Origin of the sequence: Turicibacter sp., assembly GCF_017941855.1 — a bacterium.
Lineage (GTDB): Bacteria > Bacillota_I > Bacilli_A > MOL361 > Turicibacteraceae > Turicibacter > Turicibacter sanguinis.
Genome location: NZ_JAGAVR010000019.1, coordinates 1 through 42,418, shown reverse-complemented (window position 1 = coordinate 42,418; position 42,418 = coordinate 1). Strand labels below are relative to the sequence as shown.

Here is a 42,418-nt window from a genome sequence, read left to right as displayed (position 1 = left end):
TTATCAACCTTGGCATCTGCGTTATGTTGGCGTAGAGGTGGCTTCTGAAATTTATGAAAATGATTGGGTATTAGAAGATTATATTTTAACCTATGGCTTACTCGATCAATGAGCATGAGTTTATCTCATGCTTTTTTTATTTCAAAATCAGGAAATAGTTTGCACTGAAAATTATGTCGGGAAATAAAGGTCGTTTGCTGGCGAATGAGAATAATGTCGGGAAATAGTTTGTCGATTGAAAGGGGTTGCAGAAGTTGTCGGGAAATATGCTTTTCTAAGAGAAAAGCGCAAAAAAAGAGATAGGATCGTTTCAAGATTCTATCTTTTTTTCGTTGTATTTGAGGGTTAATATATAAGTCTAGATAAGTTTTTCACAATTGAAAAACGTTTAACTGGTTTTTTAAACGGTATAGGATGACTCTTGGTGAGAGGGTTGGTTCCCCTATAGTTTGTCTTAGTATCCAAAGAGCTTAAATGTTAAGTCTGATTATTAAAATATTGATAGACTATGAAAGAGTCGTTAGGAATAAAGTTAAACAGGAATTTATTTTGGAGAGGAGTATTGAGGGTGAAAACGATTAAAATTTGTGTGGGAAGTTCATGCCATTTGAAAGGATCGTATGAAGTGATTCAGATTTTTCAATCGCTGATTGAAAAGCATCAGCTACAAGAAGTGTTGGAATTAAGAGCTGCTTTTTGTTTAGGTCATTGCACGGAGGCGGTCTCTGTTATGGGACCGAATGAAGAAGTATTGGCGGTTTCTCCTGATGATGCAGAGAAACTATTTGAAGCAGTGATTAAACCACAATTAGGAAAGGAGTGAGAGGATGGGGGTTATTAGTTTTTCAGAAGCAAATTGTAAAAATTGTTACGCCTGTGTTCGAGCCTGTCCGGTCCAATCGATTAAGATTAAAAATGAGCAAGCGATTATTATGGAAGAACGATGTATTGCATGTGGATTATGTTTAAAGGCTTGTCCTAAAAATGTGAAGAAGATTGAAACTGAATTAGAAAAAGTTAAGCAATTTATAAAATCGGGCCAATCAGTTGTTGTCTCATTAGCTCCAACCGCTTTTGGTGTTTTTAAAAATCAGGGACATAAATTAGTTGCAGCGCTAAAGAAATTAGGTGTCTCGCATGTAGAGGAAACGGTAGTTGGAGCAGAAGTCGTAACTCAAGTCTATGAAACGTATCAGCATTTTCATTTAGATAAGTGTTATATTACGAGTTGCTGTGCCTCTGTTAATTTATTAATTGAAAAACATTATCCTAAAGTAATCCCGCATTTGATTCCAGTCATTACCCCGTTAATGGCACATGCTAGAATGTTAAAATTGAAGTATGGGCAAGATGTCAAGGTGGTTTTTGTGGGGCCGTGTTTAGCCAAGAAAATCGAAGGTGAGGAGGAAGAAAGTATTTCTGCAGTACTAACGATACAAGAATTAAAGCAATGGTTTAATGAAGCGGGAATTAAATTAAATGAACTTGAAGAAGTCCCATTAGATGATGGGGTGGTGAGTCAACGAACGTATCCTATGGTGGGTGGCATGAGTAAGTGCTTCAATGAAAAAGATAAAAAAATTGAAATTGTATCCGTTGATGGAATTCGTGATTGTATTGAAGTGATTGAAGGAATTGAACGAGGAGAGTTTAAAAATATTTTCTTTGAAATGAGTGCTTGTCACCATAGTTGTCTTGGGGGACCTGCTATTGGAGAAGAATGTGAAAATATCTTTAATCGTAAAATGCGAATTAAAGATTATGCGAGGCAAACTCAGCCTCTACATGAGATGAGTGAAGGCGGACGTTTGCCTCTTATTAATCTCAATCGAGTGTTTAAAAATCAATATTCTCCGATTATTCAACCAAGTGAAAAAGAAATTGAGTTAATTTTAAATAATATAGGCAAGTATTCTTCAATGGATGAGTTGAATTGTGGAAGTTGCGGGTATCCAACGTGCCGACAAAAAGCAATTGCGGTTTATAATCATATGGCGGAACCGACGATGTGCTTGCCATATATGAAGCATAAGGCTGAAACTTATTCGCATGTTATTTTTGATGTGACACCGAGTATTATTTTAGTAGTGGATAAGAGCTTAACGATTATTGATTTTAATCCAGCAGCAGAACGTTTTTTTGAAGTGAAGAAAGATCAGGCGATTGATTTGCCAGTTTCAATCTTTTTAGATGAAGCCTCTTTTTCAAGTGTTATTGAGTCAAAAAGCGATCTATTAGGGCATCGTTTAAGCTTAAATGAAAACAAAACGATCGTGATTCAAAGTATTATTTGGATTGAGCAGCAAGAAGTGATGTTATGTATCTTACATGATATGACGAGTGAGATGGCACACGAGTTAAAAATGCAGCATTTAAAAATTAACGCCATTGATATGGCCCAACAAGTTATTAATAAGCAGATGATTGTTGCACAAGAAATTGCCAGTTTATTAGGGGAGACGACAGCAGAAACGAAAGTGACGTTAACTCGTTTAAAACGATTGATTCAAGAAGATGAGGGAGGATTATCATGAGTTTTTTTATTGATTTCTCCTGGGGAAGTTTAAATAAAGTGGGCGAGGAATTGTGCGGTGATAAAGTTGAATTTTTTCGAACTCATGATAGTGTGATTGCGGTATTATCAGATGGGCTTGGTAGCGGGGTTAAGGCGAATATTTTAGCCACTTTAAGTTCAAAAATTGCTATTACGATGTTAAAAGCTGGCTTATCAATTGATGAAGTGGTGGATACAATGGTTCATACGTTGCCGGTTTGTCAGGTTCGGAAGCTAGCGTATTCAACCTTAACCATTGTTAAGATTAATCAAGATGATCAAGTCTATGTGGTAGAAATTGATAATCCGAGTTTGTTTTTTTGGCGAGATGGTGAAATTTTAAAAGTTAAGGCTGAGGAGCGTGTCATTAACCAGCGGAAAATTAAAGAAAGTACTTTTAAACTTCAAGAAAACGATACATTAGTTTTAATTAGTGATGGAGTGGTTCATGCTGGAGTTGGAACGATTTTAAATTTAGGCTGGGGCTGGCATGAGGTTTCTTATTTTTTGGAATCAGTTGTCAATGAGAAGCTGTCAGCTCGTGAAATTACTAATCTATTAATTGAAGCGTGTGATGATTTATATGGTGGCAATCCCGGGGATGATACAACGGTTGTCAGTTTAAAGGTGATTAAACCGAAATGGGCGACATTATTCGCAGGACCTCCACAAAACAAAGAACAAGACCAAGAAGTCGTCCAAGCCTTAATGGAGAGTGTGGGTAAAAAAATTGTGTGTGGAGGAACAGCCGCTCATATTGTCGCTCGTGCGATTGGCGAAGAGGTAGAGACAAGTTTTTATTATATTGACTCCCACATCCCACCGATTGCTCACATTAAAGGAATTGATTTAGTCACAGAAGGAGTTTTAACGATTAAAGGAGCTGTTGAAATTTTAAAAGAAATTAAACTCTCTTCCAATTTTGAGTTATTATCCGAAAAACATGGCGCAGCACTACTCGCAAAAATGCTATTTGAAGACTGTACGCATATCCGATTATTAATTGGGCGAGCGATTAATGCCGCACATCAAAATCCTGATTTTCCAAAAGAGTTAAGCATTAAGTTACGCGTCTTAGAAGAGTTAGAAGATATTTTAACGCAACTTGGAAAAGTAGTCGAAATGGTTTATTACTAAAAAGAGGAATCCAGCAAGGATTCCTCTTTTATTTAGTCAGTTGTTCTAAAAATTCAGATTCATTTAAAATTTGAATGGCTTGACCTTTGTAAATAAGTTCAATCGCCTTTTTTAATTTAGTGCTCATTTCGTGAGGTTGAAGCTCATACACGGCAGGATGAGACACAATTAAGAAATCTGTTTTACGTGTTACCGATGATCCAACTGTTCCACCGAGTTGAGAAATCAGTTGAATGGCACTAAGGCGTGACATTGATTTTAAGGTTCCCGTAAATACAACGGTTTTATGTTTGAATACATCAGATTTTGATGAGATAAAAGGGAGAGGGGAAGGAGTAAAATTGCGTTTTGAAGTCACCGTCTTTTTTAATTTTTTAGCAGGGATATAGCCAGCATCGTGAAGTGTACCCAGTTTTAGCCCTGCCATTTGACAAAGTTCTTCTAAATCAGCACATTGTAACTCTTCTTGCATTTTCAATACGATATTGGCACAGGCATGAGCATCAGCACTCGCATGGTGATGATTAAATTCGAGTCCTAAATGATGATTAACCGTGTTTAATTTGGCATTTTCTAAATGAGGAAAGAAATTTCTTGATAAAATCATCGTACAACCATAACGACAATTTGGGTAAGGGATGTGGTAAGCATCTAATGTATGACGTAATACACTTAAATCAAAGGCTGCATTATGTGCCATGATGATGTTATTAGTGAAATAGGGAAGTAGCTCTGGCCAAAGTTGGTCGAAAGTTTTAGCATTTTTGACATCAGAGGCGCGAATGCCATGAATCGAAATATTAATCGGAGCAAAGCGAAGTTCGTTTGGTTTGATTAGGTAGTATTTTTGTTCAATAATTTGATTATTTTTAACAACGGTTAATCCAATCGAACACGCGCTGTCACGTTTTTCATTTGCTGTCTCAAAATCTATTGCAATAAAATTCATTCTCAATCTCCTTAAGCAGTATTTCTTTTATTATAACGTGAAGAGATAAATGCGGATAGAGGCTATTTTAAACAAAATAAGTGAACATTTTTTAAAAAGACATTAAAAATGGTTTTGTTTACCAAAAAATGACATCTTTCATTTCGTCGGATTTGCTAGAATAAACTTACTATCTTCTTCATATAAATGTATCAATCAAGTACATGATGGAGGCGTTTTAATGAAGGAGTTTAAACAAGTGGGAGAGATTCAATCACTTGGAAATCAAGAGCTAATTTTAGCAAAATCAAACCTTAAGCAAGGCTATTTTTATAAAATTAAGAAGCGAGCTCAATCTCAACAATCTCAGACACATTATGTGTTGATTATTGATGGTTCAAAGTCATCTAAACAGCACTTTCATGACATCAAAAAAGCTTTAAAATGGGGATTAAAGTTTATCACTACCCATCCCAAACATCGCCTTTCACTCATTGTTTTCGAAGGGAAAAAGGAGATGAAATGGTTATTAAAAGAGGTTCAGGCCGAAGAATTGAGGCAACAGTTTGCGGATATTGAGGACGCTATTCATCATGTCTTGAGTCATTATCGGTATGCTAGTTTAATCAATGTGTTAGAGAGTGTGATGCGACAACTTGATTTTTCAATCGCGACTCAATTTATTGTTTTTTCAAGTCAAACATTTCAGTTAATGGAATATGAGATGGATTTAAAGTCATCACGTTTTCTAAAAGTGGCGACTTTGTTAAATCAGCATTCTGTTAGACTCGATATTTTAAGCTTCAATGAATGGATTCCATTGAATTTTAAGAAATGGTTAGAAGAGTTGAATCAAATGGGACAGATTCATTACTGCTTAAAAAAAAGTGATTCTATGTTTTATTTGAAAAGAATAATGAAAAATCAACGGCTGACCATTTTGCTTGAATCAGGGGAAATTTTTTTATGTCGAAAAGGAGAGCGGATTTACACAACTGAACCATTAGCCCTTGAGGTCATGGATGATGAAGTGATTGTGGCATTTAAACAGCCCTTGCAGATAAGTGATTCAATTTTAGGACGAGAGGCATCTTCATTACAAGACGTGGTGAAGGAATTTTATAATCAATTTGCGATTTATTTATTACGTTCTAAATCCATTTCACAAGCTAGTGAATTATTAGCGATTCATCAAGGTGAGATCCTCTCAAAAAGTATAAAAGAAGGATGTACTGATTCTGAAGTGTTAGAGAGTATGAGATGCCTTGCCAATTATCAATCCTTAAAAAAGGAAAGTTCACTTTCAGTTTTGAACCTATTGGAGTGTGTGATGACAGATGAAGCGTCCTCTTTGCTTTGGAATCGACATCAACCCTATGAGAATGTAACCCCAAAGATTCAAGCAGAGGAGGAAGACTTGGCCTTTTTACCAAGTTCTGTTGATTTTTTTGAAGTGGTTGATTGGATTTTTTCAAATACGAAATTAAATGTTAGCTTGAAAGTAAAAGTAGAGGGATTTGTTGAAGAGTTAACGACTGGTTTGAAAGTGGAGGCGTATCAATTTAAAACCTATACGATTTTACTAGATGGAATTTTAAGAGTTGAAGAGATTTATTGTGTCTTATCGCCAGCATTAAAGAAGCGTTGTAAAGAGCTAAAGTTGATCAAAAAAGTGCTGTATACGTTTAATCAAGAAATTTGTGTGATTAATTTAAAAAAACTTCCCATTACACACCATCTGATTTATGAAAGATACACGCCCTTAGAAGTGAGTCAGATGATTTATGAGGTGGAGCGTTTAAAATGTTGGCAAGGCTTATTAAAAGAAATGTTATTAAGAAGAAAACGTCAACTCTTCACAACGCAACGACTCCAAGAAGATGCTAGGTGCTTAATTAAAAGGCGATATCATATAACGGATTCAGGTCTTTATGTTCCGAGGGGAAAGAAGGAGAGTCCTCGGCTTGAGACAGAGTATTATTTAGCTCGCGTCGTGGAATGGAAAGCGATGGAGTTTAAAAAAGAAGCAGAGAAACGTCTGGCTTATGAGTATCTGATGAATCGAGCTTCGACTGAAGAGACTTCTTTAGAGGTTATTTTAATGGATGAGTTGAAACGTGTGAGTGAGAGACGAAAAAATTTACAAGAACAAGTGAATTTAATTCGATTAAGCGTTTCACTTCAAAAGGTTGATTTTTTTAAATGGGATGAACAGAAGGTGTTACCAAAAACTCAGATGGATTCCGTTTTTAAAATAAATACTATCTTAAGGGGGAACATGATGGTTTCAACTAAGCAATTATTGAGTTTGAAGGTGTGTGAAAATGCGTATACTGTATTAGTAAGATGTCCTGTTTCATCGTCAGGGCAAGAATGTTAGGGTAGTAAGGAATTAGGAGGATGGATGAAATGAATTCAAAAAAGAAATGGCTTATTGGGGTATTGGTTGCAGTCATTAATACGGCTTTGATTTTAGCGTATGTTGGATATCGCTACTATGAGTATTCTAAAGCTGAGGAACTCGTAATGGCGTATGAATCCGTAGCTTTTCCAAATATTTTTATTAACGATATTGATGTTTCAGAATTGACACAAGAAAAAATTGTGGAGGTTATTGAAAAAGAACTTGGAAATTTTGGACAAAGAAAAATGACTGTCGTGGTGGGGGATCAAACATTTGAACGTTCTTTGGAAGATTTTAATGTGACTTTTAATCAAGATATTGAATCATTTTCGAAAAAAATCATCGAAATTGGGAAAGATTTAGAGATTATGGAACAGGCAAGTCAAATTCAAGAACCGATGCTATATGAGTTTGAAATTGGATATAACTATGATCAAGACGCGCTAGAAAATTGGGTAAAGTCTATCGAAGAAGCTTGTTATGTTGAAAAGGTAGAACCCATTTTTGAAATGGTGTACTATGGTTCTTTTCAAATTGAAGAAGGAAGTGATGGACAGCTGATTTCAGGAGAACAGCTATTAGAGCAATTAACAGAACAACTGAAGACGATTTCAAAAGAACCCATTTATATTGAAGTCACGCCATTGATTAATCCAAGGGAAACGGATATAGAGTTATTAAAAACGATTGATACGAAAATTTCAACGTACTCATCAACTTACCCGGCAGGAATTCCAAGAGCAAAGAATGTTGAATTAGCAGCTAGTAAAGTGAATAAAACGTTATTGATGCCAAATGATGAGTTTTCATATGCAGAGAAAGTGTCACCGGTTGATGCAGCTCATGGATATGTTGACGCAACCATCTTTTTAAATGGAAAGGCTGTCCCTGGAATTGGGGGAGGGATTTGCCAAGTGTCTTCAACGCTATACAATACACAATTAGAGGCAGGGATTATTGCGACTGAACGCCGAAATCATAGCTTATCAGTTAATTATGTGCCACTTGGGCAGGATGCAACAATGGCAGATAATGCGATTGATTTAAAATTTATTAATACGTTAGATTATCCAATTTATATTAATGTCATGGCTGAATATGGGACGTTAACTGTTGAGTTTTGGTCTAATTCAGAAGCGTTAAAGGGGATCACATATAAACCAAAAACGATTGTATCGGAAGGGGGACTTCGTGCCGATACAACGCTTTATGGGTACAATGCAGATGGAGAAGTTGTTTTTGAACAATTTCTACATACAAGTAAATATAAACCACATCAATAAGAAAAGGAGCCAACGGCTCCTTTTCTTATTTTAATTTTTTTAAATTCATAATGAAGGCTTCATCTGGATCGATGTAGATTGTTTTTTGATTTTCATAGGTGACTAATCCTAAATGTGCAGCTGGAATTTTTTTAACATGACGAACGCGTGTGTAGTCAATTGGAACGCTTGATGAGAGACGTCCTTTTGAGAAGTAAGCGGCGAGTTGCGCCGCTGTTCGAATGGTTGTTTCAGAAAGTTCATCTGCATCACTACGAACTAAAACGTGAGATCCAGGCATATCTTTCGCATGGAACCACCACTCATGGCGACGAGCCAGTTTATGTGTCAGATAATCATTTTGTAAATTGTTTTTTCCAACGTAAATTTCAACGTCATCTGATGATAAGTATTTTTCGATACTTGGCTTTCCATTTGATTTTCGTTTTTTTGTTTGGCGTTTGCGTAAATAACCGGCATTTTCAAGCTCTTCTTTAATTTCGTAAGCATCTTTTAATGAGGCGGTTTCGATTTGGATTAACAGTGTTTCAAAGTATGAAATTTCAACTTCGGTTAATTCGATTTGCTCTAAAATATAGTTTACAGCATTTTTAGCTTTGTTATATTTTTGGAAATATTTTTGGGCATTATCGGAAGCCGATAGCATCGGTTCTAATTGAATATCCATCGGTTCTAGATGTTCTGAATAGAAATTTTGAACACGTATTGTGCTTGAACCACGATCAATTTGATAAAGATTAGCTAAAATTAATTCACCTTGAATTTTATACTGATCTGCTTTTTCAGACTGAATTAATTCCTCGTTTAATTTATTTAATTTCTTTATATTTTTATCGTATTCCTGTTTAATAAATCGTTCAATGTCAAAGAATTGTTGTTTAATTCGATCCCGTTCATCTTTTCCAAAATAGAAGCGATCAAACATATCAAAAAGTGTTTCACAAGGTATGAGTTGTGCTTCAAGATGGTAAAGGGGAATTAAATAGAAAGATTCTTTTTCACCAATCATGACGTGAGGACTTGGCTTTAATTTAATTTCTTGCATCACATTTTGGAAGGCGTTGAATAAATCAGTCACTTTCTCAGAGTTAGATCGATAAATGATTTCGCGCGCAATAAGAGGAGAAAGGCCAGCAAAGTGGGCGACTAACTGTTTATCATAACGTTCATCGGGATTCATAAGCTCTTCAAATTGTTTCGCATTGACTTCAAATGGATCCCGTTTATTTTGTGTGGGTGGTAAAATATAGGTCGCCCCAGGTTGTAAAGAACGATAGCGGTTCACCAATGGAGAGATATGCTTAATCGTATCTAAAATACGATGATTTGCATCCGTTAAGATTAAATTGCTGTGTTTTCCCATAATTTCGATATAGAGGAACTTAATCATTTGATCCCCAAGTTCGTTCATATGACGAATCGTAAATTTAATAATACGATCGTCATTAACTTGTTCGATGTGATAAATAATCCCACCCTCTAAATGTTTACGTAAGAACATACAAAACATTGGTGGTTCATCCGGATATTGATAATCTGATTTGGTTAGTTGAAGTCGTGCATAAGTTGAGTGCGTTGAAAATAGTAATTTTTGATTTTTTCCACCGGCACGAATTTGCATTAAAATTTCATGATTGGATAATTGATAAATTTTATTGATACGTCCAGCTACTAATTGCTCTTTTAGCGTATTAGCGACCGTCTTTGTCATGAGTCCGTCAAAAGCCATTAAAACATCACCTCGTTAAACATATTGATTTATGAAAAGTATATCATTTTTTTAAAAGCATAGACATAAAAACAAGTGAAATTTCTAATAATAAACTTATTGTGGTTTTAATTTTATAAAAGATGTCTAAAATGATTTATAAAGATTTGCGTGGAATTTATGACAAAAAAATTATTGAGCTATTTTATTTTATTTCAATTCATGCTATGATAGTGAAATGAAAGTTTAAGGAGAAGTGAATGCATGAGATTAGTAGAAAAAGGCGTACTAATAGTCATATCAGGTCCTAGTGGCGTTGGAAAAGGAACTGTGCGCGCATCAATATTCGAACAAGAAAACCATAACTTGGAATACTCGATTTCAATGACAACAAGAAAGCCACGTGTTGGAGAACAGAATGGTGTGGATTATTTCTTCGTAGAAAAAGAAGAGTTTTTAGATAGAATTGATCAAGGTCAATTACTTGAGTGGGCAGAGTTCGTAGGGAACTACTATGGGACACCACTTGATTATGTAAACCAAAAATTAGATGAAGGAAAAGATGTTGTACTTGAAATTGAAGTACAAGGTGCCCTTCAAGTTAAAAATGTAAAACCAGATGCATGCTTTATTTTTATTGCTCCTCCAAGTATGGATGAACTTCGTAATCGTATCATGACGCGTGGTACGGAAGCGATGGATGTAATCAATAAACGTATGCAAAAAGCAGAAGCTGAAATTGGATTAGCTCACGAGTATGATTATATTGTGATTAATGACACGGTTGAAAATGCTCGCGATCGAATTATGGCGATTATTGAAGCTGAACACTCACGTAGTAATCGTGTTTTAGAATATTATAATAAAAATATTGTGGAGGTTGAATAATTATGTCAGGAATGCGTTATCCATCAATTGATAAATTATTAGATAAAGTCGATTCAAAGTATAAAATTGCTTATATTGCAGCAAAACGTGCTCGCCAAATCGTTGATGAAAACCAATCACAATTAGATTATGTTGATGGGTTACCAACAGCAAAATGTGCAAAACCAGTTGGGGTTGCTTTAGAAGAAATTCTTTATGATGTTGTTGATTTCGAGTTAAAAGAAGAATAGACCTTAGCTTTCGCTAAGGTTTTTTTGTTTGTGGGGCCCCCACACGTTTTAATTCCACCATTGGTGGGGCGGGCCCCCACACGTTTTAATTCCACCATTGGTGGGGCAGGCCCCAGTAGTGCAAAGCACAGTCCTCAATCACTGGGCGCACATGTTAAATAGTTCTCTCTTTCGAGAGATTAGGGTCTCCTTATTGGTAATGTTAGTATCAATTGAATTTAAATACCAAGTGTGATTACAAAACAATGAATTACATGTTGGTTTATATATTGAAGTTAAGGTGATGTGGTATAATATAATATTAAAAATGGCTAAGGGAGGTTATGAATTTGATTGCAGAAGTCGTGGTCGATATTAAAAACAAAGCGGTTAATAAAATATTTGATTATGAAGTTCCCTTAGAGTTAGAAACAATCATTCAACCAGGTGTGCGTGTGTTAGTCCCTTTTGGACCCAGAACGATTATGGGATTTGTCATTTCATTAAAAGAGAGCACACAATTAGAAAAAGTGAGACCGATTAAAGAGTTGATTGATGTGGTCCCGGTTTTAAATGAAGAGTTAAGAACGCTTGGACTTTCATTAAGTAAGGAAACTGGCAGTACGATGATTCAATGTTTTGAAGCCATGATTCCCAATGCAATGCGGGCGAAATATAAAAAGAAGTTGGTTCGCTTAACGGAGCATTTATCACCAAGTCTTGATGCATTATTTCAAACATCAAAAATATTAGATTATGAGGCAATCCCTAAAACGTACTGGCGTGATATCAAACAAGCTATTGAGCATCGTGAAGTCGAATTAGTCTACGAAGTGAAGGATAAGCTTGGGAAAAAAGTGACGAAGTATTTGATGCTCACTGCATCCGATATCGATTCTAATGCGTTTAATCGAGCGGTTAAGCAAAAGATGGTGATTGAGTATTTATTGCAATCTAAAATGCCAGTGCAAAAGCAATCACTGATCGAATCGCTTCATGTTTCAAGTGCAATTGTGAAGTCGTTAGTAGATAAAGGAGTGGTAAAAGAGATTGAGGTGGAGGATTATCGAGATCCTTTTGCTTCGCAAACTCATGAAGTGACGACGGCATTGACCTTAAATGATGAGCAACAATTGGCAGTAGATACTGTTGTAAAAGCTTGTGCCTCGCATTCCTCTGAGGTCTTTTTATTACATGGAATTACGGGAAGTGGGAAAACAGAAGTGTATCTTCAAATGATTGAAAATGTGATTAAAAAGGGGCAGCAGGCGATTATGTTAGTGCCTGAAATTGCGCTAACACCGCAAATTGCATCACGCTTTAAAAGTCGTTTTCAAAATCGAGTGGCTGTTTTGCATAGTGCACTTTCAATGGGCGAAAAGTATGATGAATGGCGTAAAATTTTAAAACAAGAAGTTCAAATTGTGGTTGGCGCCCGTTCTGCTATTTTTGCGCCGTTTCAAGAGATTGGGATTATTATTGTTGATGAAGAACATGAAGCCACGTATAAACAGGAAGAATCACCACGTTATCATGCGATTGAAGTAGCCAAGCAAAGAGCAAAAATACATCAGTGTCCTGTCGTTTTAGGGAGTGCGACGCCTTCTTTAGAGTCATTTGCCAGAGCTCAAAAGGGTGTTTATCAGTTATTGACTTTGTCAAAACGAGCGGTTAAAACTGCAACTTTACCGCGGGTTGAACTCATTGATATGAGGGAACAAAAAACAGAAGCTGAGACCTTTATTTTAAGTGATCGTTTACAAGAAGCCATTCGTGATCGTCTTGAAAAAAATCAACAAGTTGTCTTGCTTTTAAATCGACGAGGGTATTCAAACTTTATGCAATGTCGTGAATGCGGTGAAGTGGTTAATTGCCCAAATTGTGATGTATCAATGACTTATCATAAACCCAACCATCGTTTAAAATGTCATTATTGTGGCTATGAAACACCTGTCTTAAACCGTTGCCCAGCTTGTCAAAGTGAAGAATTACGATTTTTTGGGCTTGGAACACAAAAAGTAGAGGAATATTTAAGTGCCCAATTTGAAGGAGCGCGAATTATGCGAATGGATGTGGATACGACGTCGAAAAAAGGATCACATCAAGAACTTATTGCGGCCTTTGAAAAGAAAGAAGCGGATATTTTAATTGGAACACAAATGGTTGGTAAGGGGTTGGATTTTCCTGATGTGACACTCGTTGGTGTATTAGCGGCGGATTTAATGTTGCATTTATCAGATTTTAAAGCAGCGGAGCGAACGTTTCAATTACTAACTCAGGTCGCAGGACGAGCGGGTCGTCATGAATTAGAAGGAGAAGTTTTAATTCAAACGTACAGTCCTGATCATTATGTTATGCAATGTGTCGTTAATCAAAATTATCATGCTTTTTACGAACAAGAGATGATGATGCGTCGTCGATTCGGGTATCCGCCGTATTTTTATTTAGCAAGTGTCATGTTAAGCAGTGAAGATTACAATGCCTTAATTTTAGCGTGTGATAAAGTTAATCAATATTTGCGAACTCACTTAGGAGGGAGTTGTGCTATTATTGGTCCAACCATGCCCTATGTGGGAAGATTAAATCAACGTTTTAGAATGTACTTTATGATTAAATATAAAAGAGAACCGATGCTTCATCAAATTTTAGGTCAATTATTAGTCTATTTTAGTGAAGATGTCGTGAGTTTGAGCTTAGATTATTATCCAAATCAGTTTAATTAATCAAAAAATGATGAAAGAAGGTAGTAAAATACCTTTAGATATGGTAATAATATTTAGAGTCTATGTTTATCGTTTATACAACATGAGAAGTAGTTACTTTAAAATCGAGTTAGGGAGCATCTCGTTTTAAAGTCATAAGAGGAGGAACACCATGACACGTGTCGTATTTATGGGAACACCTGATTTTTCAGTCCCGGTATTAGAAACTATCATCCGTGAAGGATATGAAGTAGTTGGAGTGGTTACTCAACCCGACCGACCAGTTGGACGTAAGCGAATCCTAACGCCAACGCCTGTTAAACAAAAAGCAATGGAACACGGTATCCCTGTTTTTCAACCAGAGAAAATTAAAGAAGATTATGATCAAGTCTTAGCGTGGAATCCAGATTTAATTGTGACAGCTGCTTTTGGACAGATTATTCCAAAAATTTTACTAGATGCACCAAAACATGGATGCATTAATGTTCATGCCTCATTATTACCGAAATATCGTGGTGGAGCCCCTATTCATAAGGCCATTATTGATGGTGAAACTGAAACGGGTGTCACAATCATGTATATGGATGTTAAAATGGATACAGGGGACATGATTAGTAAAGTAGTTGTTCCAATTGGTGAAAAAGACCATACAGGAAGTATGTTCGAAAAATTAAGTGTAGCGGGAGCAGAGCTTTTAAAAGAAACTTTACCTAAACTTTTAGCAGGTGAAATTGAAGCAACGCCTCAAAATCATGAAGAAGCAACGTTTGCTTGGAACATTAAACGTGAAGATGAACGTATCGACTGGTATAAACCAGCGACGACATTATATAATCAAGTTCGTGGACTTCATCCATGGCCAGTTGCCTTTACTCAATTGGACGATTTAGCCGTTAAAATTTGGTGGGCAGAACCGAATAATCATTTATATGATGCAGAACCTGGAACGATTGTTAAAGTCGAAAAAGATGGAATTGTTGTTGCATGTGGTGATCATGCAGGGTTAAAAATTACAGATATCCAAATTTCAGGTAAAAAACGCATGGATGTAGCGAGCCTTTTAAACGGCTCTCATCCAATTGAAGTTGGAAAGAAATTTAATTAATTATTGGAGGTATGACTCATGTCTAAAACTTACGTAGGACAAACAGACTACTCAAAAGAAACAAATCCGATTGCAACAATTGAAATGGAAAATGGTTCAATCATGAAAATTGAATTATATCCAGAGGTAGCACCTCAATCAGTTTATAACTTTATTTCATTAGCAAATAGCGGGTTTTATAATGGAGTGATTTTCCACCGTGTTATTCGTAGCTTTATGATTCAAGGGGGAGACCCTCAAGGTCTTGGAATTGGTGGACCTGGATATTGCATCACAGGTGAATTCAAATCTAATGGATTTGATAATCCGGTAAAACATGAACGTGGTGTTATTTCTATGGCTCGTACAAACGTTCCAAACTCTGCAGGATCACAATTCTTTATTATGCATAAAGATTCTCCACACTTAGATGGAAGCTATGCAGCATTTGGTAAAGTCATTGAAGGAATCGATGTGGTGGATCAAATTGCGAGTGTTGAATGTAACCACTTAGATCAACCTGTTATTGGACAAATGATGAAATCAGTATCTGTAGATACTAAAGGGGTAGAATACCCAGAACCAACAAAATTATAAAAAAATGGGGGCTAACTCAGACATTTGTTTGAGTTAGTTTTTTAATTTAGAGAGGAGTTTAGCATTCTAAACGTTTCGATGATGGTCTCAAAGTAGGAAGAGTTAAAATAGGTTGATGTCAATCAATTAGATTTAAAGATTGTCGGTTAGACTAATCGTAGTGAGTGAGACTTATCCCCATTGGATTTAAAAAGAGGAGATGAATGCAGTCCTGTTGATTTAAATAAAGAAAGAATTTGACGGAATCCATTTGAATAGATGATTATCTCTATAAAAGGGACATACTTTAAAAAAATCTGATGAGCGAACACCTAGGTGATAGGAGAACTAGCGAGAAGTCATAATTTTAAGAGCATATAAGTTGGGGATAAAAGGTTAGTATGTTAAAATAGAATAGATAGATAATCTACCTAAAAACTTCTTATTTAATGGAGGAGAGATCGATTTATGGAAAGCTTAAAGCTTGCTGAAAATGTTTATTGGCTTGGTGTTCAAGACCATGATCTTGAAGTATTCGATGTTGTCATGGAAACAAAATACGGGACATCTTATAACTCTTATTTTGTAAAAGGAGAAGAAAAGGTCGCTTTATTTGATACAGTGAAAGCGCCTTATTTCGACGACTATTTAAAAAAGATTGAAGGATTAGTATCAATTGATAAAATTGATTATTTAATTGTTCATCATACAGAGCCTGATCATGCTGGATCAATTGAAAAGTTAATTAAATTAAATCCTAATTTGACTATTATTGCATCAGCTGTAGCGATTCGTTATTTACGCAATATCGTAAACATTGATTTTAAATCACAAGCGGTTAAAATGAATGATGAATTAGATTTAGGCGGACGTACCTTAAAATTCATTTCAGCACCAAACTTACATTGGCCAGATACGATTTATAGCTACTTAGTAGAAGAAGAAATCTTATTTACTTGTGATTCATTTGGTAGTCACTATGCCTTTGATGAAGTGTTAATGTCAAAATTACCAGCCTCAAAAAATGAGGACTACATGGATGCCTTATTAAATTACTATAATCCAATTTTCGCTCCATTTAAAACCTATGTTTTAAAAGCGATTGCCTCACTTTCAAACTATAAAATAAAAATGATTTGTCCAGGACATGGTCCAGTACTTGATGCTCGAATTGAAGAAATTATGAACATTTATAAAGAATGGTCAACTGAAAACTTCTCAATGGATAAATTAGTTGTCATTCCATTCACATCTGCTTATGGATATACAAAAATCATGGCCGAAACGATTAAAGAAGGAATTTTAATGGTAAATCCTTCGGTAGAAGTTCGTTTATATGATTTAGATATTAAAAGCTATCCTGAATTAAAAGAACAATTATTACAAGATTTATATCAAGCAGATGCGATTGCAATTGGAGCAACGACTATTAATAAAGATGCGGTTCCAATTATTTGGGATGTGTTAACAGCGATGAATCCAGTGACTCATGGTGGAAAATTCGGAGCGGCATTCGGTTCTTACGGATGGAGTGGAGAAGCCGTGGATAACGTTCATGCTCGTTTAACACAATTAAAATTAAAAATGATTGATCCAGTTAAGTTATGCTTTAAACCAGATGAAGAAAAATTAGTCGATGTTTTAAAGTTAGGAAAAGCAATCGGACGTAGTTTATCAGAAGGAAAATTAGTTTGTGATTTAGATTAAGGGAAAAAACAGCCGTTGGCTGTTTTTTTATCGTTAGTGGTTATTAAAGGATTCATATGTTATAATGGAAAAAAATGAAAGTGGTGATGAAGTGAGTGAAATGGTGAATCAAGCAGAAGGGATTGGTTTTGTTAATCAGCGATTGACTGTTACGTCATTAAAATTAATTGCGATTTTGGCAATGTTTATCGATCATTTTGCAGCGATTGTTTTAACTAGTTTACAATCTGTTTATGGACAAAGTTTGGAGTCGTTTTTTTGGTTTCAACTCGTGATTATTTTAATGCGTCTCATCGGTCGAATTGCTTTTCCAATTTTTGCGTATTTAATTGTGAATGGATTTTATCATACCTCAAATAAGAAGAAATATTTTTTGCGATTAGCTCTTTTTGCAGTTATTTCAGAGCCGTTTTTTGATTTTGGAATTTCGGGTTCTTTTGTTGATATGAGTCATCAAAATGTTTTCTTTACACTAGGACTGGGGTTATTAGCCATTTGGGGATACGATCATATTTCAAGAGATGAAAGTAAAAATTTTATCCCTGGATTGTTTATTGTAGCGCTTGGATTTTTAGCACAAATGATGCAAACAGATTATGGTTTTTATGGGATTATGACGATTTTTGTGATGTATTTATGCTTTGATAATTTTAAGCGATTAAGTCTTATGCTCATCATTTTAAATGTGTTACTCTATGGTGGCCAACTGAGTGTGATAACTTCTTTGATGAGTGATCATCTAGGCAATGGTTATGAAGTAGGTCTTCAAGTCATCTATTTTCTCATGTGTAACGCTCAGTTATTTAGCCTGTTTTCTTTGATCTTTTTAAAAGACTATAATGGGCAAAAAGGAAGACCATTTAATAAATACATGTTTTACGTGTTCTATCCTGTTCATTTATTTTTACTCGGATTACTCGTTTTAGGGTTACAAACATTCATTTATTAAAAAGGTTAGCTCAAAAGAGAGCTAACCTTTTTAATCTTCGTCACTACAAACACAAAAAGAATGTTGTAATTGGATATATTCTTCATTGCTAAGGTTTTTTAGATACTGATTCAGATGTTCCTCACAACAGAAAATACCAAATTTTGTCGTCATTGAGTGATTGTTAAGCGGTTGATGACAGTATTTACAAGTTTTATTCATAAAAAACATCCTTTTCTTATTAGATTGGTTTTAGTATTAGTATATATCTATTTATTATAAAAATAATTAGAGAATATGGTGTTTTTATTGAGTTTTTTCATAAAAAAAGATGATACTAAGGACAGTTAGTGTCAACTTATTTTATAAAACTCGTCGAGAAAACGAATTATTTTGCTTTTCTCTAAAATTGGCTCATGTTATAATATATTGACTTTAAAAGGAAAGTAAGTGATGAAATGTTAGCAGGAAAAATTCATGAAATGAAAGTGGAGCGTCAAACACCACTTGGTTATACATTAACACTTGATGGAGAAGAATACTTTTTACATCAAGCAGAGGTAACGCGTCCATTAGAAGAAGGCCAAATGGTCGAGGTATTTGTTTATTACGATTCAAAGAAACGTTTAACAGCCACCATGCATGAACCAAAAGTGACGACTGAACAGTTTGGATGGTGTGAAGTTGTAAGTGTTCGTGATGAATTAGGAATTTTCGTCGATATCGGAATTAATAAACAAATTTTAATTGCTCCATCAGATTTACCAATTTACAAACATTTATGGCCTCAAGTTGGAGATTATGTTTATTGTTATTTAAAAGAATCGTTGTCAAATTATTTATTTGCGATTATTGCTCGTCCATCTGAATTTGGTGGGGTAAAACATGAAGCGCCTCAATCATTACACGGTAAAAAAATTAAAGCTCGTGTTATCCGTACTGGAAAAGTTGGGACAAATGTCATCACAGAAGAAGGATACATGGGATTCATTCATGAAAGTGAACGTCGTGAAGAACCACGTTTAGGTGAAATGATTGAAGGGCGCGTTGTTCGTGTCAAAGAAAATGGAGAGTTAAATATCTCTTTAATTCCACAAAAAGAGTTTGCTATTGTTGAGGATGCAGATGTGATCATGGAGTATTTAATGTCACGTCGTGGAGCGATGCCATTTTATGATAAATCAGAACCAGATGATATTCGTCGCGTTTTTAAAATGAGCAAGGCATCATTTAAGCGAGCTTTAGGAACGTTAATGAAACAAGGAAAAGTGTACCAAGAAGAAGGATGGACCTATTTAAAGGAAGATAATGAACAATAAAATAGCAACGGAGTGTACAGTCAATGAATTTTATTAAAAACGAAGTTTTGTCGGTGAAGATTAAAAACTTATCTATTATGTTAATTGGAAATTTATTAATCGTTCTAGCTATTAATATGTTTATAACACCAGCCAATTTATATACTGGGGGTCTGACAGGGATTGCTCAGTTAATTATTGAGTTTTTAAGCGCTGGATTAGGCATAGAATTGAGTCTAGGGACCCTTGTATTTGTCTTTAATATTCCGATTTTATATCTAGCTTGGCGATCAATTGGAAAACGATTTGCCGTTTTAAGTATGGTAGCAGTTGTGATTCAATCTGTCATGCTTGAAATGGTCCCTATTGGACAATTTTCTGAAGATATCCTATTAAACGCAGTATTTGGTGGAGTTTTAGTAGGTGCTGGAATTGGAATGATTTTAAAGATTGGTGGTTCAACTGGTGGGATGGATATTATTTTTCAATATATTTCAATGAAATATGATGGATCTTTTGGAAAATATTCATTTAGTATTAATGCTATTATTATCCTGATTGCGGGCTTAACACAAAGTTGGGAAACGGCTCTTTATACAATTATTTGTATTTACATTACTTCTGTTGTTGTTGATCGAATTCATACGATTCATCAGAATTTAACACTTTATATCGTGACGACGAAAGAGGAAGAAATGATTGAAACCATTTTAAAACATCTTTATCGAGGAATTACGGTACTTGAGGGTCGAGGTGCCTATACGAAAAATAATAAGAGTGTGTTGATGCTTGTTTTATCAAGTTATGAGTTATATGAAGTTTTAGCTATCATTAAGTCTGTTGACGAACATTCATTTACGAATGTGGTCAGAAGTGAGATGATCCAAGGAAACTTTGTTAAAAAGAAAATTTAATAAGAGCTTTTTTAAAAAAACATATCTGTGAGGCGTTGCAGCGCAGATATGTTTTTTTCTTTCTGTTACCGGGATTTTTTTAGTCTATTTTAAATGGATAAAAATAGCAAAAAAAACGATGAATTAAACATTTAAAGTTACTAATAAAAATGTTATAATTTCTCAAGGTTAAATGAATTATCCATTTTGAGGTGAGAGACAAAATGGAGTTGGAGGATATGAGGTATGGATATTTTGACATCAGAGCGATTTAAAAAAGAACTTAAAAGCTTGGCGATTATTTCTGTAGGAACCATTTTATTTGCTATTGGAATTAACTGGTTTATCAATCCATCTGGGTTATACGTGGGTGGGGTAACTGGTATTTCGCAGCTGGTTAGTCGAATTTTATATAGTACTTTAGGGATTAAAATTAATTTAGGGCTTTTAATTTGGTCAATTAACGTTCCTTTATTATTATTAGCGTATAAATTTATTGGAAAAAGATTTACTTATCATACGCTATATACCGTTACGTTCTTAACCATTTGTTTGAATGTTATTCCTGAAAAAACATTTTCTGAAGATGTTTTATTAAATATTGTAGTTGGAGGGATGATTTATGCCCTTGGTAGTGGAACCATTTTAAAATATGGTGGTTCGACTGGAGGACTAGATATTTTATCCCAATATTTATCAATGAAAAAACAAGGTTCATTTGGACAATATTCATTTTATGTTAACTGTATTATTATTACCATTGCAGGATTTTTACAAGGGTGGGAAATTGCACTATATACCATTTTACTTATGTTTGTTCAAATGCAAATGGTTGATCGCATTCATACTCCACACAAAAGTTATACTGTCTTTATTGTTACGACGAAGCAAGATGAAGTTATTCAAACATTGCAAGCAAGACTTGGACGTGGAATTACGATTATTAATGCAGAGGGAGCTTATACCCACACGAATCGTAGTTTGTTAATGATGGTTGTTTCAAGTTATGAATTATATATTGCCCTTCAGTTATTAAATGAAGTGGATCCGCATTCTTTTACAAATGTCTTACAAAGTTCACAAGTCCAAGGAAACTTTGGCCGTAAAATTGTTGATAAGGCACAATAAACAAAAAAGCTGTTTCTAAATTGAAACAGCTTTTTTATTTTAATATTAGGGAAATTCCTAAAGGAAGAGTGAAAAGTAGAGGAAATAACAGATGAATTTTAATAGATTATGTTATAATATAAAGTGACAAATTATAATTACATCACGGTGGTTGAGAACGGAGTGGTATTATGGCAAATGCCCGTGAATTGGCTTTGCAGACATTAACAGATATTTTAATTAATGGTGCTTATAGCAATCATGCTCTAAATGAGCAGATTGAAAAAAGTGACTTAACCATTCAGGATAAAAATTTTATGACGGAATTGGTTTACGGAACTTTACAGCATCAGCAACTATTGAATTTTTATGCAACTCCTTTTTTTAATGGAAAAGTTAAAGGGTGGATTCGCATTTTGATACAAATGACACTCTATCAAATTCTTTATTTAGATAGTGTTCCTGAGCATGCTGCCATTTCTGAAGCTGTTAATATTGCTAAAAAGCGTGGTGGTCAATTTAACGGTAAATTGGTGAATGCTATTTTACGTGAAATGATGCGTAACCCTTTGTCTAATTTACAAGAAATTGAAGATGATGCCGAGCGTTTAGCAACGAAGACGTCACATCCTCTTTGGTTAATTAAGCTTTGGATAAAGCAATTTGGAATGGAAAAAACAGAACAAATGGCCAATGCAAACAATGAGCGAGTAAATGTAACAATTCGTGTTAATGGTGTTAAAGGAAAGAAAGAAGAACTAAAACAAAAACTTGAAGAAGAAGGAATTCAGTGTCGAGATGGATTTTTAAGTCCAGATGCACTGGTCATTACAAAAGGGAATGTCATTAAGACAAAAGCTTTTGAACAAGGATGGTTTTATGTTCAAGATGAATCTTCGATGCTAGTGGCGAGAGCTTTAAAGCCAAAACATCACACGAAAGTGTTAGATACCTGTTCAGCTCCAGGTGGGAAAACGACTCATGTCGCTGAAATGATGCGCCAGACGGGAATGGTTTATGCTCATGATATTTATCCTCATAAAATTAAATTGATTGAGGATAATGTGAAAAGATTGGGGCTTAAAAATGTTGTAGTGAATTTACAAGATGCAACAAAGTTGACAGAATGTTATCCATCGGAAAGCTTTGATTCTGTTTTAGTTGATGCTCCTTGTTCAGGACTTGGAATTTTAAGAAGACATCCTGAAGTTAAAATAACAAAGAAACCTGAAGATTTAGATGGTGTGATGGCAATCCAAAAAGAAATTTTGAAGACAGTGGCTTCATTGGTGAAATATGGTGGAACTTTATTGTATAGTACTTGCACAGTCAATCGTAAAGAAAATGATAAAATGGTTGAATGGTTTTTACGCGAGCATCCTGAGTTTAAATTAGATCAAACATTAGTGGAGCGTTTACCTGAAGTTTTAAACGAACAAGCAAGTACTGGAATGGTTCAATTATTTCCCGGGGATTATCAAACGGATGGCTTCTTTATTGCTTGTTTAAAACGAGAAATTTTGTGATTATAAATGAGACTTTTAAACGATAATAAGACTAGGTCATTCATCGTTCAATTAAAAGAGTTCTAAAAGATAGAAATGGTGGTGCTATTATGGAGAAGAAATCCATTTATAGTTTAGATATACAAGATTGGCAGAATTGGTTACAAGAGCAAAAACAACCTAAATTTCGTGCTAATCAAATTTTTGACTGGTTATTTAAAAAAAGAGTGACTTCAATTGATGAAATGAGTAACTTACCAAAGGATTTAAAGGGGTTAATGCAAGAGTCTTTTGATGTCACAACATTAAAAGAGCGAAAAAAACAAGTGGCAAGTGATGGGACCACAAAGTTTTTATTTGAATTGTCTGATGGAGACTTAATTGAAACAGTTTTAATGAGACATAAATACGGGTGTTCGGTATGTGTTACAACACAGGTTGGATGTCGTATTGGGTGTAAGTTTTGTGCTTCAACCTTGAGTGGATTAAAGCGAAATTTACAAGCAGGTGAAATTGTGGCACAGGTTTTACGTGTGCAACAATATTTAGATGAATCACAGGAGCGTGTGAGCCATATTGTGGTGATGGGAATTGGAGAACCGTTTGAAAATTATGAGAATCTAACAAAGTTTATTGAAATTATTAATAGTGAAAAAGGTTTGAATATTGGATCACGTCATATCACCGTTTCGACGAGTGGAATTGTTCCTAAAATTTATAATTTTGCCGATCAACATCCGCAAGTATCGTTTGCTGTCTCTTTACATGCCCCGACAGATGAGCTACGCACCCAATTAATGCCGATTAATCGTGCTTATCCATTAGAAAAACTAATGGAAGCCGTCAAGTATTATATTAAACAAACTAATCGACGTATTACATTTGAGTACGGATTAATTAAAAATGTGAATGATACGGTAGAATGTGCTAATCAGTTAGCAGATTTAGTCGGAAGATTAAATTGTCACATTAATTTGATTCCAGTTAATTATGTTCCAGAACGAGGATTTGATCGTACACCAATTGAGCATATTGAAAAATTTGAACAAACGTTGAAAAAACGTGGGGTTAATGTAACAGTCAGAAGAGAGCTAGGTAGTGATATTGATGCAGCATGTGGACAGTTAAGAGCTAAGGAGGGAGCTTTAGAATAATGTTGGACCGAATGTGTTATAAGACTGATGTTGGAAAAGTAAGACCACACAATGAAGATGCCGTGACTATTTATCAAAATCCATTTTGTACCGTTATGGTGGTTGCAGATGGAATGGGGGGGCATGAAGCAGGAGAAGTTGCAAGTGAGATGGTCATTAAAGTTGTGGAACATTCCTTTAATGAAACACTTTCATTTGATGATTCAGAAGATTTACGTAAGTGGATTAAATTAGTTTTGCATCAAATTAATCAAGATATTTTGCAGTACATTGAGCAGCAACATATTTCTCATGGTATGGGAACGACAGTAATTGTAACGGTTATAACGAAGTCTTTTATTGCATTTGCTCATGCCGGGGATAGTAGAGCGTATGTATTAGCACACCAAGGTTTAAGACAGATCACAAAAGATCATACCTTTGTTCGAAAGCTTGTTGAAGAAGGAAAATTATCTGAACAAGAAGCAAAAACACACCCGCATCGTAATATTATTATGAATGCATTAGGAGTTAACAAAGATTTGAAGTTTGATTATTTAGTATTAGAAAATTATGATCTGAAGGCTATTTTATTATGTACAGATGGTCTGACTTCACTTGTTGAGGATAGGGATATCGAAAAAGTTCTTAAAAATCCTCTATCAACGAATGAGAAAGTTAATACATTAATTCAAATGGCAAATGAAAATGGAGGTACTGATAATATATCAGTTGCTTTATATGAGTGCTTTGAAGGGAGTTGCTCTAGATGATAATCGGTACAACGATTAATTCAAGATATGATATTAAAATGTTAATTGGAGACGGCGGAATGGCTAATGTTTATTTAGCCTATGATCGAACGTTAAAACGTCATGTTGCGATTAAAATGTTACGTTATGAGTTATCAAAAGACGAACGATTTATTAAGCGATTTAAACGTGAATCATCTCAGGTGATTAACTTAGATCATCCTAACATTGTTCATGTTTATAATGTTGGCGATTATAAACAGCAACCTTTTATTGTGATGGAATATGTAAAAGGGAAAACATTAAAAGATTATTTGCGTGAAAATGGAGCATTAAGTCCAGAAGTTGCTGTTCATTTAATGAAACAACTTGCAGAAGGGGTTCTTTACGCTCATGAAAATAATATTATTCATCGTGATTTGAAAACTCAAAATATTATGATTACAGATGATCAAATTATAAAAATTACGGATTTTGGTATTGCTTTATCAAGTAACGAAGCGGATATTACCCAAACCAATACGATCATGGGATCTGTTCATTATTTAGCGCCAGAACTTGCAAGAGGAAATTTAGCAACTGAACGTTCTGATATTTATGCATTAGGAATTATTTTGTTTGAATTGTTGACAGGAGATGTTCCATTTAAAGGTGAAGGAGCCGTTAATATCGCACTTCAGCATTTAGAAACTGAGATGCCGTCTCTTAAAGATGTGATACCGGAATTACCGAATAGTTTAGATAATATTATCCATCGTGCCACTGCTAAGCTACCAAGTGAACGATATCAAAGTGTTGAAGAATTGTTACGTGAATTAAATTCTGCACTTGCATCAGATCGTGTGGATGAACCGTTACAATCTGAAGTGATTAAAGAGATGGAGTTAGAAAAAACGATGGTGATGCCTGATTTAAATAAGGAGGTATCAGAAGAAATGGCGAAAAAGAAAAAAACCAAAAAACAAAAGAAATTTGGCGTTTTAAATACAGCGTTATTGAGTGCTTATACGGTGTTTTTATTAATGGCAATGTTCTTCTATTACATTATCATTTATGAGCCATCTCATTATAAAGCGGAAGAAGTTAGAATACCAGATGTTGCCTCAATGACTATTGATGAAGCTGAAAGTGAATTAAAATCAATTGGATTAAAAAGCGCAAAAGTTATTTATATTGAAGATTCTAGTTATACAGAAGGTGATGTGTTTAAAACATCTCCTGCCATTGGAACGCGTGTTAAAGTAAAATCAGATGTAACGTTATACGTGGCGAAAAAGCCGAGTCGTTCAACAACAAGTAGTTCAACTCAATAAAAATGAAAATGGTCAGTGAAAACTGGCCATTTAGTAGGTGATAGTTTGAAAAAAGGTATAATTTTAAAGGCGTTAAGTGGGTTTTATTATGTTGAAGAAGTTGAGACAAAAAAAATCATCCAATGTCGTAGTCGAGGATTATTTAGAAAACAAAAAATAACGCCTCTTGTTGGGGATCGAGTTCGTTTTTTAGTTGAAGAAGATGGAAATGGCTATGTCATGGAAATTGAAGATCGTCAAAATGAACTGGTTCGCCCCCCTATAGCAAACGTTGATTTGGCTTTGGTTGTTTTTTCAGTCAAAGAACCTGATTTTAACGTTAAATTACTCGATCGTTTTTTAGCGGTTATCGAGATGAATCGTATTGAACCGATTATCGTATTAACTAAATTTGATTTGTTATCAAAAGAAGAACACGAGGTTTTAGATCCTATTTTTGATTATTATCGTCAGATTGGTTATCAAGTCATTGAGACTTCATCAAGAAATCAAGTTGGAATTGAAGCGATTACGGAGTTAATTAAAGATCGCATTATTGTCGTTTGTGGACAATCAGGCGTTGGGAAGTCATCGCTATTAAATTCAATTGATGAAACTCTAGATATTCAAGTAAATGAAATTTCAAAAGCATTAGGACGTGGGAAACATACGACTCGTCACGTTGAGTTGCATAAGTTAAGTGGTGGATTAATTGCTGATACCCCAGGATTTAGTTCATTAGATTTAGATCAACTTGAGGCAACAGATTTATCAGAATGTTTTATAGATTTTTATGAACTATCAGACCAATGCAAGTTTAGAGGATGTGTTCATGAATTTGAACCAAATTGTGCAGTGAAACGGGCAGTAGAAAATCATGAAGTATTGTCTAGTCGATATGACAATTATTTACAGTTTTTAACTGAGATAAAATCTAGAAAGCCAAAGTATTAATTGTTGGAGGGATAAGGAATGTTAAAGATTGCACCATCTATTTTAGCAGCTGACTTTTCCATGTTAGCAGAAGAGGTAAAATGCGTTGATGCATTAGGAGCAGATTATATCCATATTGATGTGATGGATGGGCATTTTGTTCCAAATATTACATTAGGGCCAGGAATTGTGAAATGTCTTCGTCCCCATACAACGTTGCCTTTTGATGTTCATTTAATGATTGAAGAACCGGATCAATACATTAAAGAATTTGTGGAGGCAGGAGCGGATATTATTACAGTTCACGTTGAAGCATGCCGACACTTACATCGTACGTTACAATTGATTAAGCAATATAATATTGCTTGTGGGGTTGTTTTGAATCCTCATACACCGCTTGAAATGATTAAACATGTTTTAAATGATGTGGATTGGATTTTAGTTATGTCGGTTAATCCAGGATTTGGAGGACAATCATTTATTTCTGATTCATTAAATAAGATTGCAACTTTAAACCAATGGCGAGAAGAGTTTGGATATGAATATTTAATTGAAGTTGATGGTGGTGTAAACGAAGAAACAGCACGTTTGTGTGAACAAGCAGGAGCAGATGTTGTTGTAGCGGGGTCAGCGGTATTCAATGCACCTGATCGCAAATTAGCTATTCAAAAAATTAAAGGATAATCATGATGATTGCTAAAATTATGTGTGGGGCCCCAAATGGTTGGTTTGATGAAGCTTCTTTAAAGGACGCATCTATTAGTATTGGTGTGGATAGAGGAGCCTTAGTTTTAGTTAATCAAGGAATTATACCTGACATTGCGATTGGTGATTTCGATTCAATTGGAGAGTGCGATTATCAAAAGATCCAACAATTATGTTCAAAGGTAATTAAGTTACCGTGTGAAAAAAATGAAACAGATACAGAGGTGGCTATTGAGTATGCAATCTCGCTTGGTGTCACCGAAATCTATATCTATGGAGCAATGGGGGGGCGAATTGATCATACACTAGCTAATATTCGCCTTCTGTTACAGTTTAGCGAAGCGAAAGTACGTATTTTTATAGTTGATCAAACAAACTCACTATGTTTACTTTCAAGAGGCGATCATAAATTTTTAAGACCAGCTCATCAATATATTTCATTTTTTGCTTTTGAGACAACGGTTAAGGGATTAACACTTAGAGGTCTTAAATATCCATTGACTAATTATGAGTTAACTCAAGGTGATATTCGCTGTATAAGCAATGAAGTATTAGCAGATAAGTTTAGTCTTTCATTTGATGAAGGATATTTATTGATGGTAAACAGTAGAGATTGAATGAAGGGTTTTTTAAATCCTGTTAAAATTAAGTTATATCTCCCTAACTTTTAACATATAGTGTAAAGAATTAAATTATCCTTTGCATGGGGGAGAGATCTACATGAGATTTTATACAATTAAATTACCGAAATGGTTAAGTGCCATTGTAGTCGGTGTCATGAATATCTTCAAAAAACACTAAAAAAACTGTCGATTTAATCGACAGTTTTTTTCTTTCAGTATGAGATTATGAATTTTTAAGAATAAAATCAATATTTTTAATTATATCTTTAAAACTGTTAATTTATAGATTGAAATTTTTTAACATCGGACATATGATAATGGTATAAAATGGTAAAAAGGAGGGAGATAGATGTCCTATCTATACTTATTAGATAGAATTGAAGAGGGGCGGATAACTGTTAAACAAGCGATAAAAGAAATTGAAAAAGACACTCAGCACAAGCTGGAATACCGTGCTAAGAAAATAAAAGTACGGATAATCGATGAAGGTAAAGTGATTCGACTTCCTGCTCTTCGATTTGGAATGATTAAAGCAATGTTAAAAATCTGTCCACCTTTTGTGAGATTTATTACAAAACACATGGCAACGACGGAAGAATCGAATGAAATGGTAGAAATCGTGATTGATGGATTTAGTGAGTTTTTAGATTTAATGAGGGGATATCCACCGATTAATCTTATTCATATTAAATCAGAAGAGAATGAAGTGATGATTTGTACCAAATAAAGGTGGTGAAGGATTTGAAGCAATATGAAACACTCGGATTTTGTCCGGTTTGCGAACAATCATTACTTGTCACACAGTTAAGTTGTCAATGTTGTAAAACCCAAATGAATGGACAGTATCGTTTGAATAAATTTAGTTATTTACCTAAAGAATTGCTCGTTTTTGCTGAGATTTTCTTGAAGAATAGAGGGAATATTAAGGAAGTTGAACGAGAGTTAGGAATTTCTTATCCAACAGTTCGAAGAATGTTAGACCAAACCATTCAATCACTCGGATACCAAACGACGGAAACTACTTTACAGACACATGAAATTTTGGATCGGATTGAAAAAGGGGAAATGACAGTAAGGGAAGCGACGGAACTGTTAAAAAGATAAAGTAAAAAATGAGAGGGAGATTTAAATGAATGAAGAATTAGTTAAAATTTTAAAGATGATTGAAAATAAAATAATTACAGCCGAAGAAGGGCAAAAATTAATTCAGGCAATGGAGACAGCGAAAAAAAAGGTAGCTACAGTTAATCAATCAATGATTGGGCGCTTTTTACATATAGATGTAGAGTCACTTGAAAAAGGGGATGAAGAGGTTGTAGAAATCAATATCCCATTAAATGTCGCAAAATCATTTTTAAAACTTGGATTTATTCAAAATCAAATTAATGAAAAAGCGGGTACGGATGTAGCTGTTGATATTGATGAAATCACACGATTAATTGATTTAGATTTTGTGGGTGATTTAGTGATGGTGGACACAAAAGATGCAAAAGTAAGAATTTGGATTGATTAATAACAATAAAAAAAAGTTATCCAACATGATAACTTTTTTTTATTGTTATTAATAAACGCGTTCTACTTTACCTGATTTTAATGCGCGAGCAGAAACGTATACTTTTTTAGGTTTACCGTTTACTAAGATTTTAACTTTTTGAACGTTAGACTTCCAAGTACGTTTTGAAGAGTTCATTGCATGAGAACGAGCGTTTCCTGTTGTCGTACGACGTCCTGTAATTGTACAAACACGAGCCATAGTCAAACCTCCTTACTTCACTAACTATCTAAGACTCATATTAATTTATCACATTTTTTATAAATTATCAAGTTTTTTTGAAATAATTGCAGAGAATAGTATTGTTTCCGTTGTTTTAGTCGCCTTGATTGACATTTTTCATTTGTCATGGTGTATAATATATAGTAAAATGATATCAAGAATATAGCGATGAGGGAGGTTTGTCAATCATGACAGTCCAAATTAAAAATGAATATGGTCGAATCGACATTTCAAGAGATGCCCTTTCTACAGTCATCGGAAATGCTACAACAGAATGTTATGGTGTTGTGGGGATGGCTTCAAAGAATTTTGTTAAAGATGGATTAGCCGTTGTTTTAGGTAAAGAGAACTATAGTAAAGGTGTTACATTACGCGCCGATGACAATAATAAGTTAATCGTTGATTTATATGTAATTGTTGGAATTGGAATTAAAGTATCAGAAGTATGTTTTGAAATTCAGAAAAAAGTTCAGTATGTGATCGAAAAAACTTTTGGAGAACATGTTAAAGAAGTTAATGTGTTTGTGCAAGGTGTTAAAGGTTTAGATCGCTAGGAGGAGTATTGTTCATGTCGTTGAAACAGATAAATGGTATCGTATTTAAACAAATGGTAATAAATGGAGCTAATAACTTAGCCAACAAATCTAAATATGTTGACCAATTAAACGTATTCCCTGTTCCGGATGGAGATACAGGAACAAATATGAGTATGACTATGACTGCGGGAGCAAAAGAGTTAGTTTCTTTAAATGAAGCCTCAATTGGAAAAGTAGCAAAAGTTTTATCACGTGGTTTATTAATGGGTGCCCGTGGAAACTCAGGTGTTATTTTATCACAATTATTTAGAGGATTTGCTACAGGTCTTGAGGGGAAAGACGAAGCGAGTATTGAAGAGATTGCTTTTGCACTTGAAAGTGGTGTTAAAACAGCTTATAAAGCAGTTATGAAGCCAGTTGAAGGAACTATTTTAACTGTTGCTCGTGAATCGGCTGAAGCTGCTGTTTGCAAATATGAAACAGTTGAGACCATCACTGATTTATATGAACTAGTCGTAAATGAAATGCAAATTTCATTGGATCGTACACCAGATCTTTTACCTGTTTTAAAAGAGGTAGGCGTTGTTGATAGTGGTGGACAAGGGTTAACATATATTTTTGAAGGATTCTTAAAAGCTTTAAAAGGTGAAGTAATTAATTTAGAACAAGTATCTGAAACGACACAAGAATCAGCTCAAATGGCATTAAGCAGTGATGAAATTGAATTTGGATATTGTACAGAGTTCATTTTACGTTTAGATGAGGAACGCACTCCATTTAAAGAAGAAGTTTTCCGCGGACGTTTAGAAAAGTTAGGAAATTCGATTGTCGTTGTTCAAGATGAAGATATTGTTAAAGTTCATGTTCATACCTTAACACCAGGAGAAGCTTTAACATTAGCACAAAAACATGGTGAATTTGTGAAGTTAAAGATTGAAAATATGACAGAACAACACAATGAAATTATCGGACAAAATAGTTCTGAACCGGCTATGCCAGCGACAAAAGAACAAGTGGAATATGGAATTATTTCAGTTGTTGCAGGTGAAGGGATTAAGCACTTATTTGAGGAACAAGGATGTCATTATGTGATTGAAGGTGGACAGACAATGAATCCATCAACAGAAGACTTCTTAAAGGCAATTGATGAATTAAATGCAAAAAATATTATTATTTTACCAAATAATAGTAATATTATCATGGCAGCTAATCAAGCGGCTCAAGTAACAGAAGATATTAATGTTGTTGTTATTCCGTCAAAAACAATTCCACAAGGTTATACATCATTAATTATGTTTAATGAAAATGCATCTGTTACTGAAAATACTGAAGTAATGACACAAGCTATTACAGAAGTAAAATCAGGACAAGTTACATATGCTGTTCGTGATACACAAATGAATGGTGTTGACATTAAGGAAAATGATTTTATCGGAATTTTAGATAAAGATATTGTTGTATCAGTACCAGATCGTTTTGAAAGTGCTTGTGCTTTAGTTGATAAAATGATTGATGAAGATAGTGAAATTGTAACGATCATTTACGGTGAAGGAACAGATGAAGATGAAGCTGATGAATTAGCAGAGTACATTGAAAACAAATATGATGACGTAGAAGTAACGATTTTCAATGGAGAACAACCTGTTTATTCATACATTATCTCAGTTGAGTAATAGAATGAGATTTGAGACGTGTTAATCATTTAACACGTCTTTTTTCATATTTAAATTGACACTTTATGATACAATATAAGAAAAAATGATGATTTGAAAGGGTGTGAGAAAATGTCATTAAATGAAATTTTAGTTACAGAAGTTAAAGGGGTCGGCAAAGCAATGGTTGAAAAGTTGGCTCAACTTAAAATTGTGACGGTAAAAGATTTATTAGAGTATTTTCCCTATCGCTATGAAAATTATGAATTGATTGATATTCATCACGCCATGCATGAAGAAAAAATTACCGTTGAAGCAAAAGTCATTACAGCTTGTAGTGTTCAATATTATGGAAAAATGAAGGCTCGTATGAGTTTTAATGTGTTAGTTAATCATGAAGTCGTTAAAGTCGTTGTCTTTAATCGTCAATTTTTAAAAAATCAATTAAAGTTAGATACTTTAATTACCGTGACGGGAAAATGGGATTTAGGACGTAAGGTAATTACAGCGACAGATATTATCATTGGGAGTGCAGAGGGAAGAGGAATTGAGCCAGTTTATTCTTTAAAGGAAATTCCAACTAAAACATTTAAAAAAATAGTAAAAGCAGCCTATGAACAATTTCACTCACTGATTAATGATGATCTTCCACTCGACTTGCAACAATCTTATCGATTAATTTCATATAAGGATGCTGTATCATTTGCCCATTTTCCAAAGAATAAAGAACAAGTACGTCAAGTTGAACGCCGTATTAAATATGAGGAATTATTGAAGTTTCAGCTTAAAATTCAATATTTACGTCATCAAACGAAACATGAAAAAGTAGGGGCGAATAAATGTTTTGATGAGATGAAAGTGGAGCAATTCATTCATCAATTGCCGTTTCAATTAACAGAGGCACAGTTGACTGTATTATCTGAAATCAAAACAGACTTAATGAGTCCCACTCGGATGAATCGATTACTACAAGGGGATGTAGGTTCAGGAAAAACAGTTGTAGCAGCTGTGAGCTTATTTATGACAATGTTAGCTGGTTTTCAGACGGCTTTAATGGTTCCAACTGAAATACTTGGGCAACAACATTATAAATCATTTTGTGAGCTCTTTTCCCCGTTTAAAGAGGTAAACATAGAGTTTTTAAGTAGCTCGGTTAAAGGGAAACGACGACGTGAAATTTTAGAAAAGTTAAGACAAGGTGAAATTAATCTGCTCGTTGGAACTCATGCGATTATTCAACAAGAAGTTGTCTTTCAAAATTTAGGACTTGTCATAACGGATGAACAGCATCGTTTTGGAGTCAATCAGCGAAAAATGTTACGTGAAAAAGGTGAATTTGTAGATGTATTGATGATGACAGCAACGCCAATTCCAAGAACGCTTGCAATTTCAGCTTTTGGTGATATGGATGTTTCAACGATTACTCAAATGCCTAAAGGGCGTAAACCTGTTGAAACCTATTTAATTGATAGTGGAAAGTTAGATCGGGCATTAAATTTTATTCAAGATGAGATTTTAAGTAAAGGTCAACAGGCGTATGTTATTACCCCACTAATTGAGGAATCTGAAGCGATGGATGTACAAAATGCGGTAGAAGTGTATCATTTGTGGCAACACCATTTTCAGGGACGGGCAAAGGTCGGATTAATGCATGGACGTTTGTCTCAAGCTGAAAAAGATGCTGTAATGGATGATTTCGTGGCGAATCGTTCTCAAATTTTAATTTCAACGACTGTGATTGAGGTTGGAGTAAACGTTCCAAATGCCAATTTGATGCTCATTTATGATGCCCACCGATTTGGATTATCGCAATTACATCAGTTAAGGGGACGTGTTGGACGTGGAAGTGAACAGGCCTATTGTCTATTGATGAGTGATATTAAAAATGAAGCGAGCTTAGAGAGACTAACAATTATGACTCAGACAACGAATGGCTTTGAAATATCAGAAGCTGATTTAAAACTTCGTGGTCCTGGAGATTTCTTTGGGGAGAAGCAGTCAGGGGTTCCAGTGTTTAAAATGGCGGATTTAGTACAAGATTTTAATATTTTACAAGTTGCGATGCAAGATGCTTATCGTTTAGTCAGTTCAGATGAATTTAAACAAAATAATTTATATTTACCACTACGCGATTATATCGAATCAACGGTGGCCAATGAGATGCATCAATTTGATTAAAATCAGAAAAGTTAGGTGTCGAAAACCTTTGAAATAGTTTATAATGGTAATAGTTATTTTTTTTATAAGATGAATGAATGCTAAGGAATTAGCGTCAATGAATGAGGTGACATGAAATGTTTAAAATAGGATTAGACGCCATGGGTGGCGATTTTGCTCCAGAACAACCAGTATTAGGTGCTTATGAAGCAGTGGAAAAATTTAATGATATTGAGATTTTGTTATATGGGCAAGCGGATGAAATAAAAAAATATATGAAGGAACCACACGAGCGTATTAAAATCGTTCATTGTGAAGAAGTGATTCCGATGGATATTAAAGATCCTGCCATGGCCATTCGAAAATATAAAGATTCTTCAATGGTACGTGCTTGTAAAGATGCTAAAGCTGGTGAAATTGATGCGGTTGTTTCAGCAGGAGCTACAGGTGCGTTAATTGCAGCGGGAACGTTGGTTGTAAAACGTTTGAAAGAAGTGGAGCGTCCAGCCTTAGCTCCTGTTATGCCGACGATTAAAGCAAATAAATATACGATTTTATGTGATGCTGGAGCAACAAGTGAGGCCAAACCTCAATATTTATATCAGAATGCGAAAATTGCTTCAATTTATGCCAAAGAAGTGTTACATATTCAAAACCCAAGTGTTGCTTTATTAAATATTGGAACAGAAGAAGGAAAAGGAACAGACCTTCAAAAAGAAGCATTTAAATTGATTCAAGCGGATTCTTCGATTAACTTCGTTGGAAATATGGAAGGAAAAACAATGATTTCTGGTGAAGTAGATATCATTGTGGCAGATGGATACTCTGGAAATATTGCCTTAAAAGCGGTAGAAGGGACTTCAAAATCAGTCTTTTCATTATTAAAAGAAGAATTAATGTCTTCAACACGAGGAAAAGTAGGGGCTTTAATTTTAAAACCAATTTTTAGCCGTATTAAAAAGCGAATGGATGCTTCAGAGGTAGGGGGAGCAATGTTACTTGGGGTAACAGCACCTGTTATCAAAGCTCACGGATCATCGGATTCTCTTGCTATAATGAATGCGATTCGTCAAGCACGTGAAGCTGTTTCACAAGATGTCGTGAATAAAATTAGTCAAGCATTGAGAGAAAATGTTGAATAGTCATCTGATTTGCAGTTGAAAATAGATGTAGAAATGTCTTGTTACTTCTATTTTCGTCGAAAACACTCGACTCTTTACGAATCTCTTGTGAAAAGCCTGGAAAAGGGTTATAATTATTTGGAATTTGAATGGAGGTGAAATATTTTGGCATATTTAGATCAATTAGCGGAGTTTTTAAAAGAAAATAAGATTGCGTTTCGTCAACTAGATCGTTATTGTCAGGCTTTTACTCACTCATCGTACGTTAATGAACATCGCCATTTAAAAATTGAAGATAATGAGCGATTAGAATATCTAGGAGATGCGGTCTTAGAATTAACAGTCTCAAACTACCTTTTTAATTTAAAACCTTCTCTTTCAGAAGGTGAAATGACGAAGATTCGTGCCCAACTTGTCTGTGAGCCATCACTTGAGTCTTATGCTCGTAATTTAAACTTAGGAAAGTTAATGTTATTGGGGCGTGGTGAAGAAAATTCTGGAGGTCGTGAACGTCCAACGGTTTTAGCTGATGCGTTTGAAGCATTTGTTGGGGCGATGTATCTTGATTTAGGAATGGACACGGTTTACTCATTTGTTCATGAGATTATTCATAAAGCTTACCAACAAGGTGAAGTGACACAAGTATTTGATTATAAAAGTACGTTACAAGAACTTGTGCAAGCAGATTCTAAAAAAGCAATTGAATATCGTATTATTTCTGAGACAGGTCCAGCTCATAATCGTTCATTTGAAGCTATTGTTTTATTGGATGGGATTACGCTTGGACGTGGAATTGGAAAAACTAAAAAAGAAGCTGAACAACAAGCAGCTAAAGGTGCAATAGAGATTCTAGCGAAGAATCATGAAAAAAAATAATCTATTGTTAAAGAGATTAGTCTAGATTTGTGTTTAATAGCAATAAATAGTTACCTAGATAATCGGAACCTTTGTATCCAATACATTTACGTGTTAAGGCTGATGAAAGAAATATTGAAACCATTTTTGTAAATATCTAGATGAATGATAGGAAGGAAGAATGCAAAACTTTATTTGTTTAAAGTATGGTTTTGCTTTCTTCTTTTTGTTTTTTACAAGGAGGAGTTATTGTGGGTTATTTTGTTGTAACGGGAGCTTCATCAGGGATAGGAGAAGCCATTTGTTATGCACTTGCAAAACGTGGGTATTCACTAATTTTAGTAGCAAGAAGAGAAGAGTTATTAAAACAATTAAAATCTGATATTTTAAAAAAATATAAAGTGAAAGTTGAAGTGATGCCGTTTGATTTATCGGATATGAAGCAAACGGAATTGCTCTATGAGGCTTGTCAGATTTATTCTATCGAGGGTTTAATTAATAATGCAGGATTTGGATTATTTGGTGACTTTATCGAGATAAACTTAGAGAATGAATTAAATATGATTGATTTAAATATTAAAAGTTTACATCTTTTGAGTAAATTATTTTTAAAAGATTTTGTGGAGCAAGATAAGGGATATCTGATGAATGTCGCTTCAACTGCAGCCTTTCAATCTGGTCCCTTAATGGCGAGTTATTATGCTACAAAAGGGTATGTCTTACAATTAACAGAAGCCATTTCTTATGAGCTACAGATGAAGAAATCAAACGTTAAGGTAAGTGTTTTATGTCCAGGTCCAGTTGATACAGATTTTCAAAAACGTGCACATATTCAGGTGGCATCAACTAAAATTAAAACAGCAGAAGAAGTGGCTGAAATTGCAGTTGCAGGCATGTTAAAAGGAAAAGAAGTCATTGTTCCAGGAATGATTAATCGATTTTTGTTATTTTTTAATCGTTTTATTCCAAGAAAATGGGGCCGTATGCTCGTTTATCGAAATCAATTGAAAAAACAAAAGTAATCCAACTATTTTATTAGTCATAAATTGTGTTTCTATCTAATACAATCATCATTAAGAGGTGAGAGTATGAAAGTAAGGCTAGGGACAGTTGAGGATATCGATTTAATTGTTCGTTTAAATAATGAACTCAATCAAATGATGTCCAAGTTGCAACCGGATGATTTTAAAAAAATAAGTGAAGATATCGATTGGGTGCGGCAGTATTTATTGAATGAGAAAGCAGATTATCTATTGTTAGAAGATGAAGGTGAAATTCGGGGACTTGCTCTTGTTGAGCAATTAGAATCAATTGATCTTCCATCTTTACTCAAGCGTCATTATGTTTATTTAGTACATTTAGTTGTGGATCCTTTATATAGAGGATGTGGATATGGACATGAATTATTTAAGGCGGCTAAGGATTGGGGGAAAGACCGTCAATTAGAGTATATTGAGCTAAGTGTATTAGCTAATAATCAGGCAGCCTTAATGTTTTATGAAAAAGAAGGTTTGATGAATGTTCGAAATGTGATGAGAACCCCGATCAAATAAAGTAAGGATGAAAGGTAACTCAAGAGAACTCGATTATCTTTCATTCTTGAATAGTAATGTTTGTTAATAATTAACAGATATTTGGTTGACGAAGAAAATGATGTAGAGTATAATATTAAATAAGATAATAAATGTAAATCTTATGCGCTTGTAGCTCAATTGGATAGAGCATCTGACTTCGGATCAGAGGGTTGTGGGTTCGACTCCTGCCAGGCGCGCCATTTTTATTTGTTAATCATAGACTACTTATTTAGGTGGTCTTTTTTTTTGTTCATAAAAAGGCACTCCCTCATGGGAGTGCCTTTTTAAATGGTCATGACGATTCCAAATCTTGAAAGATAGTCTTGATGTTGTTTAAAGTTCACATCATACATCCCAACCTTACGCCAGAAAGAGCGGTCATGGTTCATATGAAAAATATGACATAGCTCGTGAATAACAACGTAATCAATCACTTCAATTGGGGCCATAGACAGTTTATAGTTGAATGTAAGTTGCTTGTTAGAATCACAAGTTCCCCATGTTTTAGGGGAGTCTACCACAGTGACGTTTTTAGCTTTGACGCCAATGATTTTTTCAAAATGTTGAACACGTTTTTTTATGATCTTTTTCGTTTGAGTGGTATAAAATTGTTGTAGTTGCTTTTGAATTTCTTTCTCTGACTCAGGTATTTCTGGAATGAGTTGATTAAGATGATAACCTTTTCCAAGATAGAGGAAAATTTCTTCTTTATCGTAGGATTTTTCGTTTGAGATATATTTTCGATTCTCTATCTTTTCTTGAACTTTTAGTAACAGATTAGCGTTTGAATTCATAAATTCATGGATAGCTTGTTCCGATGTTTTTTGAGGTACCTTCAAGGTGATATGTCCCTCTGGTGTTATATCTAGCACCATTTTTTTTCGTTTTCCATATTGAATATCAAATATAATTGATTTGTTCTTAATTGTGATTTGCATAGTAGGTCTCCGGTATTTAATTAAAGAATATAACTTATTATATCACACAATCCGAAGGGATTGAGAGGTGGATTCAAGTGATAAAAAGTTTAAAGAAATTGGATTCTTTTTTATCATAAAACTTTTTTTTAAGCATATGGTTAATTGTAGCTCAAAATACACGGTGTTCATTGAATCACCAATCCAAAAACTAATCATACTAAAAGGAGAGGTTAAATATGTGGGAACATACTCAAGAGGGAGTCGCAAGAAAATTTGAAACAAGAGGAAAAGAAGAAGTAATCGTTGAGATTAAAACAAAACAAGGGATTGCTGTGATTAAGTATCCTAACTATGAACAAGTGATTTGCGGGATTCGAGATAATAAAGTGAAAATTTGGAATGATCTTTTATTTGATCCGGTAACTTATCATCAAATTAAATCACAGATGACGGCACTTTGTGTCAAAAAAGAAACAGCATCAAATAAAAATGCGACAAAACGTCGTTAATATAATAAAAAAAGCGATTGTCTACAAAGACAATCGCTTTTTTTATTACATTAATTCTTCAATTTTTGTTTTTAAGTCAACATAAATTTTTTCGATAATATCGAAATCAACAGCATCAATATAAAATTGTTCTAATTGATCATGAAATTGTTTAGCAAGACCTAAAGCATCCGTTCCTTTTTTAATGGTTTGTTTATATCGATTTGAGATTTCTTTCAGAGCGGCTTCATTCTTTTCATCTGTTCCTTTAGTGACCAGAGCATCGTACATATCGATGATTTCATCTGTTGGTTTGTTTGGAAAGTATTCGTGAGGAGCTGTTGAATCGAAGAAACAGATACCTTTAGAGGGGATTAATAGCATGTCAAGTGAGTCTGGATCAAATGAACAGTGATAGATTTCAATATCATATCCTAGTTCTTCACAGTGGGCTGCCATTTGTTTTAGAAGGGTTGACTTTCCTGTTCCAGGACGTCCTTTAATAAAGTAGCGTTTACTTAAGTCCTCAGTTAAGTTTTGAATATAGTCAGTTGATCCGGTTGGAGTAGAGGCTCCAAAAAATCGATGTTTAACCACTGCGGTATGATCTTGTTTTTCAAAATTTAATAAGGTGTCACAAATATATTGTCTAAGTAAAGGGGCTTTGTTAAAATCCATTTCAGCTATGTAGATGCTTTCCCATTCATCATGAATCCCTAATGCTTCGGCGTAAGATTGGTATAAAACATCATAGCAGTGTCCAATTTGATATTTTAGAGCTAAAATATCAGCTGTATGAGGTTTTAATAGTTGACGGTCCCAAGCAACGCCTAAATTGACGTATTCTTCAATAGCACCAGGGGCAGTTGGTTCAATAACGTGTGGAGCAGTTCCATCGACAATTCCAACAGAAAGTTTAGGAATAATGACCCCATCAAGTGAATCTGCATCAGATGAACAATGGATAAATTCAATATCATACCCTAAATCATAAAAGTGGGCCCCAATTTTTTTCATCAAAGTTGATTTACCTGTTCCAGGACCTCCTTTTAAAATATACAAGTTATTTAATCCTTGTAAATTAGAATCAAAAAAATTACAAAATCCTTTTGAACTATTTGCGCAAGTAAAATAGTTTTTGATTGATGCTCCCATATACATCCTCCTTAGATGAAACCTAATAGACTTTACTTTTTATCATATGGGACGTAGGCCTAGAGTGTTCATAAAAATCGTCTTTTTTTTATATGAAAATCGATAACTTTCTTTCATTGCGATATAAGTCGTCTTATGATATGATTAAACTAATTATAATATCATCACAAGGGATGAACTAGAATAGTAGAGGTGGATTAATCGATGTTTTTTGTTAATTTAATACGTGGTTTTTTTATGGCATTAGCCGATAGTGTTCCGGGTGTTTCAGGAGGAACGATCGCATTTATTTTAGGATTTTATGATCAATTTATCGGATCATTAAATACATTGATTTCAAAAAATAATAAAGAAGAAAAATTAAAAGCTTTGAATTTCTTAATTAAAATTGGAATTGGTTGGGCCATTGGGCTGATTGGTTCTGTTTTATTTTTAGCTTCTATTTTTGAAGAACATATTTATAATATTAGTTCTTTATTTATTGGATTTATTATTTTCTCAATTCCGTTAATTATTAAAGCGGAGCGCGAAACATTAAGAAATAAATATATTAATCTTGTTTGGACAGTTACCGGAATTTTGATTGTAGTTGCGATTTCTGTCTTTAATCCTATTTCTTCGGGTGGAGGAATTAACATTTCTTTATCAAATTTAAACATTGGATTAATCATTTATGTCTTCTTAGCTGGGATGATCGCCATTTCTGCTATGGTGTTGCCTGGAATTTCAGGATCAACTTTATTATTAATTTTCGGACTTTATACGACAATTATTGGGGCTATTAAAGAGGTTTTAACGTTTAATTTCAGTTATGTTCCTATTTTATTTATTTTTGGAATTGGAATTATTACTGGAATCTTATCAACGATTAAATTAATTCGTCATGCTTTAGAAAATGCACGTCCACAAATGATTTATCTTATTTTAGGATTAATGATTGGATCAATTTATGCGGTTTTAATGGGGCCGACAACGCTTGAGACACCGCAATTACCAATGTCATTTGAGACATTTAATCTTCTTTACTTCATCATTGGTGGGGCAGTAATTATTGGATTAGAACAATTTAGTGCAGCTTTAGAGCGCAAACAGCAACGTTAATAAAAAAATACTGTACACGTTATGTACAGTATTTTTTTGATATCTCTGTAAACGTTTTATTAAAAGTGTAGATTGAAAAAAGTTATCATGAAGTTGTGTTTTGTTTTTATAAGTTGTTTGTAGTTTCAAGGGGGAGATAGGATTTGAGAATTAGGGGCTAAGAAAGGGAAGGTAAAGAAGTTTATATCCTTTGAATGTAGTATTTCACCTCATGAAAGTCAGCTCTTTAAATTAATTCAAAAGTAAAAAAATCGACCGCTGGTCGATTTTTTTATTTTGTTAACTTAGCAACTGATTTTCTGATTATTAATTCAGGATGATAAGTATGTTTCATTTCATAATGTGGATTATTAATCATGGTCAGAATAGACTCAGCCGCAAGTTTTCCTAACTCTTTTCCAGGATGTGTGATACTTGTTAAGGGAACGACCCCGATTTGACTTAAGCTTGAGTTGTCAAAGCTAACAAGTGAAAGGTCATGAGGAACGTTCAGCTCACTTGAAGCGAGTAATTGAATAAGTTTCATTGCAATTTGATCATTGTAGCAAACAGTGGCAGTTGATGATTTGAATTTTTTTAATAATTGAGGAAGGTTTTCAAGGCAGAATTGTTGTTCCATGTTTTCCGTTGAGTACCAAATAATTGCAGATTCATCAACAGAAAGATTATGTTTATACATTTCAGTTAAAAATCCTTTATAGCGTAGATTTCCTTGCATGTCATCGTATTTAAAAAT

At 34.4% G+C, this 42,418-nt stretch carries 42 protein-coding genes and 1 tRNA gene; 36 read left to right on the top strand and 7 right to left on the bottom strand.

Going from position 1 to position 42,418, the window contains the following annotated elements; genetic code table 11:
* The first annotated feature begins 568 nt into the window (after positions 1-568).
* The 3 genes from J6D32_RS03600 to J6D32_RS03590 are packed head-to-tail and all read left to right on the top strand — an operon-like array spanning position 569 to position 3,691.
* Positions 569-823 carry a (2Fe-2S) ferredoxin domain-containing protein gene (locus J6D32_RS03600; RefSeq protein ID WP_006784033.1) on the top strand — a complete coding sequence of 85 codons (255 nt, stop codon included), beginning with the start codon at positions 569-571 and terminating at the stop codon, positions 821-823.
* Positions 824-827: 4 nt separating this feature from the next.
* Positions 828-2,534 carry a [Fe-Fe] hydrogenase large subunit C-terminal domain-containing protein gene (locus J6D32_RS03595; protein ID WP_287467288.1) on the top strand — a complete coding sequence of 569 codons (1,707 nt, stop codon included), beginning with the start codon at positions 828-830 and terminating at the stop codon, positions 2,532-2,534.
* Entirely contained in the window at positions 2,531-3,691 is a 1,161-nt protein-coding gene (locus J6D32_RS03590) for a SpoIIE family protein phosphatase (RefSeq protein WP_287467286.1), read from the top strand. Before J6D32_RS03595 ends, J6D32_RS03590 begins: the two co-directional genes overlap by 4 nt.
* Before the next feature lie 28 nt (positions 3,692-3,719).
* Here the strand turns inward: J6D32_RS03590 and J6D32_RS03585 are convergent, their stop codons facing one another.
* Positions 3,720-4,640 carry an exonuclease domain-containing protein gene (locus J6D32_RS03585; protein ID WP_006784036.1) on the bottom strand — a complete coding sequence of 307 codons (921 nt, stop codon included), beginning with the start codon at positions 4,638-4,640 and terminating at the stop codon, positions 3,720-3,722.
* 220 nt (positions 4,641-4,860) lie between these two features.
* Between J6D32_RS03585 and J6D32_RS03580 the strand changes: the two genes are divergently transcribed.
* Positions 4,861-6,999, top strand: a complete 2,139-nt coding sequence (locus J6D32_RS03580) for a hypothetical protein (protein ID WP_287467285.1) — start codon at positions 4,861-4,863, stop codon at positions 6,997-6,999.
* Positions 7,000-7,028: 29 nt separating this feature from the next.
* Positions 7,029-8,306 carry a VanW family protein gene (locus tag J6D32_RS03575; protein ID WP_006784038.1) on the top strand — a complete coding sequence of 426 codons (1,278 nt, stop codon included), beginning with the start codon at positions 7,029-7,031 and terminating at the stop codon, positions 8,304-8,306.
* Between the two features lie 25 nt (positions 8,307-8,331).
* Here the strand turns inward: J6D32_RS03575 and J6D32_RS03570 are convergent, their stop codons facing one another.
* Positions 8,332-10,035 (bottom strand): Rqc2 family fibronectin-binding protein, encoded by a 1,704-nt coding sequence (locus J6D32_RS03570; protein WP_006784039.1) that lies wholly within the window; start codon positions 10,033-10,035, stop codon positions 8,332-8,334.
* A gap of 243 nt (positions 10,036-10,278) precedes the next feature.
* On the opposite strand from J6D32_RS03570, the gene gmk reads away from it, so the two are divergent.
* From gmk to J6D32_RS03535, 7 genes are all read left to right on the top strand, one after another.
* Positions 10,279-10,902 (top strand): guanylate kinase, encoded by a 624-nt coding sequence (gmk, locus tag J6D32_RS03565; protein WP_006784040.1) that lies wholly within the window; start codon positions 10,279-10,281, stop codon positions 10,900-10,902.
* Positions 10,903-10,904: 2 nt separating this feature from the next.
* Positions 10,905-11,132, top strand: a complete 228-nt coding sequence (rpoZ, locus tag J6D32_RS03560) for a DNA-directed RNA polymerase subunit omega (protein WP_006784041.1) — start codon at positions 10,905-10,907, stop codon at positions 11,130-11,132.
* Between the two features lie 323 nt (positions 11,133-11,455).
* Positions 11,456-13,834 (top strand): primosomal protein N', encoded by a 2,379-nt coding sequence (gene priA / locus J6D32_RS03555; RefSeq protein WP_039930913.1) that lies wholly within the window; start codon positions 11,456-11,458, stop codon positions 13,832-13,834.
* A 151-nt stretch (positions 13,835-13,985) separates the two neighbouring features.
* Positions 13,986-14,918 carry a methionyl-tRNA formyltransferase gene (gene fmt / locus J6D32_RS03550; RefSeq protein WP_006784043.1) on the top strand — a complete coding sequence of 311 codons (933 nt, stop codon included), beginning with the start codon at positions 13,986-13,988 and terminating at the stop codon, positions 14,916-14,918.
* Between the two features lie 18 nt (positions 14,919-14,936).
* Positions 14,937-15,494, top strand: coding sequence for a peptidylprolyl isomerase (locus tag J6D32_RS03545; RefSeq protein WP_006784044.1), 558 nt, complete (start codon positions 14,937-14,939; stop codon positions 15,492-15,494).
* 447 nt (positions 15,495-15,941) lie between these two features.
* Positions 15,942-17,180 carry an FprA family A-type flavoprotein gene (locus tag J6D32_RS03540; RefSeq protein WP_006784045.1) on the top strand — a complete coding sequence of 413 codons (1,239 nt, stop codon included), beginning with the start codon at positions 15,942-15,944 and terminating at the stop codon, positions 17,178-17,180.
* A gap of 64 nt (positions 17,181-17,244) precedes the next feature.
* Entirely contained in the window at positions 17,245-18,129 is an 885-nt protein-coding gene (locus J6D32_RS03535; RefSeq protein WP_006784046.1) for a TraX family protein, read from the top strand.
* Positions 18,130-18,159: 30 nt separating this feature from the next.
* Here the strand turns inward: J6D32_RS03535 and J6D32_RS03530 are convergent, their stop codons facing one another.
* Entirely contained in the window at positions 18,160-18,330 is a 171-nt protein-coding gene (locus J6D32_RS03530) for a hypothetical protein (protein ID WP_006784047.1), read from the bottom strand.
* A gap of 236 nt (positions 18,331-18,566) precedes the next feature.
* Here J6D32_RS03530 and J6D32_RS03525 point away from each other — a divergent pair, with 236 nt between their 5' ends.
* From J6D32_RS03525 to J6D32_RS03465, 14 genes are all read left to right on the top strand, one after another.
* Positions 18,567-19,427, top strand: a complete 861-nt coding sequence (locus tag J6D32_RS03525; RefSeq protein ID WP_006784048.1) for a CvfB family protein — start codon at positions 18,567-18,569, stop codon at positions 19,425-19,427.
* A 23-nt stretch (positions 19,428-19,450) separates the two neighbouring features.
* Positions 19,451-20,320: a YitT family protein gene (locus J6D32_RS03520; protein ID WP_006784049.1), complete on the top strand. Its 870-nt coding sequence runs from the start codon at positions 19,451-19,453 to the stop codon at positions 20,318-20,320.
* Between the two features lie 225 nt (positions 20,321-20,545).
* Positions 20,546-21,427 (top strand): YitT family protein, encoded by an 882-nt coding sequence (locus J6D32_RS03515; RefSeq protein WP_006784050.1) that lies wholly within the window; start codon positions 20,546-20,548, stop codon positions 21,425-21,427.
* Positions 21,428-21,597: 170 nt separating this feature from the next.
* The gene (rsmB, locus tag J6D32_RS03510; protein ID WP_287467284.1) at positions 21,598-22,932 is read left to right on the top strand and encodes a 16S rRNA (cytosine(967)-C(5))-methyltransferase RsmB; all 1,335 of its coding nucleotides are present in this window, start codon (positions 21,598-21,600) and stop codon (positions 22,930-22,932) included.
* A gap of 89 nt (positions 22,933-23,021) precedes the next feature.
* A complete protein-coding gene (gene rlmN / locus J6D32_RS03505) occupies positions 23,022-24,065 on the top strand; it encodes a dual-specificity RNA methyltransferase RlmN (RefSeq protein ID WP_006784052.1) in 1,044 nt (347 codons plus the stop codon).
* Positions 24,065-24,817, top strand: coding sequence for a Stp1/IreP family PP2C-type Ser/Thr phosphatase (locus J6D32_RS03500; RefSeq protein ID WP_006784053.1), 753 nt, complete (start codon positions 24,065-24,067; stop codon positions 24,815-24,817). Before rlmN ends, J6D32_RS03500 begins: the two co-directional genes overlap by 1 nt.
* The gene (gene pknB, locus J6D32_RS03495; protein ID WP_129821287.1) at positions 24,814-26,109 is read left to right on the top strand and encodes a Stk1 family PASTA domain-containing Ser/Thr kinase; all 1,296 of its coding nucleotides are present in this window, start codon (positions 24,814-24,816) and stop codon (positions 26,107-26,109) included. Before J6D32_RS03500 ends, pknB begins: the two co-directional genes overlap by 4 nt.
* Positions 26,110-26,154: 45 nt before the next feature.
* Positions 26,155-27,042, top strand: a complete 888-nt coding sequence (rsgA, locus tag J6D32_RS03490) for a ribosome small subunit-dependent GTPase A (protein WP_006784056.1) — start codon at positions 26,155-26,157, stop codon at positions 27,040-27,042.
* Between the two features lie 18 nt (positions 27,043-27,060).
* Entirely contained in the window at positions 27,061-27,705 is a 645-nt protein-coding gene (rpe, locus tag J6D32_RS03485; protein WP_006784057.1) for a ribulose-phosphate 3-epimerase, read from the top strand.
* A gap of 5 nt (positions 27,706-27,710) precedes the next feature.
* On the top strand, positions 27,711-28,343 hold the full coding sequence (locus J6D32_RS03480) for a thiamine diphosphokinase (protein ID WP_006784058.1): 633 nt from the start codon (positions 27,711-27,713) through the stop codon (positions 28,341-28,343).
* A 103-nt stretch (positions 28,344-28,446) separates the two neighbouring features.
* Positions 28,447-28,527 (top strand): stage V sporulation protein SpoVM, encoded by an 81-nt coding sequence (gene spoVM / locus J6D32_RS14060; RefSeq protein ID WP_081448223.1) that lies wholly within the window; start codon positions 28,447-28,449, stop codon positions 28,525-28,527.
* A 171-nt stretch (positions 28,528-28,698) separates the two neighbouring features.
* Positions 28,699-29,076 (top strand): hypothetical protein, encoded by a 378-nt coding sequence (locus J6D32_RS03475; RefSeq protein WP_006783247.1) that lies wholly within the window; start codon positions 28,699-28,701, stop codon positions 29,074-29,076.
* A 14-nt stretch (positions 29,077-29,090) separates the two neighbouring features.
* A complete protein-coding gene (locus J6D32_RS03470) occupies positions 29,091-29,453 on the top strand; it encodes a DUF2089 domain-containing protein (RefSeq protein WP_006783248.1) in 363 nt (120 codons plus the stop codon).
* 25 nt (positions 29,454-29,478) lie between these two features.
* Positions 29,479-29,862: a hypothetical protein gene (locus J6D32_RS03465; RefSeq protein WP_287467283.1), complete on the top strand. Its 384-nt coding sequence runs from the start codon at positions 29,479-29,481 to the stop codon at positions 29,860-29,862.
* A 48-nt stretch (positions 29,863-29,910) separates the two neighbouring features.
* Here the strand turns inward: J6D32_RS03465 and rpmB are convergent, their stop codons facing one another.
* Entirely contained in the window at positions 29,911-30,102 is a 192-nt protein-coding gene (gene rpmB, locus J6D32_RS03460) for a 50S ribosomal protein L28 (RefSeq protein ID WP_006785135.1), read from the bottom strand.
* Between the two features lie 209 nt (positions 30,103-30,311).
* On the opposite strand from rpmB, the gene J6D32_RS03455 reads away from it, so the two are divergent.
* The 8 genes from J6D32_RS03455 (at position 30,312) to J6D32_RS03420 (ending at position 38,218) form a co-directional block, all read left to right on the top strand.
* Positions 30,312-30,677, top strand: a complete 366-nt coding sequence (locus tag J6D32_RS03455; protein ID WP_006785134.1) for an Asp23/Gls24 family envelope stress response protein — start codon at positions 30,312-30,314, stop codon at positions 30,675-30,677.
* A gap of 14 nt (positions 30,678-30,691) precedes the next feature.
* The gene (locus J6D32_RS03450) at positions 30,692-32,332 is read left to right on the top strand and encodes a DAK2 domain-containing protein (RefSeq protein ID WP_006785133.1); all 1,641 of its coding nucleotides are present in this window, start codon (positions 30,692-30,694) and stop codon (positions 32,330-32,332) included.
* Between the two features lie 111 nt (positions 32,333-32,443).
* On the top strand, positions 32,444-34,489 hold the full coding sequence (recG, locus tag J6D32_RS03445; RefSeq protein WP_006785132.1) for an ATP-dependent DNA helicase RecG: 2,046 nt from the start codon (positions 32,444-32,446) through the stop codon (positions 34,487-34,489).
* A 116-nt stretch (positions 34,490-34,605) separates the two neighbouring features.
* A complete protein-coding gene (gene plsX / locus J6D32_RS03440; protein ID WP_006785131.1) occupies positions 34,606-35,610 on the top strand; it encodes a phosphate acyltransferase PlsX in 1,005 nt (334 codons plus the stop codon).
* Between the two features lie 144 nt (positions 35,611-35,754).
* Entirely contained in the window at positions 35,755-36,465 is a 711-nt protein-coding gene (rnc, locus tag J6D32_RS03435; protein ID WP_006785130.1) for a ribonuclease III, read from the top strand.
* A gap of 230 nt (positions 36,466-36,695) precedes the next feature.
* Positions 36,696-37,466, top strand: coding sequence for an SDR family NAD(P)-dependent oxidoreductase (locus J6D32_RS03430; RefSeq protein ID WP_006785129.1), 771 nt, complete (start codon positions 36,696-36,698; stop codon positions 37,464-37,466).
* Between the two features lie 66 nt (positions 37,467-37,532).
* On the top strand, positions 37,533-37,997 hold the full coding sequence (locus J6D32_RS03425; RefSeq protein WP_006785128.1) for a GNAT family N-acetyltransferase: 465 nt from the start codon (positions 37,533-37,535) through the stop codon (positions 37,995-37,997).
* 144 nt (positions 37,998-38,141) lie between these two features.
* Positions 38,142-38,218: transfer RNA gene (locus J6D32_RS03420), tRNA-Arg, on the top strand.
* Positions 38,219-38,302: 84 nt separating this feature from the next.
* Here J6D32_RS03420 and J6D32_RS03415 read toward each other — a convergent pair.
* Positions 38,303-38,956, bottom strand: coding sequence for a M48 family metallopeptidase (locus J6D32_RS03415; RefSeq protein ID WP_006785127.1), 654 nt, complete (start codon positions 38,954-38,956; stop codon positions 38,303-38,305).
* 218 nt (positions 38,957-39,174) lie between these two features.
* Here J6D32_RS03415 and J6D32_RS03410 point away from each other — a divergent pair, with 218 nt between their 5' ends.
* Positions 39,175-39,447 carry a hypothetical protein gene (locus J6D32_RS03410; RefSeq protein ID WP_055163623.1) on the top strand — a complete coding sequence of 91 codons (273 nt, stop codon included), beginning with the start codon at positions 39,175-39,177 and terminating at the stop codon, positions 39,445-39,447.
* Between the two features lie 45 nt (positions 39,448-39,492).
* On the opposite strand, the gene J6D32_RS03405 is transcribed toward J6D32_RS03410, so the two are convergent.
* Positions 39,493-40,581 (bottom strand): PRK06851 family protein, encoded by a 1,089-nt coding sequence (locus tag J6D32_RS03405; RefSeq protein ID WP_006785379.1) that lies wholly within the window; start codon positions 40,579-40,581, stop codon positions 39,493-39,495.
* Between the two features lie 204 nt (positions 40,582-40,785).
* Between J6D32_RS03405 and J6D32_RS03400 the strand changes: the two genes are divergently transcribed.
* Positions 40,786-41,682, top strand: coding sequence for a DUF368 domain-containing protein (locus J6D32_RS03400; protein WP_006785378.1), 897 nt, complete (start codon positions 40,786-40,788; stop codon positions 41,680-41,682).
* Between the two features lie 271 nt (positions 41,683-41,953).
* Here the strand turns inward: J6D32_RS03400 and J6D32_RS03395 are convergent.
* Positions 41,954-42,418, bottom strand: a 465-nt coding sequence (locus tag J6D32_RS03395) for a substrate-binding domain-containing protein (protein WP_287467280.1), incomplete at its 5' end; no start/stop codon positions are given.

Coding starts and splice junctions, on each gene's coding strand:
- J6D32_RS03515 (WP_006784050.1), top strand. CDS start 20,546: ATGGATATTTTGACATCAGAGCGATTTAAAAAAGAACTTAAAAGCTTG.
- J6D32_RS03415 (WP_006785127.1), bottom strand. CDS start 38,956: ATGCAAATCACAATTAAGAACAAATCAATTATATTTGATATTCAATAT.
- rsmB (WP_287467284.1), top strand. CDS start 21,598: ATGGCAAATGCCCGTGAATTGGCTTTGCAGACATTAACAGATATTTTA.
- J6D32_RS03535 (WP_006784046.1), top strand. CDS start 17,245: ATGGAAAAAAATGAAAGTGGTGATGAAGTGAGTGAAATGGTGAATCAA.
- rpmB (WP_006785135.1), bottom strand. CDS start 30,102: ATGGCTCGTGTTTGTACAATTACAGGACGTCGTACGACAACAGGAAAC.
- fmt (WP_006784043.1), top strand. CDS start 13,986: ATGACACGTGTCGTATTTATGGGAACACCTGATTTTTCAGTCCCGGTA.
- rpe (WP_006784057.1), top strand. CDS start 27,061: ATGTTAAAGATTGCACCATCTATTTTAGCAGCTGACTTTTCCATGTTA.
- J6D32_RS03525 (WP_006784048.1), top strand. CDS start 18,567: ATGTTAGCAGGAAAAATTCATGAAATGAAAGTGGAGCGTCAAACACCA.
- J6D32_RS03450 (WP_006785133.1), top strand. CDS start 30,692: ATGTCGTTGAAACAGATAAATGGTATCGTATTTAAACAAATGGTAATA.
- gmk (WP_006784040.1), top strand. CDS start 10,279: ATGAGATTAGTAGAAAAAGGCGTACTAATAGTCATATCAGGTCCTAGT.
- J6D32_RS03405 (WP_006785379.1), bottom strand. CDS start 40,581: ATGGGAGCATCAATCAAAAACTATTTTACTTGCGCAAATAGTTCAAAA.
- J6D32_RS03400 (WP_006785378.1), top strand. CDS start 40,786: ATGTTTTTTGTTAATTTAATACGTGGTTTTTTTATGGCATTAGCCGAT.
- recG (WP_006785132.1), top strand. CDS start 32,444: ATGTCATTAAATGAAATTTTAGTTACAGAAGTTAAAGGGGTCGGCAAA.
- J6D32_RS03585 (WP_006784036.1), bottom strand. CDS start 4,640: ATGAATTTTATTGCAATAGATTTTGAGACAGCAAATGAAAAACGTGAC.
- J6D32_RS03480 (WP_006784058.1), top strand. CDS start 27,711: ATGATTGCTAAAATTATGTGTGGGGCCCCAAATGGTTGGTTTGATGAA.
- J6D32_RS03545 (WP_006784044.1), top strand. CDS start 14,937: ATGTCTAAAACTTACGTAGGACAAACAGACTACTCAAAAGAAACAAAT.
- J6D32_RS03465 (WP_287467283.1), top strand. CDS start 29,479: ATGAATGAAGAATTAGTTAAAATTTTAAAGATGATTGAAAATAAAATA.
- J6D32_RS03475 (WP_006783247.1), top strand. CDS start 28,699: ATGTCCTATCTATACTTATTAGATAGAATTGAAGAGGGGCGGATAACT.
- priA (WP_039930913.1), top strand. CDS start 11,456: ATGAATTTGATTGCAGAAGTCGTGGTCGATATTAAAAACAAAGCGGTT.
- J6D32_RS03500 (WP_006784053.1), top strand. CDS start 24,065: ATGTTGGACCGAATGTGTTATAAGACTGATGTTGGAAAAGTAAGACCA.
- J6D32_RS03590 (WP_287467286.1), top strand. CDS start 2,531: ATGAGTTTTTTTATTGATTTCTCCTGGGGAAGTTTAAATAAAGTGGGC.
- J6D32_RS03580 (WP_287467285.1), top strand. CDS start 4,861: ATGAAGGAGTTTAAACAAGTGGGAGAGATTCAATCACTTGGAAATCAA.
- J6D32_RS03520 (WP_006784049.1), top strand. CDS start 19,451: ATGAATTTTATTAAAAACGAAGTTTTGTCGGTGAAGATTAAAAACTTA.
- J6D32_RS03410 (WP_055163623.1), top strand. CDS start 39,175: ATGTGGGAACATACTCAAGAGGGAGTCGCAAGAAAATTTGAAACAAGA.
- plsX (WP_006785131.1), top strand. CDS start 34,606: ATGTTTAAAATAGGATTAGACGCCATGGGTGGCGATTTTGCTCCAGAA.
- J6D32_RS03455 (WP_006785134.1), top strand. CDS start 30,312: ATGACAGTCCAAATTAAAAATGAATATGGTCGAATCGACATTTCAAGA.
- spoVM (WP_081448223.1), top strand. CDS start 28,447: ATGAGATTTTATACAATTAAATTACCGAAATGGTTAAGTGCCATTGTA.
- pknB (WP_129821287.1), top strand. CDS start 24,814: ATGATAATCGGTACAACGATTAATTCAAGATATGATATTAAAATGTTA.
- J6D32_RS03595 (WP_287467288.1), top strand. CDS start 828: ATGGGGGTTATTAGTTTTTCAGAAGCAAATTGTAAAAATTGTTACGCC.
- J6D32_RS03530 (WP_006784047.1), bottom strand. CDS start 18,330: ATGAATAAAACTTGTAAATACTGTCATCAACCGCTTAACAATCACTCA.
- J6D32_RS03425 (WP_006785128.1), top strand. CDS start 37,533: ATGAAAGTAAGGCTAGGGACAGTTGAGGATATCGATTTAATTGTTCGT.
- J6D32_RS03570 (WP_006784039.1), bottom strand. CDS start 10,035: ATGGCTTTTGACGGACTCATGACAAAGACGGTCGCTAATACGCTAAAA.
- rlmN (WP_006784052.1), top strand. CDS start 23,022: ATGGAGAAGAAATCCATTTATAGTTTAGATATACAAGATTGGCAGAAT.
- J6D32_RS03540 (WP_006784045.1), top strand. CDS start 15,942: ATGGAAAGCTTAAAGCTTGCTGAAAATGTTTATTGGCTTGGTGTTCAA.
- J6D32_RS03575 (WP_006784038.1), top strand. CDS start 7,029: ATGAATTCAAAAAAGAAATGGCTTATTGGGGTATTGGTTGCAGTCATT.
- rpoZ (WP_006784041.1), top strand. CDS start 10,905: ATGTCAGGAATGCGTTATCCATCAATTGATAAATTATTAGATAAAGTC.